This is a genomic window from Proteiniphilum sp. X52 (genome assembly GCF_003712195.1).
In the GTDB taxonomy this organism is placed as follows: Bacteria; Bacteroidota; Bacteroidia; order Bacteroidales; family Dysgonomonadaceae; genus Proteiniphilum.
Window position 1 is genome coordinate 57,672 of the sequence record NZ_RDSD01000008.1, and the last position, 57,671, is coordinate 115,342.

Sequence of the window (57,671 nt, forward strand, 5' to 3'; positions counted from 1 at the left end):
ATTAAGAATATGACTAAGCAAGGACTCATCAAGCACGAAGGCTCTACAAAGGCTGGAAAGTGGATAATAATCAAATAGAACGTGAAGAATGTATTAAAGAGAGGCAAGTATCTGTTTTTGAAAGATAAAATGAACTTTACAGACAAGCAATCGATTGCTTTCGAGGCTATCTCGAAGGCTAATTACGAAGTTTCCCGGGCTTGGAGAGTAAAGGAAAATTTCAGAGACATCGCCTTTCGTCAAAACAGGTTGGACGCCCTTGCGATATACTCATTTTGACGTTTGGATGCCCTAAGAGCCAATATCAAAGAAGTTAATCAGGTAGTGGATATGTTCGACAGACATCAAAACGGAATTCTCAACGCAATAGAAACAGGCTCAACAAATGCAAGAGGCGAAAGGCTAAACAGTTCAACACAAAAGATAAAATCAATAGCAAGGGGATACAGAAATGATGATAATTTCAGAATCGCAACACTGTTTTTTTCATGGAAATTGAGATATGTATCCGTAAATGTGGAGTCATATTAAAAATCATAGGGCCATAAATAAAATTAAATGCAATTAAAGTGCTCGGTTATTGCGGGCTAATACACACAAAATAAAAAACTAAACACTTTAAAACAACTATTTTATGAAACGAATTTATTTTATCAGCCTTTTATTGTTTGTGTGGGCAACTACCTTTGCGCAAACGGAAAGAGGGAAATTTATGGTTTCAGGCAGAAGCTCGATTGATTTTATTTATTCCAACACGAAATTTAAAGGGAGCAGTATCCAGAGCAGTGAAGCGACCGGAGAAACGTACAATTTTAATATCGCGCCTGCCTTGGGTTATTTTGTAGTTAATGATTTTGGCATATCGCTGCAAACGTCGTATGCCATCAGTAATGGCAATACGGATAGTCAAATGTCGCAATTTTCTGTTCTACCCGGTGTCATTTACTATGTTCCCACCGGAAGTATCGTTCGCCCATTTGTTCAAGCCGGTGGCGGATATGTGAATATTAGTACAAAGATTCCGTTGTCGAGCGGAGGAAAAGCCACTAATTGGTTCAACGGATATATGCTGGCGGGCGGTGTAGGCGTGGCTTTTTTCGTGAGAGAAAACATCTCTATTGAGTTAGCAGGACAATATGCGTCTGTTAAGACCAGTTTTTCCGGTGACTCTTCCATTAAAATGAATATGGATGGGTTTTCAGGCAGTATCGGTTTCTCTCTTTTCTTTTAATATCGGCAGTTATGAAAAACAAAATTATAGCAATTTCATTGATGGCGTTGTTTGCCTGGGCAAACCTTCAGGCGCAAACAGAAAAAGGCGGGTTTATCATCGGAGCAGGCGGTTCGGTTGATGTGTCGAATACCAAGGTAGGACTTTCGGGCGCTCCTTCCAAAACAAGTAACACTACCATCATTATTAAGCCCGAAGTGGGGTATTTTCTTATTGATGACTTTTCTGTGGGGTTATCCTTTTCAGTAGAGGGTTACACAGGCGACGCAGGAGGCGCTCATGCCGATTTACTGTCCGAGTTTAAGTATTTTTTCAAAGGAACCAACTTTCGTCCTTTTGTGAAAGTAAATGCAGGATATAAATATAAAGATTTCTGGGGACTTTTCGCACAAAGTATACCTGTAGGCGATGTTCAGGGATTTGCGTTCGGCGGCGGGGCAGGGGGCGCTTTTTTTGTGAGAAATAATATTTCCATCGATTTAGGATTACAATACCTGCACTCAAATTTAAAACGATTCAGTGTGCCTTATTCAAGTTTCGGTCCGATAAAAGAAGATAATCCGCTGAAAGCCAATATGAATGAGGTAAAGGTGTATGTTGGCTTTTCGATATATTTGTAAAGAAGTTCAGCCGGGGCTGTGTCAAAAGAGATATGGAAGAATTTCCTCATTTAAATCAACACAATATTTCAAATAAACAATTATATTTGCACGACATATTTCAATGCTATAATTAATAAAGACACAACAGCTTAATAGGATGAAAAGCATAATACGTTTAATCGTTCTGACCGTATTATCCGGTCTGATGTTTTCCTGTGCGCCCAAAGTGGTGACACAATTAATTAAAAGTTATCCGCCTTTGCCCGAAACCGAAGAAGTAATTGTTTATGAACGTGAAAAAGATGACACCGTTCCTGCCGGCGCCGAAACAATAGGCAATATTGCCGTGGTGGATAACGGCTTTTCGACAAAAGCAAAAGGATCGTTTGAGCAAGTGGTGGAACTGGCATCGGAAGAAACCCGCAAAAATGGCGGAAACGGACTGCTGATAACCGACCACCTGAAGCCTTCGTTCTGGGGAAGCACCATTCATCAGATAGCCGGCGTAATGCTGAAAGTTGATACAACGGACACGGATTTTGTCTCTTCGCGCGAAGCATACGTGAGCATTCAGGAAGATAACGAGCGCAAGCGCATCAACATTCCCGTACACACTCTGATGATAAATACGGGCTACGGCAATCTTGGCGGGAACACGGATGGATTTGGTTCCGAAGAGAAAAAAATGGTGGATAAACTGCATCAGGGCATTACCTGGGATGTTCGGTATTACTATCATCACAAAGGATTTCCCTATGGCGTGGGATTAATGGTGTCGCAGTTTTATTCCAGTCCGTTTCAGGAGTTGGTTTACAACAATATGAAAAACAACGTGCGGTTAGATTACGCCGGCTTGTCGTTTGGATGGCGCAACGCTTTTTCTCCCAAATGGATAGGCTCACTGTATTTTGGACTTGGATACCTGGGAATTATGCAGAAATTCTCAAATCCCGGCAATCCAAGCGAGTACGGTACCTTGACCGGATCAACCGTAGGCCCGCATTTTGGTGTGGGGTTTGAATATCAGGTTTCCAAGCGCATCGGCATCGGTGTCGATCTTACAGAAATAAGTGGTTATTTAACTTCCGTCAATTACAACAACCTGACCAGAGACCCTTCGTCGCCCGAAATCAGTTCCGAAAACAGGTTAAACGTTAGCCGCATAAATGCCACCGTGGGGGTGAGGTATTATTTGAAGTAGTGCCAATAGCTCCAATTTTAACTGAAATAATGAACATCTTTATCCATTATCACCAATATGAAACTAAAAATTTTGACTGTTTTATGTGTGCTGAGCAGCATTCTATCGGTGAACGCACAGGAACTTCCAAATGTAAGAATAAACATTACAGGCGGATACAGCCGTTTTTTGGTTACCGACCTTAACTCCGAAATAGGAGATAAGTTTATCAGGGACGACGCTTTCAGGAAAGTTGACCGACAAGGGAAATGGGGATTAAACGTGGAGGGAAACGTTCATTACATCTTCAACAACGGATTAGCTTTGGGAGCAAAATACCGTTATATGATGGTGGATGTTCCGAAGACGGATTTGCTGTACGATGCCGGACAAGACCATTATGGCGTGGTGTCTCTCTCGGAGAACAACGATATAATGTTTATCGCACCGTCGCTTATGTATGCCCATTGGCTTGATAGAAACGGAAAGTTGTTGGCTACGGGAGCTTTATCGGCCGGTTATGTCCATTTAGAGAGTAAAGGATCCGTAGATGCAACAACGGCTATGTTCTCAGGGAATAATGTGGGGTTTCAGGCAGATTTGGGAGTCGATTACTTTCTTACCAAAAATATTTCGGTGGGGATAAGTACGGGTTATTTTTATTCCAAAATAAAAGAAGTAAAGGTGAATTTGAGTGAAGTCAAAACCAAACTGCCCGAAGACGCGCAACCCAATCTATCGAACATTAAGCTGAATCTCTCCTTATCGTTAAACTTTTAGAAGCTGTTTTGAATTTTTTCATCCATTGTTTTTTAGCCATTTTTTGATGGATTTGGATTTATTGAAATGTAGCGGCCACTTAAAAGAACTGAAATTTCAAAGGTGCGAAAAAGGGCAAAAAACAATATGAAAGAGTGGAAAAACAAGCGTAAAATAATTACTCGTAAAATTCAAAACAGTTTCTTAAAATCAATGGCAATGAAAACCTGTAAAATTATTTCGATACTCGTTCTGCTGACCATGGCTTTTTCCTGTTCCGAAACGTATGTTATGCAACAGGCGTCCGAACCTTCTTATGTGGTATATCCGGGAGTGTTTGAAGTAAAGCAAACCGGAGGAAAATTTGTTACCGGACAAATCTCCAAAACTGCTTTAGAGGGGGGCGAATATAAGATCATCGCTTTTCCCAATGCGCTTCAACTCAAGTCGTATTATGTGAAAGCCGATGCGCAAGGGAATATCTCCCTTGAGTATAAACTCGAAAAATCATTCGATGTAACATCCGGTCACGATGGCGTCATTATCGGTGTTATGCAGATTACCACCTTGAAACACAATAGAATTCTTAATGTTCCGGTTGGCTATTTGCCTTAACCCATAAATCGATTATTGAAGACTAAATAAAGAACTGAGCGCCGCTTCTGCTCGAATCCTCCGATGGATGGACAAGTTCCTTTCGCGTGTGAAAGAGAAAAAAGACTGCAAGTGTGTTGAAAAACGACAAAAGAGGAGTGATATGGAAAAGCTCAAAGAGATTGGCAAACTCGAGTGAATAGGTAGTAACAAAGATAGCTATTGGAAAATAAAATAACCTCAAAATCATGGATTATCGAAAAATCAACACCCATATTATTCCGCTCTTATTGCTTATAGCGGGTGAGAATTTGCTCCAACTTGATAAATACATCGAATGCTATATGCGAAAGCTACCTCTTCCAAATAATATGACACCCATCAAAACGAAGAAACAAAACAATAACGACTTAATGTTTTTGACACCCCTAAAAATGCGGACAAATTGCGGACACGGAGAGCAAAACAAAAACGCTAAATATTTTATTATTAAATATTTAGCGTTTTAAAATCGTACCCAGAGCCGGGATCGAACCGGCATGGAAGTGAATCCACTGGTGTTTGAGACCAGCGCGTCTACCAATTCCGCCATCTGGGCATTGCCAAAAAGTGGATGCAAAAATACGCATATTTTTGGTATTTTGAAATAAGTTCCCATTCTTTTTTGCAGATATTCGATCAATCCGTGTTTTTAATTGGAGTTTTGATCGCCTGAGGTATGTTCTGATATCTTTTACGGATATTTTTTGGATCACTTCCTATGATTTTCATGTTATGTTTCTGGCTGCTTCAGGATGTTGTTTCCGTTTTGTTTTGTATCTTTAAAGGCAAATTTGAGGAGACCATAAACAAATTGTCGCGGAAGGATGTTATTTAACTAAAAAGGAACCCGTGCAAAGAAAAAGTAGATAAAGGTGAAATTCATTTTTTTAAACATATATAATCTTAGGAATGAGAAACAATCATAATTATTGTGTAATCATGAGCGGCGGGGTGGGAAGCCGCTTCTGGCCCTTCAGTAAAGAGGGAAAACCCAAACAGTTTCTTGATTTTTTCGGAACAGGACGGTCGTTGCTGCAAAGTACTTTTGACCGGTTCAAGCAAATAGTTCCGGCAGAGAACATATACATTGTGACGAACAACGCATACGCTGAAATGACGAAAAAGCAGTTGCCCGAGCTGAAAGATAACCAGCTTTTGCTGGAGCCCATCAGGCGAAATACTGCTCCTGCCATTGCTTACGCTTCTTTCCGGATAAACGCGATCGATCCCAAAGCGAATATAGTTGTCGCTCCGTCGGATCACCTGATCATGAATACTGACGAATTCGTGGCCGATATTCAAAAGGGGCTGGATTTTGTAAACACCAATCCGGTCTTACTCACGCTCGGAATCAAACCCAGTCGTCCCGAAACAGGCTATGGCTATATTCAGGTGAATGAGGAGGAGACGGGTGGAATACATAAGGTGAAGGCGTTTACCGAAAAACCTAATTTGGAACTGGCCAAAAAATTTGTCGATAGCGGTGAGTTTGTATGGAATTCGGGTATTTTCCTGTGGAATGTAAACACCATCCTGGATGCTTTTAAAAAGTACCTTCCGGATATCAACCAGAAGTTCAGCGAGGGAAAAGAGGTGTTTAACACGCCCGGCGAGAAAAAATTTGTCGATGCGAGTTTTCCGTTTTGTCCTAATATATCCATCGATTATGGTATCCTGGAGAAAGCGGACAACGTATATGTGAACATCTCCAACTTCGGGTGGAGCGACCTGGGAACCTGGGGCGCCCTGCATGAAATCTCGGATAAGGATGGGGAAAGCAATGCCAGCCTGCACTGTAAAACCCTGTTTGTCGAGAGCAACGATAATGTCGTCGCGATGAGTGAAGACAAACTGGTCCTCTTGCAGGGTCTTGACGGCTATATCGTCGCCGAGTCGGACAACGTGCTGATGATCTGCAAGAAAAGTGAGGAACAGCGGATCAAACACTTCGTGACGGATGTGAAATTCCGCTACGGAGACGAATACGTTTAACCCGCCCGGAATATAAACCGGTATTGCTAAGGGTCAGGGTGGCTGCACCTGCCGATACCCAAGCTCATGTGCCTGGCCGAGCGCTCTTCAATAGCCGGGGCATGGATGATCTTCTACGCAATGTCGTGGAATTTCTCTCCCGTGAGTGAGTGTTTATCTGCTATTCAAATAAATGTGGAAAATTAGATTTAAAGATGTGAGGCTTAACTTATGAATAACAGTTCCCGATATTTCGGCAGTGTCCACATCTGGTTGTCCACGATCAATTCCAGTTTGTCCACATGATAGCGGATCACATTGAAAAAGACTTCCACCTTGTCGTGGTAAGCCACGGCTTTCCCGCGGCCATCCTCCAGTTTATTGGCCGCTTTCCGGGCTTCCACCATATCGTCCACATTCGTTTTTATCGCCGAGATATGGTCCGCGATCTCCTCAATGAGCGCGGCATCTTCCTTCGACAGCCTGTCGGCTTTTTCCTTGTCGAAGACGGCGTACATTTTATATATATTGTCGAGCAACATCGATTGGTATTCGGTGGCGACCGGGATGATATGGTTCATGCAGAGGTCTCCCAACACACGTGCCTCTATCTGTATCTTTTTGGTGTAGGTTTCCCATTTCACCTCGTTACGGGCATGCAGTTCCTTTTCATTGAGCACGCCGATACTTTCGAACATTTCCACCGACGCTTTCGAGGTATATCTGTCAAAGATCACGGGAACGCTGGTTTCGCAGTCGAGTCCGCGCTTTTTGGCCTCTTCTTTCCACTCGTCGCTGTAGTTGTTACCGTTGAAACGGATGGGTTTCGACTCCTTGATGTAAAGGCGGAGCGTGTCGAAGATGGCCTGTTCTTTTTTCATCCCTTTTTTCATCTTCACGTCGATCTCTTTCTTGAAGTCGATCAACTGGGCAGCCATCACCGCGTTGAGCACAATCATAGCTGAGGAGCAGTTGGCTGACGATCCGACGGCCCTGTATTCGAACCGGTTGCCTGTGAAGGCAAAGGGGGATGTGCGGTTCCTGTCGGTATTGTCGATCAGCACTTCGGGGATGTGGGCAATCCCTAATTTCATCTGTCTGAGTTCGTCCACGGTGATGTCGTCATCTTCTGAACTCTGTTCCAGTTTGTCGAGCACGGATGAAATCTCTGTCCCGAGGAAGATGGAGATGATGGCGGGCGGCGCTTCGTTGGCTCCCAGCCGGTGCGCGTTGCTGGCCGACATGATGGAGGCTTTCAGCAAGCCATGGTGTTTATATACTGCCATCAGCGTGTTCACCAGGAAAGTGACGAACAACAGGTTTTCATTGGCAGTCTTTCCGGGGGTAAACAGCCCGATACCGGTATCTGTGCCCAGCGACCAGTTGTTATGCTTGCCCGATCCGTTCACGCCGGCAAACGGCTTTTCGTGCAACAGCAGTTTAAAGTGGTGTTTGGCGGCAATCCTGTGCATCAGCGTCATGACCAGCAGGTTCTGGTCGACTGCCAGGTTGGTCTCACCATAGATAGGCGCCAGCTCGAACTGGTTGGGCGCCACCTCATTGTGGCGGGTCTTTAACGGAATGCCGTATTTATAGGCCTCCAGTTCCACCTCGCGCATGAAAGCAGCTACCCGCGGGGGTATTGCGCCGAAGTAGTGGTCTTCCAGCTGCTGGTTTTTGGCGCTCTCATGCCCCATAAGAGTGCGTTCGGTGAGGCTCAGGTCGGGCCGGGCGGCATAGAGTGCCTGGTCCACAAGGAAATATTCCTGTTCCCATCCGAGGTATGAGTAGACCTTTTTCACATCGGGATAGAATAGCCTGCACACCTCCACTGCCGCCTTGTCGACCGCTGAAAGCGATTTCAGCAACGGAGTCTTGTAGTCGAGTGCTTCTCCCGTATAGGAGATGAAAACCGTCGGGATGCACAATGTGTCGTCAATGATAAAAGCGGGTGAAGAAGGATCCCACGCGGTATATCCCCTTGCCTCGAAAGTATTGCGGATGCCGCCGCTGGGGAAACTCGACGCATCGGGTTCCTGTTGTGCCAGCAGTTTGCCGGAAAATCTTTCGATAATGCCTCCGTCAGGGCCGTTTATATAGTCAATAAAAGAGTCATGTTTCTCGGCAGTACCCTCCGTGAGAGGCTGGAACCAGTGCGTGTAATGGGTGGCACCCATCTCCATGGCCCACATTTTCATGCCGGCCGCCACGTGATCGGCAATCCCCCGGTGGAGCGTGGTGCCCCGGTCGATAGCTTCCAGCACGATGTTCATCGTCTCTTTGGAGAGATATTTGGCCATCTGTGTCCTGTTGAACACATATTTGCCATAATACTCGGAAGGAAATTGTGTCGGGGGCGTCACTTCTATGGGCGTTCTCTTCGATGCTTCTTCTACTGCTTTAAAACGTAATGTTGACATAATAGGACTAAATTTGATAAATGGAGGCTTTTACGCCCGTAATTTTATATTTGAGTAAACAATCTTCCGCAAAAATAATCAATCTGTTTGATAATATAAGTAAAAGCGATAAAAAGCTATGTTTCCGTTTGAAAAATAGCTTTATGGTTGTTTTTTCGATCATTATCTATCAAAAACACATTGGTGATGTTGTTCTGGATTCCGCTTTGATATTGAATGACAGAAATTCATTGCAAAAGTAACCATTTTGAAAATGAAACAGCTGTTTTTAAGGAAATTCTCTTATGGAAACCGTGAAAATAAAATATTCCAACAAAAATACCCGTTTCACGCCGATATGACAACGGAAACGGGTATTGGGATAATTTTTTGAACCGCTTGTGCTAGGATGAATAGGTGTGGATGCTTTGCTGTGCCGAGGGGAGATAATTGACGCCGTACCAGCATATCTGCAATAAAATAAATGCGATGACCAGGAGGATCATCGAGGTTTTGTCCGATGAATTTCTCTTCAACCGGTAATGGATATAGAGCAGGTATCCCAGCCAGGTGGCGGCGGCCCAGGTCTCTTTGGGATCCCAACTCCAGTAATGTCCCCAGGCTGTTTTCGCCCAGATGGCCCCCATCAGCATGCCCAGCGTGACACAGGCGATGCCGGCATACACCATGCTGTCCGTCATCTCCATCAGGCGGACTTTGTGGGTGATCTTCTTTTCCCTGGCGAGGTAATAGATGGCGACCAGCGTCGCGGCGCCCAGGATGGCATAGGAGAACATATAGATGATCACGTGGGGCGCGAACCAGGGGCTTTGCAGCGCCGGCATCAGCACTTTGTTGTGGATGTCGGGCTTTACGATATTCACAATGATAAAAACCGTGGAGAGCACGGTGGTGAAAGAGAGTATCCATTTGTAATTCCACCGTAGGTAAGTGAGGAGCCCGGCGACAGGCAGGAAAAACGAATACCAGAGGCGTGTTTCGCCCATGGTGCGTAGTGGCGGACGTTCGAGTGACATCCACAACCCGGCGATAAAGATGGAAAATACCATTAATCCGGCTGTAGTCAGCAATGACGGCCATAGCTTACGCCTGCTTCCGTAGGCAAGGGCAGCGGCGCTGCCCCAGAGTACTACGGCTCCTATGGCAAAATATATAAATGCATCCCAGCTCATAATTTGTATCGCTAATTTCAGAAACTGTTTGAAGGTTTTCTATTTACTTTGTCCGTAAGAAATTTAAACAGTTTCACATTCTGTTTTTTCCCCGCCTCCCTGTCTTATAATCCTCTTTTTTGGTCCGGCAATGAACAGGAAGAGCGCTCCGGCCAAAAGCATGAAAATGCCTGTGTAGACCGCTTTCAACCAGGGGTCACGTACCAGTTCAAAGACGGATGTGTCGGAATATTTACCTTTCGTGTCGTCGTAACTGTACTGGTAGATCATCCAGTCTTCAACCTGTAACGGTTTGTTGACTTCGATCACCGCTTTTTTTGTAATTCCGTTTTCGGTAAAGGCAGTCACATGCGAACTGTATTTTTTCACCTCCTGCGCCGGCATGGCCACACTTGTTTCTTCATCGATTTGTAAAAAGATATGGGGAAAGAGGTAGCTGCCGTTACTGACCCATCCCTCCACCGGTTGTGCCAAGCCGGGTTTGTCCGCTTTTACCTTGATGGCGGTTGTGGCTCCTTCCATCATCATGGGAACCACATTCATAAAAGTGGAATCCCTGAAGATGGCCGCGTGGGGCAGGTAGTCCGTTATTTCGAGCGTGACACCTGCCAATTGTGTCGATTTACCTATCCCTTCAAACATGTGACTTTCGGGGCGGGAGGCGGGCAACATTTTTCCCGTTGCGTTTTCGATAATGACCAATTTCGGTTCGTACTCCTCTATCTTAAAGGTGTCCAACTGGATGGCCAAAGGCAGCTCCCTTATTTCACCCGTTTTCAGGTTTCCGCGCCATTCCACCTCTCCCTGCTGTATGGTCATGGTAAGCCGTTCCATATCGGCGCTGCCCAATATTCCACCTAAAAGGGCGATAAACAGTCCGAGGTGGTTCAGGTAAAAGCCGATATCCCGCCAAGTCTGTTTCCGGGTTGTTCTCCTCAAGGTGGTAAGCCCGAGGATGCTCAGATTGTAAAAACAGAGCAATACGAACGGCCATGAAGTGGTCATCTGATACCAACCCAGAGAAGTAAAAAGATGTGAAGGCAATTGTTCCTGCCCCGTGGCAGACGAAAATTGGGGGATTACCCCCAAGATCATAGCCAGCATGAGTAGGACGACTAATGCGGGGATGGTGGCATACACACTTGACAGCCACCTGGCCACCCGGTTTTTCCCGGACAGGAAATGGACAGCGAGAAGCCCTGCGATGAACAGGGCTCCCAGGATAGTATTGACGGGGGAAGCAAAAAGGGCGGTCTCGATATTTCCGGCGGCAAGTTGCAGGAGTATTCCTGATAACAGTACGCCTGCCGCGACGATAAAACCTTCCGCATATCCCCATGGGTGCTCCCAGATCTTACGGGAAGTACTTTTATTCATTATTTATAAGTCGTGTTAATTGCAACTAAATCAATTCACTGGCGATATTTTGTGATCTATTTCACCCCTTCTGGGCTAAAAGAGTGGAAGTCGCTTCGCTAACTACTCTTTTCATGCTCATCGCGAGGTATGGATCCCCACAAAACATCTATAGGTCTCTGCTAACATCTATAGGTCTCTGCTTTAGTTGCAAAAGAGGCTCAGTTCAAACTCACCAGGCGGTTATTGGCCCTTGCCGTCTCAAGCCATTGGGGAACGATGGTCTCCTGGAATTTTTGTTTGTTGGCTCTTTCCGTGTCCATATCCAGTCCTATGTAGGCCTGCGCCTTTTCTTTCGTGGAGATGTCAGGCAGGGGCACATTCCCCGTGAAGCCGAGTTGAGCCAGTACTTTGGAGATTTCGAACCGGGCTTTGTGTGCGCGATCCAACCCCATGGAGAGGATACGCTGGAATTCCACCGGAGAGTGGAATGATCCGCCGTGGGAAGCGACTGCGTAATCCCAGCGCCATTGCGCCTGGCGGATCAGTTGAAGGGCGTCATGCATTTGTGTTTCAGAAGCACCTTTTTCCCATGCGAATTGGGCTTCCAAATGTGCTTTTGAGAGCTCCTTCTCCACCAGGTTCCGGATCTGGTTTGCGCTACGCTGCCTTTCATAGACGGCATTCCTGAGATCTTGTTCCGACTCCCTGTGGCACACCTGGCAGGTGTTGCTGATATTGGCAAGGGGGCTGATTACATGGTGGTCGCTGTATTTTATGCCGCCCTCGGAAATATAGGGCATATGGCAATCAGCGCATGATACGCCACGCTGGGCGTGTATTCCTGTCTTATAAATTTCGTAATCGGGATGTTGTGCCTTGATGATGGGGGCTTTACTCAGCGCGTGGGTGTAATCGGCGAAGCCAATACTGTCGTAATATTGTTCCGCTCCTTCCATGCTGGTGCCATTGTGCCAAGGTAGGATGAGGTATTTGCCTTCGGGAGTGAAGTAATATTCCACATGGCATTGTGCGCAAGCCAGTGATCGCATATCCTGATGGGTGGCTTCCCTGATATCCATGCCCATGTTCACGAAACCTTCTATCAGTGAGGGGCGGCTGATTTTCAGATCCATGGTTTCGGCATCATGGCAATCGGCACAACCTATGGGATTGACCACCTCGGGTCCCCAGTGTGCCCAACTCTCTTTGTAGAATTCGGCAATTCCCACCGAATCCATCAGTCGTGGCACATCGGGACTTTTACAAGTCCAGCAAGTGGCTGGTTGCGGGCCTTCGTCGGGCGTCATAGGCGCGGCGGTGCGCAGTGAGTGAACCACATCGGCGATGGCATGCTTGTGGCCTCTCGGTGTACTATAGTCTTTTGCGAAAGCATAACCGGCCCAAAGGATCACCATTTCAGGGCGTTCCGCAAGCACATCCACCGCACTGCTTCCGTTAAACTCACTTTGGAAAGTGGTGTCGGCAGTTTCAGCCCAGGTCTCATATTGACGCGGATAATTCACCGCGAATATTTCACTTCTCGACTCGATGCCTTTGATCTCTATTTTCCTGTTGTTCATCACGCTTGCTATCTCGGCTCTTCTTTGGGTGATGGAAGCCGCCAGCATTCCCAGCAGGAATACCACTCCCAGGGTAGAGAAAAATAGTAACCATCCTACCCACGGTTTCATCTTGTTATCGTTTTTGCTCTTCATAAGTTGTTGATTATGAATTATAAGTTATGAATTACCAATTGTCAATTACTAATTACCAATGCCTTTTCACCTTACCTCTTTACAACATTATTCTTATTGGCACAGTGGCATTATTCACATCGTCATTCCTTTTTCATCATGTTGTGCAGCCAGTCCGGGACATTGCTTTTCGGCATCGGCACCCGCGCATGGGGGGTGGAGGAGAGCGACCGGCTGCGTGTGTGGGGGACATCCCTGTGGCAGTCCCAGCAGGTGCTCCCACCCATTTCCTTGGTCTCCCTGAAACCCATGCGTCCTGTTTTTATAAACTCGGTGTTGAGTTGCGTGTGGCAGCGGATGCAGTTATCCATGATTACCTGGGAACTGGCCTCGATGGCCTGGATAGCCTGATGCTCACCCCGTATGGTGAAAATGGCAGAATGTCGTAACCCGTCGACCGCCTTGAAATAGTATCCTTTCACCTTGTTGTCCTGCGGCACATGGCAATCGTTACAAGTAGCGTTTCGCCCGTGGGAGCTGTGCATCCAGGTGGCGTGGTAGGGACCCATGATATGGCAGTTCACGCAGGTGGCGGGATCATTGGAAAGATAGCTGTATGCCCTTGATGCGAAAAACGTATAGATAAACAGGCCTACAAAAGCGCCACTGATAATGAAGGCCGGATATTTCCATCCCCCACGCGGCCGTATTTCATTCCAGAAATTTCTAAGTTTACCCATGGTCGCACTTATTAAAATATACACAAACAAAGTAATGGATTTAAAAACGAAAAAAGTGTAATAATTATGACAATTGAAGAAAAAAAACTATATTCGGGCTTCAATTACATAAAATGGAAAGAAAACACTTTGATACCCATCATGCCGGAATGATTTTTCAATGCCCGTTGTGCAATTCTGTGCCGGAAGGTCAGCGTGAAGATTTTATGCGGGATGTGCGCTTTTCAGTAAAAGAGTATCAGAAAGGAGATGTGATTGTTACTCAGGGAGCCCTTTACGAGTCGCTCTATATCCTGATCAGGGGAGAGATCGTGACGGAGATGGCCGATGAAAAGGGGGATTTCATGAAGGTGGCGCATATCAGCGCGCCCAATCCGTTGGCTACAGGTTTCCTGTTTGCCACCAACAATCGGTCGCCCGTCTCCGCGATCTGCGAAATGCCTTGCACGGCAGTAGTCATTCCCAAAGAGAATGTCTATTTCCTGATGAGGAAGTATGAATCGTTTATGCTGGCTTTTCTATCCTATATTTCCAACAGGGTCTCCTCCCTTTCCGAAAAATTGAGGCTTGTCTCATTGCGTACCATCCGAGCAAAGCTGTCCTATTATCTGTTGAGAGAGTCGGCCGGTGAGTCATCATTCCGGTTGAAAACCTCCAAGGAGGAGATTGCCCGCCTTTTCAGTGTTTCACGTCCCGCATTGGTGAAAGTGATGATGGAGATGGCCGCGGAAGGTGTTATTGAAGTAGACCGGAGGGATATCCTAATCAAAGACAGGGCAGCGCTGCAGAAAATGTTTTAAAGAATGGGGCGGTTACCCTCGGGGATTTCCCCGGAAAAAGGCCATCGTCGGATGGGAGGCTGCGAAAAAAACAAACGGAACAATTATAGTCACTGATAACTGATGAAAATGAATTTTGAAGCTGTAATTTTTGATCTTGACGGCACATTGGTGGATTCTATCGAAGATATCGCCGAGTCGATGAACAGGGTATTGTCCGAGAACCATTTTCCCGTGCATTCGTTGGCTGCATATAAAATTTTCGTGGGGAGGGGGCTCTTGAATCTTACCCGTGTGTCACTGCCCGAGAGCGCTCAAGACGAAAAAACAGTCGTGGCGTGTTATAACCGGATGCTGGAAATATATGATGATCATTGTACTGAAAAGACAAAACCCTATGAGGGAATCATGCCATTGCTGGATGAGCTGAAATCGCGTGAACTGAAACTCGCTGTTTTTTCGAACAAAGCGGATAAATTCACCCAAAAGATCGTGCGGACGTTGATGCCCGGTTACTTCGATATGGTAGTCGGAATGACGACAGAAGATCTCAAAAAGCCAAATCCCGCATGCGCGTTGGAAATAAGCGGACATTTCGGAGTGCGCCCTGAAAACATCGTTTATCTGGGAGATACCGGGATAGATATGGAGACAGCCCGCAATGCGCGAATGTATGGAATAGGGGTGCTCTGGGGGTTCAGGACAAAAGAGGAACTGGTCTCTGCCGGGGCCGAAGCCATATTGAGCCATCCTCTGGATTTGATCGGATTAGATTATAAACGATCCGTTGTTGATTACCTGGACCAATATAGTGGCGGAACTCCGGGAAGCGGGAATGAGTGACGCATGGATCATGAAAAATATCGGAATGGATGAGGACGAGTTACTTCGCTTTAAACAGATTTCGGGTTTGGCAGCGCTTTTTGCCGATGAAAAATTCAGCATACCCGATGAGAAAAACAAATAGGTGTTATCTTTTTACCTTCATTCTGTTGAGTAACTCTTTGGTTTCGGCGGATATCCGATAGCTTTCACGCGCTTTCTGGATAGCTTTATTATGCACGAACGTAGAGAAGGCCTTTTGCTGGAGATAAGGCAGGGTCTTGTCGTAAAACTTGACAAGTCCCACGCAGAGTGCCCAGGCAATAGCCATGTCCACGTAATACTGTCCTTGCGGTACCTCCGAGAGGTGTTGCAATGTCATGTCCATATATTCCTCTTCCATATAGTGGCACATCAGCAGGATCACGAAAAAACGCTTGGTGAATTCCCCTTCGTGGTTTTTCAATGGCAAGAAATGTTCAAGGACCTCCTCCGGATATTTTTTGAAAATCCTGAAGGCAGCGGTGAGTGTGTCGACATGTGCCCAATTGTCAAATCGAAGGATCAAAGGATCCACGTAGCTGAATGCGGTTCTTAATGGAAGGTTGCTTAAGTTGCCCAATACCAGTCCATAGAGCAGCACATGTTCGTAAGTCGTGAATTCCGCATTTTTCAGGTAGTCCTCAATCCCCGGCCCTCTGGAGAGTTCCTTTGCCAGTTTCTTTAATGCCGGCATACGGATGCCCTGTATTTCATAACTGGTAAGGATCAGTTTCTCATTGAAGATCTTGTAATCGCTCTCTGCCAGTGACTGGAGCCTTTGGTCTATCTGTGCATTTTGAGTCATCGCTGATATTTATTTTATGAGGAGTAGACAACGTTGAAGGTGTTCCGGATCTTATGTTGAAATGTGTTGTGATATTTGTAAGACTTTCTTTTTCAGTTTGTTGTATAAGACGATTCTGGCAGGGCTGAATCAGGAAAAACTTCTGCTATAGCGTATACTTTCACCATTCTACAAAGTCTCTGAAAAATTGCCGATATAGGGTGTACATAATTACTCATGCAACTTTGTCTCTATTATCTTTCGAATTTGTCTCTGTTATCATGCACTTTTGTCTCTATTATCTTGCGAAGTTTTTCTATCTCAATCCGGAGCAACCTGTTCTCCTCCAGCATTTCAAGGTACTTGTTTTTATATTCGGCAGCACCTTCTTCCACCATCCCGATGATCTGTCCGGTAGGGTCTGATAGAGCTGAAGGATCTGTCATTACCCCTTTCCCTGTGATAAGCCAATTCAAATTCAATTGAGGATACTCGTTAATAACATGGTTTAGTTTGTCAGCGGATATGCTTTTTGTATTGTTAATGTAGCCATTTGACCATCCAACTTTAGATTCAAAACTATTCTGTCCGATATTCAGATGCTGTAAAAACAATTTAATCCTATCTTTCACAGTCGATTCCATAGTTTTGTTATTTAGAATGATTATAAATTAATATATTTTATTGAATATACTCGTTGTTTTGTTTGGTTTTACAGAGAATGCTCTTTAAATTTGCATGCTGGCTATACTATGCACAATACATTGCAACAAAATTAGGCATTCTGCAAAGGTATGAATAATCAGGTAAATACCATAAAGCCGGTTACTAAAATATCAATACCTGCTACATTGCTGACAATCAAAGTCGGTGAAACTGTGATCATATCCTCCAAGATTATGAAATCGAGCTCCATCAGGGCTGCAGCCTCGCGTTTGGAGCGTGCGCAAAAGGCTCAATTTATTGTGACCGAGCAAGGTTTTGTGGATGAAACACAAGTAACAAGATTAAAATAAACCCATTAGCCATGGGAAAGATACTCTGAAGTTAAAATATGTTATCAATCTAAGCAAATGAAAAAAAATCCAATGATCTTATTAACCTTATTCCTGATAATAGGAATGGGAATTTCCACCGCGCAGACCCTTGTGACGGGTAGGGTGGTGGACGAGTCAGATGATCCGGTCATCGGAGCGTCTGTTCAGGTGAAAGGCACATCCCAAGGCACAGTTACGGATATCGATGGGAGTTTTACATTAACAGTGCCGGGCGGGGCTAATACATTGGTAATATCCTATGTGGGAATGCGCGCTCAGGAAGTGCCGGTACGCCCGAATATAAGGGTTGTTTTGAAAGAAGATACTGAAATATTGGAAGAAGTGGTTGTGGTAGGATGGGGTACACAACGGAAAGAAAGCCTTACGGGTGCTGTTTCGACAGTAGATGTGAGTAAAACGCTGGTATCCCGACCGGTAACCGATGTTGGCAGGGCATTACAGGGATCTACTCCGGGATTGGTCATAACCACCACTTCGGGAGCTTTGGGCGGATCGCCGAATATAAAGATCCGGGGGACGGTCAGTACGATTGGTGGCGGTTCCGGAAATCCCTTGATAATGGTGGACAACGTTGAGGTGCCTAACCTTTCTTATGTCAATCCGGATGATATCGCATCCATATCCGTATTGAAAGATGCTTCCACAACGGCGGTATACGGTGCCCGGGCAGCTTTCGGGGCCGTATTGATCACGACCAAAAAAGGCGCGAAAGACGCCCAGCCGAGAATAGCCTATTCCAATAACTTCTCGTGGTCGACCCCGACAAAAGTGCCGGAACACACGCGGGCCGACCTGAATTTGCAGTATTCGCTGGATCAGATCAATGCTTTGAGGGACCAGCCGGTAACGGAAACAGGACAGGTGGGATATTATTACAATGCGGAAGTAATTAAAAAGGTAAAAGAATGGATCGATACGTACGGAGACGGCAAGGGATTGGGTCGTGAAATGGTAGAGGGGCGTGATTTCGATTACCGGCCGGGTGGGGGAGTTTACTATTACAGGCCCTGGGATATCTATGATATCTATTACAAGGACTGGACGCCCCAGCAAAATCATAATTTGAGTGTAAGCGGCGGCAGCGGAAATACCCAATATAATTTATCGGCTGCCTACATGAATCAGCAAGGGGTTTTAAACCTGTTTGACGATTTTTACAGGAGGTACAATTTCTCCGGTTTCCTGAGTACGGATGTGAAAGACCGGATCACGATCCGCGGAGGCTTCATGTATTCCAAGAGCCTTCAAGAAACGCCTTTCAATTACGCTTCTGCCGTATATGCTCCTGTGTATTATTTATACAGATGGCATCAGGTGTATCCGTACGGGACGTATAACGGGAAAGAGTTCCGGGGTGCGGTGAACGACCTGAAAGCGGCCAGGCCCGTTGAAGACGACACCTATTACAGTAGATATACATTGGGAACTACTGTGCAATTAGCCAAAGGGTTAACGGCTGATTTTGATTACACGTATGCCCAGACATTTGTCACGAATCATACCGTGGGAGGATATGTGACGGGTATCAATCAATGGAGTGTGGGCGCCGGAGATACCCTGGATGATGTTTATAGTACTTATACTACTGCAACCTATGATTATGCCCGCTATACTTCATCCAAAAATATCAGGAATACCTATAATGGATATATTACGTATGATAATACATTCAATGACCACGGCATAAAGGTGACGGCCGGTACCAATATCGAGGATGCGGAATACATATGGATTTCTGCAAGAAGGAATAACGTCTATGATTTTGATAAAGGAGAAGTAAACCTGGCCGGCGGGGATCAATTGGCTTCTTCGAGCCATTCGTGGTGGGCCGTGGCCGGATTTTTTGCACGTGCGAATTACGCTTATAAAGATAGATACCTGCTGGATGTGAGTGGGCGTTACGACGGGTCTTCCAAATTCGGGACAGGTAAACGCTGGGATTTCTTCCCTACCCTGTCTGCCGCGTGGCGTGTAAGTGAGGAACCTTGGATGCAATCGCTTCAACCTGCCCTCAGTTCTCTGAAATTACGCGGTTCATGGGGCTCCGTGGGTAATCAGGATGTGCCTTTGAATTCGTTTATTTCAACCCTGACTGCTTTTACCCCCTCAAGTTCAGGTGGTTATTGGCTGGTAGACGGGAATTATGTGCCTTACATAAGTGCCGGTCCTACATTGGTAAACCCTTCGTTGACATGGGAAACGGTAAACACGTTGGACGTGGGGTTTGACGCCAGTTTTTTCAACAACAAGTTAAATGGGACGTTTGACTGGTACCAGAGAAAAACATTGGACATGCTGGCTCCGGGGGAAACAGTTCCGTCGACGGTGGGCATATCGGCACCAAACAGGAATTACGGAGAATTGACTACCAAGGGTGTTGAACTGGAAATCAGCTATAATCATCTCTTCAGTAACGGGCTAAGGTTGTCTTTGTCCGGGCAGTTCACTGATTATAAAACCATTGTGACCAGATATGCTTCAGCGAATGACCCGCTTATTTCAAGTACTTATTACGAGGGCAAAACATTGGGAGAAATTTGGGGATATAAAACAGAGGGGCTCTTTCAAAAAGAAGATTTTGTATGGGAAGGGGATAAGATCAAGCAAACGATTCTTGACAGCGGACAATCTAAAAACACCATGGCGCCGGGCGTTCCCGACCAGTACATCTTGGAATCGGGAACGTTCAAATTTAGCCCCGGGGATGTTAAATTCAAAGATTTAAACGGTGACGGTGTCATTGATTATGGCACCAACACGATAGGAGATCCTGGTGACAGAACCGTCATCGGGAATACTACGCCGCGCTACCAATATGGGTTCCGGGTGGGAGCTGCCTGGAAAGGATTTGACATGGATATTTTCTTTCAGGGTGTGGGAAAACGGCATATATGGGCGACAGGCAATATGGTATTACCCGGCTATTACGGTGCCGAAGCCAACTTTGCCCATACTTTGGATTATTGGACGGAAGAGAATACGGGCGCCTTCTATCCCAGACCGTTGGAATACAGTCAGACGGCAAAATGGAATTACCTTCCCAATGACCGGTACTTGTTGAATGTCGCCTATCTGCGTTTGAAGAGTTTGAATATCGGGTATAGCCTACCCAAAATGGTGTTATCCAAAATATCGCTTCAAAAACTGCGGTTTTATGTGAACGGTGAAAACCTGTTTGAGTTCGATAAAATGGGAGGTGTGGCCATCGATCCTGAGATTAACTGGGTTTCGGGTGTAACGGCTAATGATTCACGTTCGTTCGGGCGTAGTTATCCTTACAGGAGGACTGTTTCATTGGGGATGCAAATGGAATTTTAAAAACGGAAGAATATGAAAAAAATAATATACTCGATAGTCTTTTTACTGGTTTGCTTTACGGCCTGTGAAGATTATCTGGATAGACCAGGATTGGATCAGTTTGAAAATGATCATTTCTGGACAAATGAAGGGAACGTAAAGCTATATGCCCAAAGGGCTTATACCTCTTATTTCTACGGATATGGAAGCGGATACAGCTGGGGTAGCTTTTTCACCGGCGGATCGTGGGCTGATGAGTACAGTTCCTCGTCGATATGGACGCAGAATACGGCGACTTCCGGTAACGGATGGTCGTTCACCTGGGTGAGATGGGCGAATATCCTAATTGATGAGGTAGGGAAAATGGAAAATTTATCAGACGAAGCCCGGAATCACTGGTTAGGTATCGGCCGTTTTTTCAGGGCGATGGAGTATTCTGATTTAGCCAGGGCATTTGGCGATATTCCTTATTTTGACAAAGTGGTTCCGCATGATGATGTGGAGACAAGTTATAAAAAGAGGGATCCCCTTCCGGATGTAGCCTTGAAAATTATGGAGGATTTTCAGTTTGCCGCGGAGAATGTGCGTATAAATGACGGATCACAACAAGTCAACAGAGATGTCGTTTTAGCCTTTATGTCAAGACATATGCTGTATTTCGGAACCTTCCTGAAATACCATGATATCGATGCGGAAACGGCTGCGACCCTTTTGGGAAAAGCTGCCTGGGCATCGGAACAACTGATGAATTCCGGTAAATATGAAGTGGTGGACGATTACAGGGCGATTTTTTCTTCAGAGAATCTGTCCGGAAACAAAGAGGTGATCTTCTATCGCCAGTATGAGGCCGCAAAAGTAACCCATTGTCTGGTCTCATATAACAATAAAGAACCTCAAACGGGTACGACGCTGAAAGTGGTGGAAACCTATCTGTCTGCCGACGGGCTTCCTATCAAACAATCCCCGTTATATGATTATGATTCCGATAACGGGTTCAGGTATTACGAGGACCAGTATAGGAACAGAGATCCCCGTATGGCGGCTAGTTTGGTGGACTCTATCAGATTGAACGGACCGCATGACGCCTATTCTTCCACCGGATTCCTTTGTTGGAAATTCCTTCCTTATGAAGCCAATGATAAAGAGTTGATTTACATGGGAAGCACGAATACTACGGACGCGCCCGTAATACGGTATGGTGAAATACTTCTCAATTATGCGGAAGCGATGGCCGAACTGGGTAGATTTGACCAGGCTGCCGCTGATAAATCGATCAATCTTTTACGGAACAGGAATATCCAAAAGAATAACCAGGGGGATGTGCTGCCGAAACTGCCCAAAATGGTTGTCGCCGGAGATCAGGTTACGGCGAACGGTGTAATCGTTAACGATCCCGACCGGGATCCTTCGGTTTCTCCTTTGTTGTGGGAAATACGAAGGGAACGGGCGGTTGAACTCCTGTTCGAAGGATTCAGGCGAAACGACCTGAGGCGGTGGAAAAAATTTGAGTATCTGAAAACGATGGAAAGCGACGGCCCCACCACATTGGGTAGAGGCGCGTATATCGATTTGGAGGCGTTTAAAGCCAAGTACACGGAGGCTCAATATAACAAGATGATGCAAAGCCTGCATTTCCATTATCCTGATCCGGACAATTTGTCCAAAGCGTTTGTGCACAACTTGTATGAAACCAATATGCGCAGGGATTGGATTGCCGGAAATTCTTATTACGAAAGGCAATATTTGAATGCCGTACCTCTCGATCAGATCAAACTGTATAAAGATTTGGGATACGAATTAACTCAAAATTACGGCTGGGATGGGGTTGATTGATTGCGGAGCATATCTGCCGCCCGGTCTTTGCAAGGAGTGAAGTAAACGGAAGACACCCGATTGGAACTTTGGCAAATATGTGATTGTTGCTCCCATCAGTTTATAGACCGGATTATTAGCTGCTCCGTCTTTTCAAAAAGGGTAGGGAAAGGCGTCTCTTTTACGGGGATAGGATCATGAATGGTAAACTCGATCTTAGTGCCTATGCCTAAAGGGAAAGAACCCCATCTTGTCATTTTCCACGAATTGTTGATCGTGACGGGAACAACATAGGCGGAAGGCGCGTATTTGCAGAGGATTTTCAAACCGTTCTCGGCAAATCGCCGTGGCTTGCCCGTATTGGTTCGTGTCCCTTCAGGGAATATCACTGCCGAACGTTTGTTTGCCTCTATATATTGGGCCAATTGCCGGATCGCGGATAAGGCCTGTTTCGCGTCTTTTCTGTCGATCAGCACCGACCCTCCCTGTCTCAGATTGTACGATATACTGGGAATACCTTTTCCCAGTTCAATCTTGCTGACAAATTTAGGATGGACTTTTCTCATATACCAGCCGATAGTCGTGATGTCATACCAGCTCTGGTGGTTGGCGGCAATGATCAGCGGACTGTTTTTTGGGAGTTTTTCCAACCCTGTGATTTTATATCTTGTGCCCAGCACATAGGTATTCAATACGAGGAAGAAACAGAGCAGGTCGACGCTCTTTTTATGGGCGTTATATCCAAAAAGGTTGAAGCATATCCATTGAATCAGATGAAATATCAGCAATGTGCATCCGAACAACAGATAATAAATAATGGAAAGAGGATATGCTATGGACTTCTGCATAATGGTCTTATCTTATTATGAATATAACATGAAAATTTGAATAATCGGTTTTCATATTCTCGATTCATGTGGACAAAGATTATCCGAAACAAAGATAATCTTTATGTTTTGTTGATCCGGCGTGATTGAATATTTTCTTTGCCGGACTCATAAGAACAATCGAAGGTGAATTTTCCATTCTATATTCTTCCCTGTAAATGGCGTCTTATAACCGGGAAATAAAAAGATATGGCCAGTAAGCCTATAAAACATCCCGCCATACCCACGTGTTGGGTTCCTGCGTGGGTGTTCACAGTTCCGCCGAAAAGCGCGCCGCTACCTATACCGATATTATATATGCCTGAATAGATAGACATTGCCACAGCTGTCGCGTCGGGCGCGATTTTTATCACGGCATCCTGAAATACCAGATTAAAGATCATAATTGATATACCCCAGAATGTGAATAACAAAAAAACAGTAAAAGTGTTGATCGCTAACGGATATATTAGTGAAAGTGATATGGTTACACCAATTACACTTCCACCCATGAGAAAGAGCGATCGTTTCTCATTGTAACGGGAGAATAAAAAGCTTCCGCCAATTCCGGCGACACCGAAAACAAGCAATCCCGCAGTAGCCGCATTTTCATTGAGTCCGGCTATGTTGATCATAAAAGGTTCGATATAGGTGTATCCGGTAAAATGTGCCGTGATCATAATCGCGGTCAGCATGTATATCCCCATCAGGGCCGGGCGTTTGACTAAGTGCGGTAAACTTTTGAATGATCCCGAATTGTTACTTTTTAAGACCGGCAATACAAACATCAGAAGTATCAGTACCAGGAAAGCAACTATGCCAATGAATAAAAAAGTTGTCCTCCATCCCATATATAGCCCCACAGTACGTCCGAAGGGAAGCCCGAGCACAGTCGCCAGCGAACCGCCGGTGGCGAGAATGCCTAATCCGGTTGAGCGGTGACCTTCCGGTGCCATTTGGACCGCCATAGGGGCGGCGACAGACCAGAAGATAGCATGCATACAAGCCACCATGATACGTGAAACAAGCAGTAAAGGGTAATTATAGGATTGCCATGAAAGCAGATGGCTTATAATGAACAGGATCAATAGAGCTGCCATCAGTTTGCGACGCTCTACCCCCGCGAAAATAAGTATCAATGGCAAAGAGGCCAGTGCCACCACCCACGCGTAGATAGTAATCAACAATCCGGCTTTGGCTTCGCTGATGGAAAGACCTTTCGCAATGTCACTCAGGAGAGCTATCGGCGCGAACTCGCTAGTATTGAAAACGAATGCAGCCATGGCAATACCTATGCAGGGCAGCCATTCTTTGAAGGCCGGCCGATCTGGTGCCACCGTAATGCTGTCATGAGGACCGGAGAAATGTGTTTTGTTATTATCTGCCACAACTAAAAATTTTTTGACTGCAAAATTATCGAATGCATACACATGTGATTTGTTGTTGTAATCTCTTTTCCATCACAATTGCTTATCGAGGAAAGAACGTATTTGCCTCGTTATTGTTTAATCATTTTTTTTAAATTCAAAGTTTCGTATCGTCCGCATGAATACTTGTCTTTAGCAAGTCATATGCAGGTGTAAGATGAAAATGAGGAGCCGTTCTCGTTTCATCAACAAAACAATAATGACTTTTTCAAAATTAGTAATGTGTCTTGGAGAGAAAGCAGGATATTTGGTCGAATCAGAATTATTCCGCAGTTTTTGTGAACTGAACATGGAAGATAATCCCATGAATAGTTCTCAAAAAAGCGATTTGATTTGGTCGGTTTTTAGCGACACGCGGAGCGACCGGGGTATTCTGAACGGTTTAGGGAAATTAATGGATGAGGATATGAAGAAATTCGTTCGTACAAAACTACTGACGGAAACCATATCCCTGCTGCGGTTTTATAAAGAATTCCCGATTCTCGCATAAGGGATGGAATCCAATTTTCCTTCATTATGCGAACTATTTTATTTTCTTTGAAAAGTAGGATTTTGTAGAAAATACAAACTCCTGAAACCTTTGTATTTTGGGATGCCAAAAAACAGCGTGTGAAAAAGCAACATCCTAACTCAGAATTACTCAATGCAAAAATAACGAAGTCCAAAGCCGAATGTGAACAAGAATCATATCTGCCATCTTTAGCTAATTCATTCTTTTAATAGAGTAAGAAAATCATTTCCGGCCTGTCTTGCGGTGCTCACCAAATGCTCAATGATATTATAATTTTTAAAAAAATTGGCATGAACTTCTCCCTTTTGTGAAATCTCCGTTTGCTGGTCATCTTTCAGATGTTTAATATTCCATAAAGCATCATAAGTAATTAAAATATTGCCCGTATATGTAAATATTGGTTCCGAAGTAGTAACATAAAAATCGCCTGTACTATATTTCGACGAAGCGATCGACGCGTTCCTAAAGACATTGCCGTTTACCCGAAACTCCAATTTATTCAGAATAATAATGTAATCCGGATTAAATGATTTGATAATTGAATCGAGATCCTTTTTATCTCTTTTAAGTTCTTTCGTATGATAATATATAAATTCAGAGCCGAGTGACGAGTTTTCGGCCACTTTTTCTAATGCTGTTCTTACCAGAAATTGACTCCGCAGAACAGTATCCGTCTGATAAGAATCGGAAGCCGAACCCGAGAGAGGAGACTGCGAAGAGGACGTTATGAAATCGGATGAACTGTTAAGTTCGAAAATATCCATATCTGGTAACACGTAATCGTAAGACGTGGTGGTAAGATAGCATATTTTTCCTTTTTGCAACGAAATACTTTTATGGGGAATGGTATCTTGTGTTTGCATATTAATGGCCACCGGTTGAGATACCGGCATTTGCCTTGATGTGTTACATGAATATGCGAACAATATCAAAACTACAACATATATTGAGTGTTTTTTTCTTGAATTCATCTTGTGTAATATTTGGTAATGACATCAGATTCCACCACCAAGGTGCAACCTTAAATGGATCATAATTAACTTAAAAATGAAATCTCTTGTTTTCATTGTACCGATATTTATAAGTTTTACAATCAATTGGGTGAGTTTTTAATCTCTTAGGGTTTAATTCTCCGCTGCTTGCAGCGGGAAGTAGGAATTACTGTTCTATGATACCCCGACCTCTTGCGGGGGGATTTATTCAATTACAACTTTTTATGAGTTCCCCCAAGTGGAGCTACCCGAAACTGGATACTTTGCGTATCGCCATTGACAATCAACGACTTGCATTTTCTTTCATCGGAAAATCCACACGATTTGACACACGATTGTTTCTCATCGTTTTGCCCGTGATTTAACACGATTGTTGTTGCAAAGTTAAGAAAGAATATCCATTGTTTACCCGAAAATTTGAAATAATTAGTCTTTTTATTTCTGCTATGCAGTAAAAATGGTGCATAACGGAAATAGAATGGAAATTTTATGGCGTTAAAATTTACGGCTGTTTAATTTGCCTTTCCATTGTTCCGAAACTATCAGTTCCGAAACGCACATTTCGGATCGAACTATTCTGTAAGTGAATTTACAAATTCTCCAAACCTCAAAATCTTCTCGCTATTCGCTTTATTGAAAAGTAGGTGCTCAAAATCCTTTTTCTTCTTCTTCAAATCGACTGTTTTCAGCAATTCGGCTGTTGCTTGTTTGAACTCCTGCAAATTATGTACTCCGCAACGCTTTGAAAGAAAATCGTAATCGGGTTTTGCCTGCGCCAATAAAAACATCAGGTCGTAGAAATCACGTCCTTTTGCACGGGCTAACATGGCGGCAATTTTCATACTGCACAATACACCATCGGAAGGAACAGGAAACGGGAAAAAGAATCCGCAGCCTTTGATATTGGTAATAACCGGAGGATAAACGACTCCTTGGTCTTGGCTTTCAACCTTTATCAAAAAACGTTCCTCCTTGTGTCCGCTCAACCCCAAATCGAATAGTAGTTCAGGGAAATGGATATTCCGCCTAAAAGCTGTTAGTTTCGGATTATCCTTATCCTTTGCTTCCACCCTCAACCCTGAACGCTCTAAAAACTGGATTACTCCGTTTGTCATTTCAATAAACTCGTCTTTCGACAGGTCTTTGCAGTTGAAATCCAAATCTTCAGAAAACCGGTCTATACCCTTTACCAGACGCAAGTTTGTTCCACCAATAAAAGCCATCTTTTGGATGCTTGGCGTAGAAGAAAGGTAATCCAGAATCATCAACTGCAAATACTCTTTCAGGATGTGCTTATTGAAACCCGAATTTCCACGGATTTGAGCCGGAAAATAATTCTTTATCTGTTCAATCTGTATCATAAATCGTAAGTTTTAAGAAGTAGCTTTACCCGATGGTCAAGCGCCTTGCTTTGAAACTTTTCGCAGTAGTCCATCAGTAAATCCTTGTTTAAATCATCATGCAGGTAATCTTCATCCAAACGCAACTCTTCCAATTCCTGTTCGCTATTATAGAACGGATAAAGATACAGTAAATCAAGTAATGCCTTCTCAGGTGTGGCAAACTGTATGGTGCGGTTGTCTGCCATTGGCTTTAAGTCGTACCCGAATAGCAGATTTTCTTTGACATTCTTATATGAGTATTCGCCGAACTCATTGGCGAATGATGCTGTTTTCAGGGTTGTCACACTGCTAATCTGCACCACCGCTTCCGGTATCATCCCGTAAAACGACAATGTCGTATGCAGGCTGATATAGGACGGACGGTAAATCCGGTTGGCAAAATAAAGGGAATAATCCGGCTTGCTCTTATACTCCGAAAAAGCAAAATATCCCTGTCGTAACCGGATAAGATACCCTTTCTTCGCCCAACGAGTAAGGTTGTTCCGGTCAAAATCCGGTTGCCATGCATATACCTGATAGATATTGAAGCAAGCCAAATCGAACATTTTATTCTTAAATTCCAGAAAAGTCATTTCTTTATTTTGTTTCTATTATTTTGTTTCTATTATGCTGCAAATATACTGCATTTTAGAAATAAAACAAAATATCGGGATAAGTTAGGGGTATTCTATCGTACCGAGAGATGTTTTGTCCTGCCATCTATAGACTTGAAATTTAGGAAGATTGCTGTATATTCAAACTTTTATCTATCTCTGTAACTGCCGTAACAGTTACGGGCGTAATTATTGGCCGCAAAGATAAAGCACCTTAAGAATAAGTTGTTACCTAAATATCAGATTGATATGGTTTGTTTAGGATTGGAAGATATGTAATTTAAAGGTTTTTTCCGCGACCCAAAAATGACCACGAATCAGGCCGACGAAACTGCCTGATCTTGCTGAAAAAGTGGGGTTTTGTAGAAAACGAAAACCCCTGAAACTTCAGTATTTCAGGGGCTTACCAGTTATTGGAGTCTTTTAAAAGTGGTGCCACCAGGAATCGAACCGGGGACACAAGGATTTTCAGTCCTTTGCTCTACCAACTGAGCTATGGCACCAACGTCACTTAAATTGCGAGTGCAAAGATAAGAGCATTTTTGAGATTTACAAAATTTATAAATAAAAAATGCCGAAAATTTTATTCATCCGTGAGCGGATTCCATCCCTGCGCGCGGAGTTGCATTTCTTGGCCGTCGCGGGTGACCAGGTAGCACCCCTGTTCAGGCGGTGTGATATGGCCTATCAGGCGGACTCCCTGCAACTCGTTCATCTTTTCGTGCAGATGCAGCGGGACGGTGAAGAGTAGTTCATAATCTTCTCCGCCATTCAGGGCTACGGTGGTTACGTTCATATGGAAGGTCTCGGCCATCACGGCGGTCTGATAGTCGACGGGGATACGCTCTTCGAAAAGCCGGCAGCCGGCGTTACTCTGATCGCAGATATGAAGCAGGTCGGACGACAATCCGTCGGAGACATCGATCATCGAAGTGGGCACAATGCTGTTCTCAGCCAGCAGGTTCACGATATCTTTTCTGGCTTCGGGTTTTAGTTGACGCTCCAACAGGTACTCCTTCCCGGCAAAATCCGGCTGGAAGTCCTTGTCGCCATCGAACACGCTCTTTTCCCTTTCCAATAGTTGCAAACCCATATAGGATGCTCCCAAATCGCCTGAAACATAGATCAGGTCGGTGTTTTTGGCGCCATTGCGGTAGACAATTTTTTCCTCTTCCGCCGCACCAATACAGGTAATGCTGATGGTGAATCCGGTAAGGGACGAGGTGGTGTCCCCCCCCACAATATCTACGCCGTAAATCTCACAGGCCAGCTTCAATCCGCTGTAAAATTCTTCCAGGTCTTCCACCGAAAAACGCTTCGATATGCCTAATGAGACGGTGATCTGCTGCGGCTTCCCGTTCATGGCGTAAATGTCGGAAAAGTTGACGGCTGCCGCTTTATAGCCGAGATGTTTCAGGGGGGCATAGACGAGATCGAAATGTATCCCCTCCAGCAGGAGGTCAGTCGTCACCAATGTCCGTTGCCCGCGGTTATCCACCACGGCGGCATCGTCACCCACCCCTTTGATGGAACTCTCCCGCGTGAGTTTGATATCTTTGGTGAGGTGGTCGATCAGTCCGAATTCGCCCAACGTGGCTATTTCTGTCCGTTTCATATCCTCCGGATAATGGCGCGCATGATCTCCGCCATCTTCGGCTGGGCAATTTTGGCGGCTTCCTGTACATCTTCGTGCGACACTTCCACTATTTTGCCGATCACACCCAGGTCGGTGATGATGGAGAATGCCAGCACTTTCATTCCGGCATGGTTGGCTACGATCACCTCCGGTACGGTGGACATGCCCACGGCATCTCCCCCGATGATACGCAGGAAATTGTATTCAGCCGGCGTTTCAAAGGTGGGACCTTGAAGGCCGACATAGACACCATGCTGCAACTTGATGTTCTTCTCTTTGGCGATCTCCATGGCCATTAGCCGCAGCGATTTGTTGTATGCCTCGCTCATATCGGGGAAGCGGGTACCCAGTTCGTTGAAGTTCTTTCCGTGGAGTGGATGCTCGGGGAACAGGTTGATATGATCTTCAATCAGCATGATATCGCCCACATCGAAACTGGAGTTCATCCCTCCCGCCGCGTTGGAGACAAAAAGATATTCTATGCCCAACGCCTGGAATACACGGATGGGGAAGGTGACCTGCTTCATGTCGTATCCTTCGTAGAAGTGGAAACGTCCCTGCATGGCCAGCACTTTCTTGCCGCCGAGCGTGCCGACGATCAGTTTTCCGCTGTGGCCTTCCACTGTGGAAACAGGGAAATTGGGTATTTCGGTATAGGGGATCTCGTTTTTATTCTCGATCTCATGTGCCAGTTCGCCCAGACCGGTGCCCAGGATAATGGCCGTATTGGGAATTTCTTCGACTCTACTCTTCAGGTAATCTGCTGTTTGTTTGATAGTTTCTAACATGTTCTAAAATATTATTATTGAATTGTTCTTGTTCTTTCTCATCGATGAATGTCACGTGTACCGGGATGTAATAGAGCATCTTTTTCATCTCTTCATCGAGATGAGGCATCGCCCGGAGCCGGACAGCATCTTTCTCGGTGGTGAGAATGATCTTGTTGCTGTCATCCACCGTATCGATAAATTTCCGGATCGATTGTATGTCTTTCGCCGTAAAAGAGTGATGATCGGGGAAAAATTTAGTATAAAGGTTATAGGTGATATGTTCCACCTTATCCACCAGGGGTTGGGGAGAGGCGATGCCCGCCACCAGGAAGACGTGCTTCTTGCGAAGGTCCTGTGTGGGGAGAGGATCACCCTGCAACCCGGGGAAAAGTGGCATTATCATCCCATAATCTAGGCCGGTGAAGTAGAGTTGTTGAAAAGCATAGAGATCCAATCCGTTGGTATGGATGCGGAAGTCGATAGGCTGCATGTCGGGATCGCATTTGGTGACTATTACGATAGATGCCCTCTCTTTTCCTTTCAGCGGTTCACGTAATGATCCCATGGGCAGCAGCCGGTCTTCGAAGACGGGGCGGTTGCTGTCCACCAGCAGGATAGAGAGCGAGGGTTGCACATGTCGGTGCTGGAATCCGTCGTCGAGAAGGATCACATCGGGACGTTCCTCTTTTTCGATAGAGAGGATTTTCCTGATGGCGCTTACCCGGTCTCTATCGACTACCACCAGCGCTTCAGGGAATTTCTGCTTGATCTGCAGGGGTTCATCTCCCACATTGCGCGCTTTCGAATCGGTGTCGACGATCATGAAGCCGTTGCTTTTGCGTTTGTACCCCCTGCTGAGCACCGCCACCTTGTATATGGGCGACAATAACCTGATAAGGTATTCAATATGCGGGGTTTTTCCTGTGCCACCTACGGTGAGGTTGCCCACACAGATAACCGGAATATCAAATGATGTTTGTTTGAGTATCTTTTTGTCGAACAGTGTATTCCGGAAATTCACACCAAGGCCGTATAGCCATGCCAACGGCGACAATGATCGACGGATTTCGACGGAAGGTTTGTCCATTTTCATACGATTAATTCATTCTTCACATTATGGTGTGCGGAACTCGCTTATTCGGGCTATACCATAGCAAGAATTGGGAATCGAGGGGCGAGGGCGACCCAAAATAATTTTATTGAATATTCAATTCATACGGAATTCTTGCCTGGATATAATCCTGTTCTTTGATATCTTTCAACAGTATAAACATTTCGTAACTTTCACCCAGGTACTCTTTCATTGTCCGGGCAACGAGCTCTTCCTTCCGGGGATTGAACAGTTCGTCGAAACGCGAACGGAGCCTGGGATACTCGAACACCACGTAGCTCTTACCCAAGTTGGCCATTTCGGCTGCAATTTCGATGGCTCTCTCAATTCCCCCCAGTTCATCGACCAGTCCGATCTCTTTAGCCTGGTTCCCTGTCCACACACGGCCTTCGGCATAAAGTGCCATCGAGTCTTTTGGCATATGACGTCCTTCCGCGCAGCGTGTCAGGAAGAGGTCGTAGCCTCTCTCGATCATTGCCTGGAGCATCTGCTTCTCTTTTTCGTTGAAGGGACGTGTGAGATTGCCGAAATCGGAAAACGCGTTGGTCTTCACCTCATCAGTATATATCCCGAGTTTTCTGGCAGTTCCCTCAAAATTGGGGATGGCACCGAAAATACCGATCGATCCGGTCAGGGTAGTAGGCTGGGCCACTATCCTGTCGGCATTGCAGGCGATATAATAGCCGCCCGATGCCGCCATATCGCCCATGGAGACCACCACCGGTTTTTCCGCTTTCAGGTCGGTGACGGCTTTCCATATCTGTTCGGAGGCATAAGCACTGCCGCCCCCCGAGTTGACGCGCAATACCACCGCTTTTATCTCTTCATCTTTTCTTAGTTTCTCGATCTGATCCACCATATATTTATCCTGTATGTCGGATGATCCGGTCCCTGAGAGTATATTACCGTGCGCGTATAAGATGGCGATCGTATTGTCGGTTTTCTTTACGGTTTTCGTGGTTACCGATTTCATGTTGGCCACGGTCGCCGACGGGATCTTCGCGTCTTCATCGATGTCGAGCAGGCTCCTGAGGTAATCTTTCATCTCCGTTTCATACAGAAGGGTGTCAACCAGGTTGGCGGAGAGCAGGAAGTCGGTCGATTGTACGGCGGGCAGGCTGTTGGCCAGCGAGTCGATATCGGCGATTGTAAGTGAGCGCGATTCCGCCAGATCCCTTCTGAGGAAGCTCCATGCATCGTTCAGGAAAGAACTTACCTGTTCCCTGTTGGCCTCACTCATGTCGTTCCGGGTAAAGGGTTCCACCGCCGATTTGTAGGTTCCCACCTTGAATATCTGCATTTCGATTCCCAGCTTATCGAGGGCATCCTTATAAAAGACCGGTATCGAGGCCAAGCCGTGGAGGTCGAGCATCCCTTGCGGATTGATGGCTACTTTATCTGCCACGGAAGCAAGGTAATACCCTCCCTGGGTATAGGTGTCGGCATAGGCAACGATGAATTTTCCGCTCTCCTTGAAATTTTCCAGTTCATGGCGGATTTCGGCCAGCGTGGACATGGAGGCTGACAGTGCACGGGAGTCGATATAGATCCCTTTTATCTTATCATTGTTTTTTGCTTTTCTGATGGCGCTCACAATATCGTTCAACCCCGTAGGCAAAGGACGATCGGAGACCATCATGGAGGTGAAAGGATCCTGTTCGGGAGTGCGTTCGGTGATGGGGCCGTTCAGGCGGAGATTCAACACCGTATTGTCCTGAAGAATGAATTTTTCACCGGTAGACAAAGATCCGAGAAAAGATCCCATCGCACCAAAAATAAAGATCATTGCGATTATGGAAAAGAGAATGTTCGCGATGACAAAACCCAAAGCGGACGCGAGCATGATTTTCAGAAAATCCTTCATAGAGTAATTGTTAATGGATTATTAGTGCAAAAATAGAGAAAAAAGAGTTATAGCCCAATTTAATTTACATATTCTTAATTAATTTCATTTGTCGGTTTTTATCGTTGATAGTAATTTTGGCAGATGAAAATTACGCCACAAGGGTAAGATGGATTGTTTCTTAAAAAAGCATAAATAGAGATAAAAACTTACTGGCTCATGCAGCGTTTTTTCTTGTTATTCATCTAATAAAATGAACTGCGGTTAAGAATGGATGATTCGCAACTTGTCATAGCATGTAAGAAACAGGACCGTAATGCCCAGAAACTATTGTACGAGCGGTATGCTCCTATGATGATGGCGGTATGTTTACGTTACAGCGGGGAAGAAGAGACGGCCCGTGACTTGTTGCATGACGGATTTATCCGCGCTCTCACGCAGATCGGCTCGTTTTCGGGCAGGGGTTCTTTTGAAGGTTGGCTCAGACGGATTTTCGTGAATCTGGCATTGGAGAATTACAGGAAGGAGAAGCAGAAGTACCGCTTTATGGAAGAGTACAGCTATGTCAATGCCGACGAGTCGGAAACCCCGGCGGATAATTCACTCGATATCGAAGATATCCCCAGGGAAGAAGTGCTCGACATGATAAGGAATTTACCGCCCGGATACAGAACGGTGTTCAACATGTATATTTTCGAAGAGATGTCACACAAAGAAATTGCCGAGGTGCTTGGTATTAATGAAGCAGCGTCGCGTTCACAATTTTTCAGGGCAAAGAATATGCTCCGGAAGAAAATTTCAGCCATCCTGCATAGTAGTCAAAGACAAATACAATGATGTCAGATAACGATATTAGAAAAGGATTTCAGTCAAAACTCAGCGGTTTTGAAGCGCCTGTCCCGCCGGATGGATGGCAGCGCGTGGAACGGTCGTTGAGGTCAGCAGCTGTTGCCCGGACGGCACTTCGCCGAAGATGGTATGCCGGATCGGTAGCCGCTGTGTTGATATTGCTCGTCGGCAGCATACTGTTTATCCACAATCCCATGGAGCAGACGGAGACGGGGGGGGCCGAATCGGCTTCCACAACATCCCCGACCGGTAATACTCCGGATCCAGCCACAGAGTTGGCTTCAGCTTTGGAATCAGTGCCGGAACCGGTTGCCCGGCCGGTTGAATCCAAGCAGCTTTTGGCCGCAAGCTCTTCCGGAAAAGCTGAAACCGGCGAAAAATCGGTTATTCGCTCATCCTCTCCGGCGGGAATGCTGGCGGCATGGATGAAGCGTGAAAAGTTAGGGGAAGAGCATGCCGAGAAGAAAGTGGAAGCCGGCACTCTTCACCTATTTACAAAACCGGAGGAAAAGGAGATGATCCAAGAGGATGAGAAGTTGTCGAAAGAAGAAACAATCACCGTCGGGGGAAACGAGAAAGTCCTTTTTGCCGAAGCGGGTGTACCCGAAACAGGGCAAGGAGTCCTTTTGCTTGCCGTCAACGGAAGAGGGGGGCTGACCGGCTACCAGCAAACGGTAAACTCACCCATGACTTTGAGGTCGGCTTCTGTAAACACCGACAACAAATATATGGCGGAAGGCAATAAAAACTTACATCTTCAGGCCAATAATGCGACGAACAATGTCTCTGAAATGGAACATGATCAACCGGTGTCATTCGGTATTACCGTGTCCAAATACCTGCTTGACGACCTTTCCATTGAAACGGGTCTTGTTTACTCTTATCTTCACTCTAAATCCAGGAATACCAATAATAATTTCAAAGTGCAGGAAGTGCAAAAACTTCATTATCTGGGTATCCCGTTGAATGTGAACTACAATATTTTTTCTTTGGGACGACTGGATGTGTATGCTTCCATAGGAGGAATGGTGGAGAAGGATATATATGGCGAATTCCGGAAAATCAAAGAGGGACAGGCATCTGCGAATTTCAATAACGCGGCAGAAGGATCGGAAGAGAAGGAAATTACAAAGATCTCCCAAGAGAATCCCCAGATATCGGTCAACGCCGGTGTGGGACTTTCCTATCCTGTCTACGACAGGCTGAGGCTCTACGGGAAAGTAGGGGGAGCTTATTATTTTGATGCGGAAAACCAATATAAGACTATTTATTCCGACAGGAAGATCGTGATGGATTTGAATGTGGGATTAAGGTATGAATTTTAATATTAATAATAAAATAGAAAGTAGAAATGAAAAAAGTAATTTTGTTTTTGAGTGTGATCGGGGCAACCCTTCTGATGACATCCTGTTTGGGAGAGACATCTAATAGTTATACTGATAGTTCCTATGTTTACATTGATACTGACGATCGGGGAGAGGTTTACGCAAAAACGTTCACAGGACGCATTATCACTCACTCCGCCTTGATTTCGGGACTTAACGAAATTCAATTATTGGTGTATAGCTGGGATGAGGAAAAAGGTACCACGCCTCTGACATTTGGGCAAAATGTAGTTTACGCTGACAATGTCAATATCATCCAGAAGAAGGATGATATATACCACACAACCCTGCGTATGTCTCCGTTACCTGAAGAGGAAGATCCTGCGGGTTTTGATGAGATTGGCACCCCTCTCTTCACTTCTGACCGGGCTTTTATGGATGATTACTGGGTACTTGAGTATGCTTATAAGGCAAATAAAGGCCAGAAAGCCAAGGTTGAGTTCTATAAGGAGGCGGCGCTGAATGACAAAGGTGAGGTTGTAATTAAAATTCAATTGACATTGTCGGGCACAACCGACGCCACTTCACAAGAGCAGCAGACGGATGTGGTCGCATTCAAAATGTCGGCATTACGCGATATGTACTCGGGGGGAAGTGAAGGGAAAGAGGAGTTGAAGGTATTGTTTAAGTATAATAAGCGTGAAGCCAACGGAGAGGTTAAGGAAGCCGAATTGCCTGTGGTTTCCTGGAAAATTAAAGAATCAAACTAGCCTTTTCTTTCATTTTATCGTATAAAACAGCAGCTTTTACCAAGTTGCTGTTTTTTCTTTTCCTTACTTTATCTGTCTGTGTGGTTACAAAAAAATCATGTACCTTTGCAATCCAAAATCAAAAAGGAATGTGGAGGGATATTTTTATCACTATAGCACAGCTGATGGTTGCCTCTCCAAAGGCATGGAAAGATATTGAAAAGGAAAAGAAGACGCAGCATGAGTTTCTTTACCGTTTTCTGCATCCCATATTCGGGATCATTGCTTTCACCTCTTTTGTGGGTGGTTTGTGGTTCGCGCGGGAGGGAGGTGTGGAGAATGCGCTGAAGGGCAGCATTATCAGTGTCGTAGGGGTCTATGGCGGGTATTTCATTGCCTCATACCTGCTCAACGAGATTGCTCCCCGCTTTGGGCTGAGTAAGCATTTACCCCGCTTTCAACAATTCACAGGGTATGCCTCGGTAGTGATCTATGCTTTATTTATTGTCACGCCGTTTCTCTCCGATCTCTTTATTCTCTGGCTATTGGCGCTCTACACCATTTATCTGGTGAATGCAGGGTCGGTTTATTTTATGAAAGTGCCGGCAGCGAAGGTGGTGGACTTTACCGTGGCGGCATCGGCCATCATCATTCTGGCGCCGGTACTCATCCATACACTTTTTTCCTATTTGTTAAAGTAATGAAGCAAGCGGCTATCAATATAAAGAATAAACGGGCCACGTTCGATTACGAACTGGTGGAAACCTTTACCGCAGGTATTGTGCTTACCGGTACCGAGATCAAATCGATCCGGCTGGGAAAGGCGAGCCTGGTAGATACCTATTGTTTCTTCGAGCGGGATGAACTATGGGTGCGCAATATGCATATTGCCGAATATTTTTACGGTACTTATAATAATCACAATGCCCGGCGCGACCGTAAACTGCTCCTTAACAAAAACGAACTGCGCAAACTCTCCCGCCTTACCAAAGAGACCGGATTTACCATTATTCCCATCCGTCTGTTCATTAACGAAAAAGGATTGGCCAAAATTGTGATTGCGGTAGCGAGAGGGAAAAAACAGTACGATAAGCGTCAGTCCCTGAAAGAGAAAGAGGATAAGAGATCCATGGACAGGATGTTAAGGAAATGATTAATTAGAACTTAGAACTTAGAACTTAGAACTTAGAACTTAGAACTGGGAACTTAGAACTGGGAACTTGGAACTGGGAACTTGGAACTGGGAACTTGGAACTGGGAACTGGGAACTTGGAACTGGGAACTTGGAACTGAGAACTTAGAACTTAGAATTTAGAACTTGGAACTTAGAATTTAGAACTGGGAACTTGGAACTGAGAGCTTGGAACTAAGAACTGGGAAGAAGTGAAGAAGGTGAGAAGTGGAGAAGCGGTTTCGTAACGATATACTTTTGCTGGCGTTCAGGAAATCTGGATACAAGAATTATTTTGAAGTGGAGATTGGGTGGTTCAGGGGGGAGATTTGAAATTAAAGATCCGAAATTGCGAATGGAATATTACTGTGGATGGTTCGAAAATCTATTCCGGGCCTAATTGAAACAAAATATGACAAAGAAGAAAATAGAGGATATTTTGCCCGGGCACATCCTGATCCTGGATGGCGCGATGGGCACAATGATACAACGTTATGGCCTCGGTGAAGCCGATTTCCGCGGTGAGCGGTTCAAAGATTTCGACCGGTTGCTCAAAGGCAATAATGACCTGCTTTCGCTTACCCGTCCCGATGTGATTGGCGAGATCCATCGTGAATACCTGGCTGCCGGCGCCGATATCATCGAGACCAATACTTTTAATTCCACATCGATCTCGATGCAGGATTACCATATGAGCCACCTGGCCCGTGAGATCAATCTGGCGGCAGCCCGGTTGGCACGGGAGGCAGCCGATGAGTTTACCCGGAAAACACCTGAGAAACCCCGGTTTGTGGCGGGATCCATCGGCCCAACCAACAAGACGGCCTCGATGAGTCCCCAGGTGGAGAATCCTATGTTCCGCTCGGAAGTCTTTGACGACTTCAAAGCAGCTTATAAAGAACAGGTCAGCGCATTGGTGGAAGGCGGGGTGGACATCCTTCTGATAGAGACTATTTTCGATACGCTCAACGCAAAAGCTGCTATTTTTGCCGCTGAGGAGGTAGCCGAAGAGACCGGTATAAAAACACCCCTCATTCTTTCCGTTACTATCTCCGACAGGGCAGGGCGAACCCTTTCGGGGCAGACGCTGGGCGCTTTTGTCGCTTCCGTCAGTCATGCCAATCCGCTGGCTATCGGATTGAACTGCTCGCTAGGAGCGGCTGAACTGAAGCCTTATGTGAAGGAGTTGGGGCGCATTGCTCCTTTCTATATCAGCACTTATCCCAATGCCGGTTTGCCCAATCAACTGGGTGAGTATGACGAGACCCCGGAAAAGATGGCGGCCCAAATCAAAGAGTTTATTGACGAAGGTCTGGTGAATATTATTGGCGGATGTTGCGGAACCACCCCCGCCCATATTGCCGAATATGTGCGGCTGGTGGAAACCGGTGTCCCCCATCAAAGGAGTTCTCCCCCGGCATATCTCCGACTTTCAGGATTGGAGATGTTGGAGGTGTCTCCCCAGACCAATTTTATGAATATCGGGGAGCGGTGTAATGTGGCCGGATCGAAGAGATTCCTGCGGCTGATCCGGCAAAAGAATTATGAGGAGGCTCTTGATATCGCCCGTAAGCAGGTGGAAGATGGCGCGCAGGTACTCGATATCAATATGGATGATGGATTGCTCGATGGAGTGGAGGAGATGACCAACTTTTTGAACCTGCTTGCATCCGATCCCGATGTGTCACGCGTTCCCATCATGATCGATTCCTCGAAATGGGAAGTCCTGGAAGCCGGCTTGAAATGTGTGCAGGGAAAATCCATAGCCAACTCTATTTCGTTGAAGAACGGGGAGGTGGAGTTTTTGCATCAGGCACGATTAGCGCGGCATTATGGTGCCGCGGTGGTGGTGATGGCTTTCGATGAAACGGGACAAGCCGACACATTTGAACGACGTGTCGAAATCTGTAGCCGTGCCTATCAATTACTCACCGAAAATGGTTTTGATCCGAAAGATATTATTTTCGACCCTAACGTGCTGGCTATTGCTACGGGGATCGATGAACATAAGAATTACGCGGTGGATTTCATTAAAACCGTGCGATGGATCAAGGATAACTTGCCGCATGCCAAAGTGAGCGGGGGAGTGAGCAACCTCTCTTTCTCATTTCGGGGGAACGATTATGTGCGGGAGGTGATGCATTCCGTTTTTCTTTATCATGCCATTCGTGCCGGGATGGATATGGGTATCGTGAATCCGGCGCAGTCGGTGATCTATGAAGATATCCCCACCGATGTGAAAGAGCTGGCCGAAGACGCGGTGCTGAACAGGCGCGATGACGCTACCGAGCGGATGATGGCTTATGCCGAAAAGATCAAGGGAGAAAAGAATCCGGAAGCGGAGAAAGGCAAAACAGAAGAGTGGCGCGCGCTTCCCCTTGCAGAACGGTTGAGTCACGCGTTGGTAAAAGGGATAGGGGATTACATGGAAGAGGATCTTGCCGAAGCGCTGCAGGCCTATCCCCGCGCGGTGGATATTATCGATAAACCGTTGATGGATGGAATGAACCGGGTGGGCGACCTTTTCGGTGCGGGAAAGATGTTCCTTCCGCAGGTGGTGAAGGCGGCACGCACCATGAAAAAAGCAGTTGCGATCCTGCAACCTACCATTGAAGCTGAGAAAGCGGCCGGCGATTCGCAGCGAAAAGCGGGAAAGATAGTGCTTGCCACAGTCAAGGGAGATGTGCATGATATTGGTAAGAATATTGTCTCCATCGTATTGGCATGCAATAATTATGAAATTATCGACCTGGGGGTGATGGTGCCTCCCGAAAAAATTATCGAAACGGTGATCAAGGAACAACCCGATATTGTGGGGTTAAGCGGATTGATCACCCCGTCGCTCGAAGAGATGGCCATCGTCGCCACTGAGATGGAAAAGGCAGGTTTCAGTCTTCCCCTGCTCATCGGTGGAGCTACTACTTCGAAACTGCATACGGCACTGAAGATAGAACCCAAATACAGCCTGGGCCCCGTAGTCTATGTCAAAGATGCCTCGCAAAGCCCATCGGCGGTTGCCAACCTGATGAGCCCCGGTAACAGGAACGACTATATCCGGAAAGTAAAGGATGAGTATACGGTGTTGAGGGAGCACAGTACACGGAAAGTGGTCGAACTGGTTTCATTGGAAGAGGCCAGAAAGCATGCTTTCAGCATCGACTGGAGCGGATATGAGTCTGTCGTTCCCCGCACATTGGGACGTGTGAAGCTGGAACATGTCGATATGGCTGAGATTATTCCCTATATCGACTGGAAATTCTTTTTCCATGCCTGGAACATGTCGGCCAAATTCCATACTATCACCAAAACGGAACGTGCCAAAGAGTCTCGTGAAGCATGGTTGGGCGGATACCGCGAGGACGACCGTGAAAGAGGGCGTGAAGCTGAAAAACTGTATGACGATGCCGCGGACATGCTGCAAAAATTCGTCGATGAAAAGGCTGAATATGTCAAAGCGGTGTTCGGGATATATGAGGCATACAGTGAAAATGACACAATCTTCGTCGGCGGCACGCCTTTCCCGTTCCTGCGCCAGCAGAAGAAGAACGATAAGAATGAGTACTTCTGCCTGAGTGATTTTATTGCGCCAAGCCATACGGGGAAGAAAGATTATATCGGCGCTTTCGCCGTCACTGCCGGAGTGGGAGCCGAAGAGCAGATAGGCCGTTATGAGACGGAAGGAGACGAATATGCCGCCCTGTTGATGAAGTCGTTGCTCGACCGCCTTGCGGAGGCCGCTACAGAGTGGCTGCATGCCAAAGTGCGTCGTGAATACTGGGGGCATGCGGCAGAAGAAAATATTTCGATCGCCGAGATGTTCGCTGTGAAGTATGAAGGGATACGCCCCGCGGTGGGTTACCCCTCTATCCCGGATCAGACAATGAATTTCCTGCTGCATGATATGCTCGCCACCCCGGAGATAGGGATTGCGCTCACTGAGAACGGTGTCATGTATCCCAATGCATCGGTCAGCGGACTCTTTTTCGCCCATCCGCAATCAAGATATTTCGCCATAGGGGAGATATCGGAAAAGCAAGTGCAAGACTATGCCCGTCGTAGACATGCGACGCCCGACGAGATTCGCAAGTTCCTGTTGGCTAATTTGGCATAGTTGACGGAAAGGTTTTGTATCTTTGTACACATAATTCAGAGATATCATGCGAAGTTTCGGAAGCGATAATAATTCCGGTGTAGATCCGCGAATCATGCAGGCACTGCTGAGTGCCAACAACGACCATGCCATAGCCTATGGCGATGACCCATGGACCCGCGGGGCGGAGGAGGCTGTTCGCGCGCTCCTCGGGGAGAAGGAGGTGGAGTCCTTCTTTCTCTTGAACGGGACGGGAGCCAATGTGGTGGCTTTGCAGGCTACTACATTGCCCTTTCATTCCATCCTGTGTGCCGCTACTGCCCATATAGCAGTGGATGAGTGCGGCGCGCCCGTGAAAATGACGGGTGCGGCGTTGAAAGAGATTCCCACACCCGATGGTAAGCTCACACCGGATCTGGTGCGCCCTTATCTCCACGGCTTTGGCTTCGAACACCATTCCCAACCAAAAGTGATTGCCATTTCGCAGACCACGGAACTGGGTACTATCTATACTCTCCAGGAGATAAGAGCGCTTGCTCGCCTGGCACACAGTCATGATATGTTTCTTTTTATGGATGGAACACGCGTGGCCAACGCCTGTGCTTTTCTGGATGTCTCGTTGAGGGAGATGACCATTGACAGCGGCGTGGATGTTTTTACCCTGGGAGGAACGAAAAACGGACTGATGTTCGGTGAGGTGCTCGTGCCGCTGCGTAAAGAATTGGCTGAAAACATCAGGTATTACCGCAAGCAGGCCACTCAGCTCTATTCTAAAATGAGGTTTATCTCCGCGCAGTTTATTCCTTACCTGAATGACAACATCTGGTTGGAGAACGCGAGAAGATCCAACGATGCGGCACAGAAGCTTCATGATGAGATAAACAGGATGGGTGGGATAGAGATTACACAACCCGTACAGTCGAATGCTCTCTTTCTGATCCTTCCCCGGAAGATTACCGGTAAATTGCGGGAGAGATATTTCTTTTACGATTGGGATGAAGCCCGGGACGAGATCCGCCTTGTGTGTTCTTGGGATACCACCGATGAAGATATCCGTGATTTTCTAGATTATTTGAAAGAATTGATCAGTGAAGAATGAAGAATGAAGAGTGAAGAATGAAGAATGAAGAAGCTAAGTTCCCAGTTCCCAGTCCTAAGTTCTCAGTTCTAAGTTCTCAGTTCTCCCAGTTCTCAGTTCCCAGTTCCCAGTTCTCAGTTCTCAGTTCTCAGTTCTCAGTTCTAAGTTCCCAGTTCTAATTTCATAGTTTCAATTTCTTAAATAAAAAATATGTTCGATTTCTTAGACGTTTATCCTTGGCTGTTGCCTTTTATCATTTTCTTTGGCCGTATTATCGATGTTACTCTCGGTACCCTGCGAATTATTTTCGTTTCCAAGGGGGCGAAAAACATAGCCCCTGTCATCGGCTTTGTGGAGGTTTTTATCTGGATAGTGATTATCTCACAAATTCTGGTTCGTGCCAACGACATAGTTTCCTATTTGTCGTATGCCGCCGGTTATGCCACGGGAAATTACGTAGGTATCCTTATCGAGAACCGGATCGCTTATGGTATTTTGCTCTGCCGTATTTATACACAGAAAGATGGAAAAGAACTGGTGCAGATGCTCAATCAGGTGAATTTCGGGGCCACGATGACTCACGGCACGGGTTCGACCAATGAAGTCGATATCATAGAGACCGTTGTGGATCGGAAGGAAATGAAGACGCTGGCGCTTATGCTGACTCAATTCGACAACAATATCTTTTATGTGGTGGAAGATGTGCGCACCAAGAAGAATGGTATTTTCCCGAAACGGAAGACGATCTTGTCGCGCTGGCGAGTCGGGAAATGAAGGAGGCGGCGCTAAAGGTCGTCCGACTGCATCCTCTTCGCCTCTTGCCAGATCACTTCCATCTCGTCTAGCGTCATCCCGTCCAGCGTTCGTCCTTGTTCTTTTACCTTCTTCTCCATATAGTCGAAACGGTAGATGAATTTCCGGTTGGTGCGTTCCAGTGCATTATCCGGATTCACCTTGTAGAGGCGGGCCGCATTGATGACACTGAAAAGCAGGTCGCCGAATTCGGCTTCGATGCGGTCACTATTCATTTTTTCTATCTCCACCTCCAATTCCCCTAACTCCTCTTTTACCTTATCCCACACATCATGACGTTGGTTCCAGTCGAATCCCGCATTGCGAGCCTTGTCCTGGATCCGGTAGGCTTTCACCAGTGCGGGAAGGGCGGCGGGTACCCCCTCCAATACCGAATGTTTCCTTCCTTTTTCTTTGAGTTTGAGTTGCTCCCAGGACTGCTCTACCCTGCCGGCTGAATCGGCCTGTTGATCGCCAAAAACATGGGGGTGTCGAAAGATCAGTTTGTCACACAGGGAGTTGCAGATGTCGGCTATGTCGAATGCTTGCTTCTCCTCCCCAATCTTGGCATAAAACACCACATGAAGTAACAGGTCTCCCAGTTCCTTTTTGATCTCGGCATTGTCGTTGTTGAGGATCGCTTCCGCCAACTCATACGTTTCCTCTATGGTGTTTGCCCGGAGGCTCTCATTGGTCTGCTCCCTGTCCCAGGGGCATTTCTCCCGCAACTCATCCATGATGTCGAGCAACCGGCCGAATGCCTCCAGTTTCTGTTGTCTGTTGTCCATATCTACCCAATGGAAGAGACGCCGGAACGACGCCCCCTCATCAATTAATTATTTCTGAGATTGAATTATTTTCTGAAATTTCTTAGTCCCGTCTGCAGGAATTCCACATAGTTTTCCACACTCTCGTCATAGGCGTGTGAAGGAGAAAGCGGTTTTCCCTGGGGATTAAGTAGCACGTAAAAGGGTTGCGACTGGGTGCCGAACTTCTGACGTTGCAGGTAACTCCACTTGTCTCCTACTGTACGCAGCTTTGACGTCCTCGCGTTTTCATCGACTTCGATTGGCTGGGGCAGCCGTGTGCGTTCGTCCACCATGAGGACGATAAAAACGAACTCCTCGTCGATCAGTTCCCTCACACGGTCATCAGCCAGCACGGTGGCATCCATCTTGTGGCAGTTCACGCAGCCGTGGCCGCCAAATTCGAGCAGTACCGGCTTGCCCGTCTGCGCGGCATGGGCCATTCCGGTCTCATAATCGTCGAAGACCTGGTTCATCGGGTTGTGCGCCAGCTTGAAGTCCTGAGTCGACAAAGGCGGCACGATCGAACTGATAGGTTTCAGTGGTGCGCCCCATAAACCGGGCACGAGGTAAATGGCGAAGGCAAAGGAGAGTATGGCCAGGAAGAGCCTGAAAAGAGGCACATGGGACAGGTCGCTGTCGCCGTGCAGTTTGATCTTTCCCAAGAGGTAGAGTCCCAGCAATGCGAAGATGACGATCCACAACGAGAGGAATATATCACGGTTGAGCAAACCCCATCCGCCGGAGAGGTCGGCCACCGATAAAAATTTCAGGGATACGGCCAGCACGATGAATCCGAGCACCACCTTCACTGCGTTGAGCCAGCTTCCCGATTTGGGTAATGTCTTGAGCCAGGAGGGGAAGATGGCGAACAGTGTGAAGGGTATGGCCAGGGCAAAGGCGAAGCCGAACATGCCCAAGGCGGGAGCCAGGAAATTACCCTGTGTGGCGGCATCCACCAACAGCCACCCAATGATCGGGCCTGTGCAGGAGAAAGATACCAGCGCCAGGGTAAATGCCATGAAGAACAGGCTGATAATTCCCGTGGTGCTGTCCACCTTGTTATCCATCTTATTGGTCCATGAGGAGGGAAGCACGATCTCGAAAGCTCCCATGAAGGAAAAGGCAAAGGTGATGAGCAGGGCGAAGAAGATCAGGTTGAATACCGGGCTGGTGGCGATATTATTCAGTGCGGCGGCACCGAAGATGGCGGTGATGATCAGCCCCAGCGTCACATAGATGATGATGATGGAGAGACCGTAAATTGCGGCATCCTGTATGGCTTTCCTGCGGCTCTTCTTGTTCCTGTTCAGGAAGAAACTGACCGTAATGGGGATCATCGGCCAGACGCAGGGAGTGATCAGGGCGGCAAACCCCCACAAAAGACCTTTCAGGAAGATGCTCCACAGGGAGGCGTCGGCAGGATTGTCCGCCCCCAGCGCGTTCAGTTCTTCAATAACCGGCGACCAGAGCTGTTCCCTGTTGGCACTGGTTAAAGAGAACGGAGTACCCGGGCTAATTGTATCCTCTGTTGTGTGTGCCGTTACTACTGTTTCCCCGGCAGTGGAAGGCAAGGCGCTCTCTCCGTTGGAAGTGCTCCCGGCTACTGTTGCCGAAACGGGCAGGTCGGGTGCGGCGAATGAGAAATCCACCGGTAACGGAGGTGTGCATGTCTGGTCGTTACATGCCTGTGCGCGCACGTTCCCTTCGACGGAAAAGCGGGCCTTGTCGGTTATTTTCATCCGTTGGGCAAAGGTGACGGAACCGGTAAAGGTGCCGATCTCCATTCCGAAGATCTCGTCATGTTTTACTGTTGCTTTCTTATCGACCGGCAGGAATTCGCCGACCGCTTCCGCGCCGGTTGTCTTGTCGAACTCGATCGTAGTGGGGTTGGGACCTCCATCCGGTATCTTCGTGTCGTACATATACCATCCCTGCTGGACAGAGGCCCTGGCAATGATGTTGACCTCCCCCTTTCCGGCATCTTCAACGGAAAAATCCCAACTGATAATATCCTGGGCAGATATAAAAGCCGTAAAAAGAAAGAAAAAACCAAAAAGAGTGGTTGCTATTTTCATATGACTAAAAATATTTATTTTCAATGGTGTCATATGGAACTCGCATTAGTCATGATCTTGTGTGATAATGATTATCATGCTCGTTTCATATGATTATTTTATTTTTTTATTTCGGCATATGGAACCTTTGATGTTCAAAATATTCATTCCCTTCGGGTGTTTAATGATTATTGTAAACATGTCGGTTTCATATGACTATATTCTTTTGAAAAGAAATGGCAAAGTTAATATACTGGGTTCATATACCAAGTTAATATCGGTTATAAAGAGTTGTGACGGGTTAAATCCCTTTTAATGGTTCGGGGCCACCGTTTCCTGTGCGATTTTCGCCATAAAATGGTACAGGGGGGCGATTTGCGTGAAATCCTCCCTCAACTGAAGTGCGATAGCTTCGTTGAACAACCGTTTGTCCGTCAGCGGCAGGGTTTTGACTACATATACATTTTTTCGTTGCATCCACGGTTGGTAGAATTCTGGGAGAGGATTGGACAGCGGACGTTTATAGATTTCTCCGGCCACCTCGAATCCTGTGTCCAATGCCGTTTGTGCCATCTCTCTGAATGATTCGGGGTTGTATCCGATTTCTTCCCTCAGGTGGTCTGTCACTTTCCGTTTGGGCATAAAAAGTCCCATTCCGTAGATGAAATACTCGTGGCTGAATTCGGCAAAATAACCGGGAAAATTCTCCCAATGTGTGTTCATACGCTGAAAATTCAGCCACATACTGGTCTTATACGGATCTTTGTTTGAAGAGAACCGGATATCGCGGTAAATGCGTGAGAGCATTTTTTGCGGTCTCAGCTCGAACGTCGGGTCAATATTATGCATGGATGGCGAAAGCATCACAGCCAGCGCTCGGAACGGCTGTAACAACACCTCCTGATAAACGGCTTTGTGTTCGTCGAACCATTGTTTATAGTTGTTCTCTTTCAGTTCCTGTAAGAACCGTGCGGTTTCGGGCCTGAATCCCGTGAAGAATGGAATCTCTTTCATGAGCGAGGGCACTTTTGTTTGTAAAATTAGCAAAATAAACCATAAGATGTATCAGGCCGATGTCGATGTTACCTCTCACTCACCTTGGTTCTTACTCCTTTCCACCCCCCTGTCCGCCTGTCCACCCATAAGTTTTCAACACCGTGTTTATAACTTTTACCAAAGAATAGAGATTAAAAATTCCCGAAGGAACAAATTACTCCCTACCTTTACACTCCTTTTAGCAAAAACCTATAGAGATGGAAAGACAAAAAAGAAAATCCGCGGTAAAAGTAGTGGAGAAAGCGGTAGCCGCGCCTGATGTGGGCAAGTTGCCCCCTCAGGCAAGAGAATTGGAGGAGGCAGTGCTGGGGGCGCTGATGCTCGAAAAAGATGCCTATTCAGTGGTCAGTGAGATATTGAAGCCGGAAAGCTTTTATGACCCTTCTCACCAGTTGATCTATGATTCCATTCAGGGGCTTGCTATGCAACAAAAGCCGGTGGATGTGCTGACGGTGGTAGAGGAACTGAAGCGCCGGGGTGAATTGGAGACTGCCGGCGGGGCGGTCTATATTGCCGAACTGTCGGAAAAAGTGGCCTCTGCCGCGCATATAGAATATCATGCCCGAATTATTGCGCAGAAATCCATGGCGAGAGAATTGATCGCTTTCTCTTCGGATGTGTCGCAGCAGGCTTTCGATGAGACGGTGGATGTGGATGATCTCATGCAGGAGACCGAAGGGCGCCTGTTTGAAATTTCGCAGCGGAATGTGAAAAAGGATGTGATCCAGATCAATCCGGTTATCCGTGAAGCGATGAATAATATCCAGCTGGCGGCTAACCGGAAAGACGGGATGAGCGGTTTGCCCACCGGTTTCAAGGAATTGGATAAACTTACGTCGGGATGGCAGAAATCCGATTTGGTGATTATTGCCGCGCGTCCCGCCATGGGGAAGACCGCCTTTGTATTGTCGATGGCGAAAAATATGGCGCTCGATTTCGAGCAGCCGGTCGGTGTTTTTTCGCTTGAGATGTCGAACGTGCAATTGGTCAACAGGTTAATCGTGAATGTGTGCCAGATAAAGGGGGAGAGTATCAAAAGCGGTCGTCTTTCGGATGATGAATGGGAACGGCTCGACAAGAACCATAAGTTTCTTTATAATGCGCCTATTTATATCGACGACACACCCAGCTTGTCGGTGTTTGAGTTGCGTACCAAAGCGCGGCGGTTAGTCCGCGAACATGATGTGAAAATTCTGATCATCGACTACCTGCAGTTGATGAATGCGAGTGGAATGAGTTTTGGTAGCCGGGAGCAGGAGGTAAGTATGATCTCACGGTCATTGAAAGGGTTAGCCAAGGAGCTCAATATCCCCATTGTCGCCCTGTCGCAGTTGAACCGTGGAGTAGAGTCACGCCAGGGGCATGAAGGCAAAAGGCCGCAGTTGGCTGACCTGCGTGAGTCGGGTGCGATTGAGCAGGATGCCGACATCGTATGTTTCATTCACCGTCCGGAATATTACAGGATTACTGAAGACGAGCGGGGCAATTCGTTGGTAGGTATCGCCGAGATCATTGTGGCAAAGCATCGTAACGGGCCTACCGGTATTGCCAGTATGCGTTTCGATAGTGAGTATGCCCGTTTCCAGAATCTGGATGATTATGCTGTAGGCAGGAACTATGTAGAACGTCCCTCGAGGATGAATGCACAGACTAAACCGGCCGACTCATCCGCGGATTCGTCTTTCTCCTCCCCGGGTCTTGCGCCACAAAAAAATGACTCGTTGCCTTTTTAATGGCAAATTCACCTAAATAGGCGGCGCTGTAGTTGAAATACATTTTTCGAGTCATATTCGCGAAAGTCTGACAACAAACCTAATTGTGTTTAAATTGTTATAATTACTGTCAAACGGTTCATTGCATTTCATCGCCGTAAAGTATAAATCCAAATAATATTTCTATTTTTGTGCGTTAAAAGTTGTATATACAACTCATATAAATTGAAACTAAAGATGCATAACAGGTTTATTCTGAGTAAAATATTTTCGGTTGTTCTTTTCTTAAGCATGTCACTTTTTTCGCTTCAGGCACAGGATCTGAACTACAAGACAGTGGAAGTGAACGGGCAGACTTATTATGAATACAATGTTCAATCGGGAGAAGGGCTCTATGCCATTTCGCGCACATTTTCGGTATCAGTAGCCGATATCCTGCGTCATAACCCCGGGGCGGAGAGAGGTCTGCAAAATGGTCAGAAGCTATTAATCCCGGTCGCCCGGGAGGGCGGAAGCCGGGGTGCGTCCGTTTCGCCGCGTTCAAACGTGCCCGAGTCCCCCTCGTCTCCCCAGTCGCCCTCGTCCCTCCAGTCTTTCCGTTCCCCCCAGTCGCCGCCGGCAGACCAGAATACGGCCTTTCAACATACCGTGGTCATTGGGGAAACAGTGTATGGTATTGCCAAGATGTATCATACTACCGTGGATGAGATATTTCGTCTTAACCCGGGAGCTAGGGAAGGGATTGCCGAAGGCCAGGTGCTTATTATCCCGCAACGCCGTGTTATCAGTCAGGAAAAGGAAGAAAACTATCGTTACCATACCATACTCCCTAAAGAGACACTTTATTCCGTATCGAGAACCTATTCCTTGAAGCCGGAGGATGTGATGAGTGCAAACCCCGGGTTGTCGGTTGAGACATTCCAGATCGGGAAGACCATTCGCATTCCTTTTTTCGAATCCTATGAGGTGATTTTGCCCTATGAAGAGCAGACCACCAATATTATCCATAAAGTCAACAGGGGCGAAACCCTCTATAGTATCGCAAAACGGTATAACGTGGAAGTTCAGGAGATCCAACGGTTGAATCCCATGCTCTCGGGAGGACTGAAAACCAATATGGAGTTGCTTGTTCCTGTGAAAAGGAGTCTCGTCGAAGATGATTCCAGATCGAATGCAAATGAAGCCAACCGATTACTTAGCCAACCTATTCCCTCGGAGAGGGTGAATGTGATCAAAGTGGGGTTGCTGTTGCCTTTCCTGGATGAAACAAAGGGGTCCCACCTGCGGCTGCAGGAGTATTACGAGGGTTTTTTGCTGGCGGTGGAAAAAATGAAAAACGACGGGGCCACGATAGAGTTGTATGTTTTTGAGATCGGCAAGGGGGATGACACGAAGAAGTTGCAGAGTTTGCTCGCTACAACAGAGATGCAATCGCTCCATCTGATTATCGGTGGGGTAAGTGATGCGCAAATCAAGATCCTTTCCGATTTCTCAATATCCCACAATATGAAATATGTGGTGCCGTTCTCGCAGAGTAACGGAGAGGTGTTAAACAACGGAAATATATTTCAGGTAAATCCGATGCAGCACCTGACCTACACGAAAGCCTCTTCTGTTTTCCTGAAGATGTACCGCAATGCCCACATCATCTTTGTGCGGGGAGGAGGAAATGATAAAAACGAGTTCGTTTCCTTGTTGCAAAACGATCTTCGCAAGAATAATGTCAGATACGAGACGCTGAACGCCACAACGACACTTGGTGGCACAATCCTTGCGTCGCTGAGCAGGAATAAGGAGAATGTTATCGTGCCTACCGGCGGTGACTCCGGACTGCTGCGTCAGATAACGGACGAGTTGAAGAAGACGATGGAATCAGATTCCGGGTTTCCCATTCGTCTGTTCGGTTATCCTGACTGGCAGGCCTATTCTGACCTGAAAGAAGATTACAGCCAGTTTGACACTTATATCTTCGCGCCTTTCTTTGCCAATGGGCAAAGCCGTGACGTGGAAGCATTCAAGGCCAATTTCCGCAAATGGTACGGCAGGGATCTTCTGGAAACATTCCCCAACTACGGTATGTGGGGATACGATACGGGGCTGTTTTTTCTGACGGCCTTGCATAGATATGGCCATAATTTCGAACAAAATATCGAACGGGTGAATGTGAATTCATTGCAATTTCCGTTCTATTTCGAGCGACCCAATAATTGGGGCGGTTTCATTAATAGCGGATTGTATCTGATTAATTATGGTACGGACGGCCGAATCATCAAGACGGATAAAAGCCGATAGAATGTCGAATCCTGGGTAGTAACCGGGAATAGCCCAATCATCAAAACCGACAAAACCGATGAAATCCTTTCTTAATCCCTTGGTTGTGTGTTTTTTACTCTTTCTCGGTGCTTCCCCATTGTATGCCCAGAAGAAGGAGACATTCAAAGGCGAATTGTATATTGGTGCCGGAGGAGGCCCCCTTTTCTCGAAAGTGGATTTTGTGCCGGCTGTGCCGTCGGGCTTCAAGCAGGGAATCTTTGGAGGTGTCTCGGCGAAATATATTTCTGAAAAAAACCTGGGAATTGTTGTGGAGGTCAACTATGCGCAACGTGGCTGGGAAGAGGAATTCGATCCGGCTTCCGATTTTTCTTACAGCAGGACGCTGAACTATGTTGAAATGCCATTTATGACGCACATCTATGCCGGAAAAAAAGCACGCTTTATCCTGAATCTCGGACCGCAGATATCTCTGTTGGTGGGCCATAGCCAGAAGATGAGCCAGGCATTGGCGGACGATCTGGAGGCAAGGAGGGCTGAAAATCCCGAACGAAGTATCGGGATGCAGTATGAGGGGATATATCCACTGAAACCGATAGATTATGGCTTAGTCGGCGGAATAGGGATGGAGTTGAAAACCGGTATTGGTAATTTTGACCTGGAGGGACGCTACTATTTCGGGCTGGGTGATATTTTCACCAACCGTCGTACCGAAGATGCCTACTTTTCCCGTTCGGCCTCCCGTGTGATTGAGGCGAAACTGACCTACTATATTAAAGTGTTTTAATGAGCCAGTGGGGACTTGGAACTGGGGACTTGGAACTTGGAACTAAGAACTTGGAACTAAGAACTTGGAACTGGGAACTTAGAACTGGGGACTTGGAACTTGGAACTAAGAACTTGGAACTGGGAACTTAGAACTGGGAACTTGGAACTTGGAATTGGGCTTCTTCATTCTTCATTCTTCATTCTTCACTCTTCATTCTTCACTCTTCATTCTTCATTCTTCACTCTTCATTCTTAATAAAATAACCCGATAAATTTTGTGAATGAGAAAAAGTGTTGTACTTTTGGTGAACAAAAACGAATGAATATATGTTCATATATTTGTTTGAAATTTCAGTAAGATAAAATGGAGAAAGGAACCGTTGTATTGGAAAGAAATAAAATAGATCGTTCCCAATTTGAGGAGGCGGCATATATTTTGAGGGCACTGGCTAATGAAACCCGTCTGTGTGTGATTATGCAGCTTACTCAAGCCGGAGAAAAGTCGGTGACTGAATTGATGGCGCAAATGGATTGTGAGCAATCGCTGCTGTCGCACCATCTGACAGATATGAGGGCAAAAGGGATACTCCGGTGTCGTAAAAGAGGAAAGAACAGTTTCTATTCGCTTAGTGATAAGCGATTCTCGAATGTGTTGAAATGTATTATGCGTTGTGCGGAGAATAAGGAGGAATGTTGAAAAAATGGGTAGGATAATGTGTTTTGCGCAATAAATGATAGAGGCCGAGAAGTGAAAAGTTGCGGAGTATGAATCTGAAGTAAGAAATTGGAGATTTTAGCAGGAAATAATATAAATATGATGAAAGGTTTTTTTAAGAAACACTGGTTGAGGATAGCCGGAATATTCGTCGGCGCAATGGTGGGTTATATTTATTACCATTACGTGGGATGTTTGAGCGGAACCTGTCCTATCACTTCCAATCCCTATAGGATGATGATTTACGGGGCACTGGTTGGATATCTTCTTTTCGACCTCTTCTCGAAAGATAAGAGACTGGAGGGTGTAAAGGATATGTCAGAGAATGACTTCAAAGAAAATGACTAAAAATATCAAGCAATGAAAACGAATTTTTTAATGGCGGCGGCAATCCTGGTATTTGTCTTGTCGTCATGCGGCAACACCGCGCGGAAAAACTCTTCGGAGAGTGCGGAAACAAATTTGAGCACACATATAACAAAAACAGAAAATAATATGACAACAACAAAAAAGACAATCCAGTTGACAAGAGCCGAATTTTTAACGAAAGTGGCCGATTTGGAAAAAAGTCCCGACAAGTGGGTCTATCTTGGAGATAAACCCTGTATTATCGATTTTTATGCTGACTGGTGCGGCCCGTGTAAAATGATTTCTCCCATTTTGGAAGAATTAGCCGGCGAGTATGATGGTGAAATCTATATCTACAAAGTGGATACCGAGGCTGAACAGCAGTTGGCTGCCGAATTCGGTATCCGGAGTATTCCCTCCTTGCTCTTTGTGCCGATGGACGAAGCCCCGCAGATGGCACAGGGCGCGCTTCCGAAAGATGCTTTCAAACAGGCTATCGAAGAGGTACTGTTGAAAAAGTCATAAACGGATATGGAACGGACATCCTCTTCATGTGATTGAGGTTGTCAGGGAAATGATCCAAGAGTGATAATGGTGAACGGATGTGCTCGCAGGAGTTGCATCCGTTGCATGTTTTATCTGATTGGCTGATTTTTTGTACCTTTGTATTCTCAAGTTACAGCTTACGGATGAAGGATATCAACGATTATGAAATAATGGCGCCGGCAGGATCTTATGAATCGCTGACGGCGGCTATACAGGGCGGTGCGGATTCCATCTACTTCGGCATCGAAGGGTTGAATATGCGCGCCAAATCTTCCAATAATTTCACCATTGCCGATTTGCACAACATCGCGGCTATTTGTCGCGATCATCATATAAAAAGCTATCTTACGGTTAACACCATCATCTACGACAACGACATGGAACTGATGCGAAAGGTGGTGGATGCGGCGAAGGAGGCGAATCTGTCGGCGGTCATCGCGGCCGATGTGGCGGTGTTGATGTATGCCCGGAGTGTTGGAGTGGAGGTGCACTTATCCACCCAATTGAATATTAGTAATACCGAGTCGTTGAAGTTCTACGGGCAGTTCGCCGATGTGGTGGTGCTGGCACGCGAGTTGAATATGGATCAGGTGGCTTCCATTTACCGGGATATAGTCGACCAGCAAATCAAGGGACCTTCGGGTAAATTGATCCGTATCGAGATGTTCTGTCACGGTGCCTTGTGCATGGCGGTTTCCGGGAAGTGTTACCTCAGCCTGCACGAAAAGGACCTTTCCGCCAACCGGGGCGCATGCAACCAGATCTGCCGCCGGGCATACATCGTGAAGGACAGGGACAGCGAGATAGAGTTGGAGATCGATAATGAATACATCATGTCTCCCAAAGATCTCAAGACCATTCACTTCATGGACAAAATGATGGATGCCGGGGTGCGGGTATTCAAGATTGAAGGGCGTGCAAGGGGGCCGGAATATGTGCGGGTGGTGACCTCATGTTACAAGGAGGCTGTGCAGGCCTATTGTGACGGCACATACACCGAAGAGAAGGTAAACGACTGGAATGGGCGCCTTTCCACCGTCTTCAACCGTGGATTCTGGGACGGCTATTACCTCGGGCAACGGTTGGGAGAGTGGACACACCGCTACGGATCGGGTGCCACCAAACGAAAAGTGTATGTTGGGAAAGCCGTCAAGCATTTCGGCAAACTCGGCGTAACAGAGTTCCTGGTGGAAACCCAATCGGTAAAACCGGGAGATGAGCTATTAATCACAGGACCTACCACCGGTGCCATCTTTATCACTGCCGATGATATCAGGGTAGATCTTGCCACCGTTCCCGAAGCGGTGAAAGGAGACCACTTTTCCATCAGGACCTGTCAGAAAATCCGTCCCAACGACCGGCTCTATAAAATGGAAACAGCCAACCGGCAAGGGACGGCGCATGAAAGATGAGCAAATCCCGGCGGCAAGGTGGGCTCAATCCTTCCGCAGGTAGTAAAAATTCTCATTCCCGAATCGCATATCAAAACGCCCGTTGGAAAATGTTTCCGCTACTCCGTCAATGGTGGCTTTGAATGAAAATGTGCCCGATAGTACCACACTCTCCAATTCCTTGTCTATAAACATTTTCTGGGCGCGTTTCACCGTAAATGATCCTGAAAGTATTTTCAAATTCATCGGGCGGTTACCGTAGAGCAGGGAAATGGCACACTCCTGTCCCGGCAGATCGAAATCTTTGCCGTTCAGCGAGAGAAGTTCGGCAAAAGTGGCGGGGGTGTACTCCGGAAACGATATTACCAAGGTATGAAGGTTTGAACCGACAGACCCCGAAAGATGAATATGGCAGGAATCATTATCAATCACTACTTTTGACGGATCATGCGGCAGTTGGGTGGTCCACAGCGATAACCCCCAATAGACACCGAAACTGTTGTATCCCTTTTCGGAATAGACGGGGAGGCCCGGGTTGTCCGTGTCTTCGATAAATACAGAGTTTGAGATGCGATAATCAAAACCGCGTGAACATCCTCCCGCGACCGCAAGAAGGATTAAAGAAAAGAAACGGATGTATTTCATACGATTATAATTATTTATTTAAAAGGTATCGTATGGAACTCGCTTTTAATCGTGCTCTTGTGTGAGAACAATTATCATGCTCGTTTCATATTGTGATTTTTTATGATTTTTACTTCGTGGAGAAAAAGTTTACTGGGGTAGAGATCGTGACTTGCATGCCCGGGAATGTTTGAGAATTGAGCAACGAGAAGTTGCCTTTTGAGAGAATGGAATGAAATGCGGGAAAATCGAGTGATAGGCGCATTGCGTTCCGGAGAATAAAACGCACACCGATACTGGTGTAGACGTCAGAGAAAAAGGAGGCAGGGGCTTTGCCTATGCCGGCAAGCACTTCGTCATTGTATTTATCCAGCTTGTCCGAGACAAAGTCTATTTCTGTTTTCCCATGTATTTTCATTCCCGCTTGGACACCTCCTTTCACATAAATATGCCACACATGGCGGTTCCCGATCACTGCGAGGTTGACTTCCATGGGAATGGTCAGATAGCCGAGAGACTCGTCTATCCCATTCACGCGAAACAGGTCAATCCCTTCCCGGGAGGTACTATACAGGAAAAGCGGATAGGTTTTTGATCCGGATGTGATCCTCTCTTGCACATGGATATATCGCACTCCGGAAGCGAGTGTGATTCGATCGTTCCAGAGGGCCAGTTGCGGCTTGATACCCACATAGAAAAGCGTTCCCTCTCCGTAAGCCTTTTCACTTCCGTGATAATACCGGTATGCGGGTTGATAGTCTGTCGGTTGGCGGAAATCCCATCGGTCGTCGATCTTTCCCTCCAAGGCAAACCCTCCGGACTCTAGTCCAATATGGAATTGGGAATCGCGTTGCGCTTTTGCGGACATGAAAAAACAGAGAAGGAGTAGTAGCAATAGATTTTTCATACGTGAATTTTTAAGACGAAAGTGATCCGAAATTTTCTGTTTGTTGTTGCTTAAAGCCTGCCTGCCAAGCAGGCCTTCATGTTTCCTATAAGATGGAGGAAAAAGATAAATGTTGCATGAGCAAAGTTAATAAAATTTAAAGAGACCCGGCCCCCTCGAATGAGCGTGTGCAATTTCGATCATTACTTACTATCTTTGCCGTATAAAACAATGTATTTGAAGTGTCTCACTAAAAACATTCTTCATCATGAGAAAAATCGTATTGACAACAATCATTTTGCTTTGTATGGGTACATTACATCACGCGAGCGCTCAAAAGAAAGATTTAAAAGATATTGCTTCTTTGAGTTTCTATGGTGTTGACTTTTCGTATGCAAAGGTTTACGGCGCAGAGGAGACTGCCCATCAATTCCTGGATGCGTTTGTAAGGATTAATGATTTATTTGAGTCGGAGCCTAAAAAGTATAGTGCGCGCAATACGTTCGGCGTCAAGAGTGACGAGCTTTTTAACAGGCAGTTGAAGCAGGATGTGGACAATATCCCGCGCGGTGAATTATTTACGGACGATAACAGATATGTTGTTACCGATGCCGATATTGAACAGGTGGTCGCGAAGATTGAGAAACAAGGTGACAGCCAATATGGCGCCGTGATTGTTGCCGGGTTGCTCAACAAGACGGCCAACCGCGGCACATTCACCTTCGTGGTCTTTGATCAGGATACCAAGGAGATTATCTTTCAACAAGAGACTGCCGGTAAAGCGCGTGGTTTCGGTCTTCGCAATTTTTGGGCAGGCGCGCTTCTATCAGCCATGAAAAATGTAAAATAGTGTTATCGTGAAATATCGAAAATGGGCTTTCGGCAGGCTAAAATGCGAACCGGAAGCCTATTTTTAGGCCCTGTTTT

51 protein-coding genes, 2 tRNA genes and 3 pseudogenes (2 of these 56 cut by a window edge) are annotated in these 57,671 nt (G+C 46.3%); 32 read left to right on the forward strand and 24 right to left on the reverse strand.

Going from position 1 to position 57,671, the window contains the following annotated elements; all coding sequences use genetic code 11:
- From D7D25_RS08260 to D7D25_RS08295, 7 genes and pseudogenes are all read left to right on the forward strand, one after another.
- Positions 1–78: pseudogene (locus D7D25_RS08260) on the forward strand (ATP-binding protein); its annotated part reaches 1,188 nt to the left of the window's first position; the annotation flags it as partial.
- Positions 79–81: 3 nt separating this feature from the next.
- Positions 82–531 (forward strand): annotated as a pseudogene (locus tag D7D25_RS18510) (transposase).
- A 103-nt stretch (positions 532–634) separates the two neighbouring features.
- Positions 635–1,231, forward strand: coding sequence for an outer membrane protein (locus tag D7D25_RS08275; RefSeq protein WP_122968494.1), 597 nt, complete (start codon positions 635–637; stop codon positions 1,229–1,231).
- An 11-nt stretch (positions 1,232–1,242) separates the two neighbouring features.
- Entirely contained in the window at positions 1,243–1,851 is a 609-nt protein-coding gene (locus tag D7D25_RS08280; protein ID WP_148038890.1) for a hypothetical protein, read from the forward strand.
- Between the two features lie 139 nt (positions 1,852–1,990).
- A complete protein-coding gene (locus D7D25_RS08285) occupies positions 1,991–3,034 on the forward strand; it encodes an outer membrane beta-barrel protein (RefSeq protein WP_122968496.1) in 1,044 nt (347 codons plus the stop codon).
- A 57-nt stretch (positions 3,035–3,091) separates the two neighbouring features.
- Positions 3,092–3,793 (forward strand): outer membrane beta-barrel protein, encoded by a 702-nt coding sequence (locus D7D25_RS08290; protein WP_122968497.1) that lies wholly within the window; start codon positions 3,092–3,094, stop codon positions 3,791–3,793.
- 198 nt (positions 3,794–3,991) lie between these two features.
- Positions 3,992–4,387, forward strand: coding sequence for a hypothetical protein (locus tag D7D25_RS08295; RefSeq protein ID WP_221407983.1), 396 nt, complete (start codon positions 3,992–3,994; stop codon positions 4,385–4,387).
- 493 nt (positions 4,388–4,880) lie between these two features.
- Here the strand turns inward: D7D25_RS08295 and D7D25_RS08305 are convergent.
- Positions 4,881–4,964, reverse strand: a tRNA-Leu gene (locus D7D25_RS08305).
- A gap of 353 nt (positions 4,965–5,317) precedes the next feature.
- On the opposite strand from D7D25_RS08305, the gene D7D25_RS08310 reads away from it, so the two are divergent.
- Positions 5,318–6,400 (forward strand): mannose-1-phosphate guanylyltransferase, encoded by a 1,083-nt coding sequence (locus D7D25_RS08310; RefSeq protein ID WP_185140239.1) that lies wholly within the window; start codon positions 5,318–5,320, stop codon positions 6,398–6,400.
- Between the two features lie 203 nt (positions 6,401–6,603).
- On the opposite strand, the gene D7D25_RS08315 is transcribed toward D7D25_RS08310, so the two are convergent.
- From D7D25_RS08315 to nrfH, 5 genes are all read right to left on the reverse strand, one after another.
- Positions 6,604–8,799, reverse strand: a complete 2,196-nt coding sequence (locus D7D25_RS08315; RefSeq protein WP_122968501.1) for a glutamine synthetase III — start codon at positions 8,797–8,799, stop codon at positions 6,604–6,606.
- A gap of 383 nt (positions 8,800–9,182) precedes the next feature.
- Positions 9,183–9,971 (reverse strand): cytochrome c biogenesis protein CcsA, encoded by a 789-nt coding sequence (gene ccsA / locus D7D25_RS08325; RefSeq protein ID WP_122968503.1) that lies wholly within the window; start codon positions 9,969–9,971, stop codon positions 9,183–9,185.
- Between the two features lie 63 nt (positions 9,972–10,034).
- Complete coding sequence (locus tag D7D25_RS08330) at positions 10,035–11,348, reverse strand: cytochrome c biogenesis protein ResB (protein ID WP_122968504.1); 1,314 nt, start codon at positions 11,346–11,348, stop codon at positions 10,035–10,037.
- Between the two features lie 200 nt (positions 11,349–11,548).
- Positions 11,549–13,045: an ammonia-forming cytochrome c nitrite reductase gene (gene nrfA / locus D7D25_RS08335; RefSeq protein ID WP_185140240.1), complete on the reverse strand. Its 1,497-nt coding sequence runs from the start codon at positions 13,043–13,045 to the stop codon at positions 11,549–11,551.
- 122 nt (positions 13,046–13,167) lie between these two features.
- A complete protein-coding gene (nrfH, locus tag D7D25_RS08340) occupies positions 13,168–13,764 on the reverse strand; it encodes a cytochrome c nitrite reductase small subunit (RefSeq protein ID WP_122968505.1) in 597 nt (198 codons plus the stop codon).
- Between the two features lie 113 nt (positions 13,765–13,877).
- On the opposite strand from nrfH, the gene D7D25_RS08345 reads away from it, so the two are divergent.
- From D7D25_RS08345 to D7D25_RS08355, 3 genes and pseudogenes are all read left to right on the forward strand, one after another.
- Entirely contained in the window at positions 13,878–14,564 is a 687-nt protein-coding gene (locus D7D25_RS08345; protein WP_122968506.1) for a Crp/Fnr family transcriptional regulator, read from the forward strand.
- 102 nt (positions 14,565–14,666) lie between these two features.
- Positions 14,667–15,386, forward strand: a complete 720-nt coding sequence (locus D7D25_RS08350; RefSeq protein WP_255417235.1) for an HAD family hydrolase — start codon at positions 14,667–14,669, stop codon at positions 15,384–15,386.
- Positions 15,349–15,510, forward strand: a pseudogene (locus D7D25_RS08355) (chromosome partitioning protein ParB); the annotation flags it as partial. The gene D7D25_RS08350 and the pseudogene D7D25_RS08355, both read left to right, overlap by 38 nt.
- A gap of 3 nt (positions 15,511–15,513) precedes the next feature.
- On the opposite strand, the gene D7D25_RS08360 reads toward D7D25_RS08355, so the two are convergent.
- Together D7D25_RS08360 and D7D25_RS08365 are read right to left on the reverse strand one after the other, a co-directional pair.
- Entirely contained in the window at positions 15,514–16,212 is a 699-nt protein-coding gene (locus D7D25_RS08360; RefSeq protein ID WP_122968507.1) for a DNA alkylation repair protein, read from the reverse strand.
- 233 nt (positions 16,213–16,445) lie between these two features.
- Positions 16,446–16,835 carry a hypothetical protein gene (locus D7D25_RS08365; protein ID WP_122968508.1) on the reverse strand — a complete coding sequence of 130 codons (390 nt, stop codon included), beginning with the start codon at positions 16,833–16,835 and terminating at the stop codon, positions 16,446–16,448.
- A 150-nt stretch (positions 16,836–16,985) separates the two neighbouring features.
- On the opposite strand from D7D25_RS08365, the gene D7D25_RS08370 reads away from it, so the two are divergent.
- The 3 genes from D7D25_RS08370 (at position 16,986) to D7D25_RS08380 (ending at position 22,379) form a co-directional block, all read left to right on the forward strand.
- Positions 16,986–17,207, forward strand: coding sequence for a hypothetical protein (locus D7D25_RS08370; RefSeq protein WP_122968509.1), 222 nt, complete (start codon positions 16,986–16,988; stop codon positions 17,205–17,207).
- 72 nt (positions 17,208–17,279) lie between these two features.
- Entirely contained in the window at positions 17,280–20,567 is a 3,288-nt protein-coding gene (locus D7D25_RS08375; protein WP_158602578.1) for a TonB-dependent receptor, read from the forward strand.
- A gap of 12 nt (positions 20,568–20,579) precedes the next feature.
- On the forward strand, positions 20,580–22,379 hold the full coding sequence (locus D7D25_RS08380) for a RagB/SusD family nutrient uptake outer membrane protein (protein WP_122968511.1): 1,800 nt from the start codon (positions 20,580–20,582) through the stop codon (positions 22,377–22,379).
- A 95-nt stretch (positions 22,380–22,474) separates the two neighbouring features.
- On the opposite strand, the gene D7D25_RS08385 is transcribed toward D7D25_RS08380, so the two are convergent.
- Both D7D25_RS08385 and D7D25_RS08390 read right to left on the reverse strand, forming a co-directional pair.
- Positions 22,475–23,206: a 1-acyl-sn-glycerol-3-phosphate acyltransferase gene (locus tag D7D25_RS08385; RefSeq protein ID WP_122968512.1), complete on the reverse strand. Its 732-nt coding sequence runs from the start codon at positions 23,204–23,206 to the stop codon at positions 22,475–22,477.
- 179 nt (positions 23,207–23,385) lie between these two features.
- The gene (locus D7D25_RS08390; protein WP_122968576.1) at positions 23,386–24,612 is read right to left on the reverse strand and encodes a sugar transporter; all 1,227 of its coding nucleotides are present in this window, start codon (positions 24,610–24,612) and stop codon (positions 23,386–23,388) included.
- Between the two features lie 238 nt (positions 24,613–24,850).
- Between D7D25_RS08390 and D7D25_RS08395 the strand changes: the two genes are divergently transcribed.
- Both D7D25_RS08395 and D7D25_RS18805 read left to right on the forward strand, forming a co-directional pair.
- Positions 24,851–25,141 carry a hypothetical protein gene (locus D7D25_RS08395; RefSeq protein ID WP_148038892.1) on the forward strand — a complete coding sequence of 97 codons (291 nt, stop codon included), beginning with the start codon at positions 24,851–24,853 and terminating at the stop codon, positions 25,139–25,141.
- 71 nt (positions 25,142–25,212) lie between these two features.
- Entirely contained in the window at positions 25,213–25,371 is a 159-nt protein-coding gene (locus D7D25_RS18805) for an Arm DNA-binding domain-containing protein (protein ID WP_370453849.1), read from the forward strand.
- Here D7D25_RS18805 and D7D25_RS08400 read toward each other — a convergent pair.
- The 8 genes from D7D25_RS08400 to sppA form a co-directional block, all read right to left on the reverse strand.
- Positions 25,360–26,025, reverse strand: coding sequence for a hypothetical protein (locus D7D25_RS08400; protein WP_148038893.1), 666 nt, complete (start codon positions 26,023–26,025; stop codon positions 25,360–25,362). The genes D7D25_RS18805 and D7D25_RS08400 overlap by 12 nt on opposite strands.
- Before the next feature lie 701 nt (positions 26,026–26,726).
- Complete coding sequence (locus tag D7D25_RS08405; protein WP_122968515.1) at positions 26,727–27,515, reverse strand: nucleotidyl transferase AbiEii/AbiGii toxin family protein; 789 nt, start codon at positions 27,513–27,515, stop codon at positions 26,727–26,729.
- A complete protein-coding gene (locus tag D7D25_RS08410) occupies positions 27,512–28,129 on the reverse strand; it encodes a hypothetical protein (protein ID WP_122968516.1) in 618 nt (205 codons plus the stop codon). The genes D7D25_RS08405 and D7D25_RS08410 overlap by 4 nt, the downstream gene beginning before the upstream one ends.
- 451 nt (positions 28,130–28,580) lie before the next feature.
- A tRNA-Phe gene (locus D7D25_RS08415) sits at positions 28,581–28,653 on the reverse strand.
- 80 nt (positions 28,654–28,733) lie between these two features.
- Entirely contained in the window at positions 28,734–29,765 is a 1,032-nt protein-coding gene (thiL, locus tag D7D25_RS08420; protein WP_122968517.1) for a thiamine-phosphate kinase, read from the reverse strand.
- Positions 29,762–30,574 (reverse strand): purine-nucleoside phosphorylase, encoded by an 813-nt coding sequence (locus D7D25_RS08425; RefSeq protein ID WP_122968518.1) that lies wholly within the window; start codon positions 30,572–30,574, stop codon positions 29,762–29,764. The genes thiL and D7D25_RS08425 overlap by 4 nt, the downstream gene beginning before the upstream one ends.
- Positions 30,531–31,649 carry a tetraacyldisaccharide 4'-kinase gene (gene lpxK / locus D7D25_RS08430; protein WP_122968519.1) on the reverse strand — a complete coding sequence of 373 codons (1,119 nt, stop codon included), beginning with the start codon at positions 31,647–31,649 and terminating at the stop codon, positions 30,531–30,533. The genes D7D25_RS08425 and lpxK overlap by 44 nt, the downstream gene beginning before the upstream one ends.
- A 103-nt stretch (positions 31,650–31,752) precedes the next feature.
- Positions 31,753–33,531 (reverse strand): signal peptide peptidase SppA, encoded by a 1,779-nt coding sequence (gene sppA, locus D7D25_RS08435; RefSeq protein ID WP_122968520.1) that lies wholly within the window; start codon positions 33,529–33,531, stop codon positions 31,753–31,755.
- A gap of 249 nt (positions 33,532–33,780) precedes the next feature.
- Between sppA and D7D25_RS08440 the strand changes: the two genes are divergently transcribed.
- The 8 genes from D7D25_RS08440 to D7D25_RS08475 all read left to right on the forward strand — a co-directional run bounded on the left by D7D25_RS08440 (position 33,781) and on the right by D7D25_RS08475 (position 43,546).
- A complete protein-coding gene (locus tag D7D25_RS08440) occupies positions 33,781–34,347 on the forward strand; it encodes an RNA polymerase sigma factor (RefSeq protein ID WP_122968521.1) in 567 nt (188 codons plus the stop codon).
- Entirely contained in the window at positions 34,344–35,684 is a 1,341-nt protein-coding gene (locus tag D7D25_RS08445; RefSeq protein ID WP_148038894.1) for a hypothetical protein, read from the forward strand. Before D7D25_RS08440 ends, D7D25_RS08445 begins: the two co-directional genes overlap by 4 nt.
- A gap of 26 nt (positions 35,685–35,710) precedes the next feature.
- Entirely contained in the window at positions 35,711–36,454 is a 744-nt protein-coding gene (locus tag D7D25_RS08450) for a hypothetical protein (protein WP_122968523.1), read from the forward strand.
- Between the two features lie 128 nt (positions 36,455–36,582).
- Positions 36,583–37,134, forward strand: coding sequence for a YIP1 family protein (locus tag D7D25_RS08455; RefSeq protein WP_122968524.1), 552 nt, complete (start codon positions 36,583–36,585; stop codon positions 37,132–37,134).
- Positions 37,134–37,586 (forward strand): SsrA-binding protein, encoded by a 453-nt coding sequence (smpB, locus tag D7D25_RS08460; RefSeq protein WP_122968525.1) that lies wholly within the window; start codon positions 37,134–37,136, stop codon positions 37,584–37,586. The genes D7D25_RS08455 and smpB overlap by 1 nt, the downstream gene beginning before the upstream one ends.
- A gap of 430 nt (positions 37,587–38,016) precedes the next feature.
- Complete coding sequence (metH, locus tag D7D25_RS08465) at positions 38,017–41,715, forward strand: methionine synthase (protein WP_122968526.1); 3,699 nt, start codon at positions 38,017–38,019, stop codon at positions 41,713–41,715.
- A 46-nt stretch (positions 41,716–41,761) separates the two neighbouring features.
- Positions 41,762–42,793, forward strand: a complete 1,032-nt coding sequence (locus D7D25_RS08470) for a low specificity L-threonine aldolase (RefSeq protein WP_122968527.1) — start codon at positions 41,762–41,764, stop codon at positions 42,791–42,793.
- Positions 42,794–42,982: 189 nt separating this feature from the next.
- On the forward strand, positions 42,983–43,546 hold the full coding sequence (locus D7D25_RS08475) for a DUF2179 domain-containing protein (protein WP_122968528.1): 564 nt from the start codon (positions 42,983–42,985) through the stop codon (positions 43,544–43,546).
- Between the two features lie 11 nt (positions 43,547–43,557).
- Here D7D25_RS08475 and mazG read toward each other — a convergent pair whose 3' ends face one another.
- The 3 genes from mazG to D7D25_RS08495 form a co-directional block, all read right to left on the reverse strand.
- On the reverse strand, positions 43,558–44,352 hold the full coding sequence (mazG, locus tag D7D25_RS08480; protein ID WP_122968529.1) for a nucleoside triphosphate pyrophosphohydrolase: 795 nt from the start codon (positions 44,350–44,352) through the stop codon (positions 43,558–43,560).
- Between the two features lie 65 nt (positions 44,353–44,417).
- Positions 44,418–46,448, reverse strand: a complete 2,031-nt coding sequence (locus tag D7D25_RS08485; protein ID WP_122968530.1) for a cytochrome c biogenesis protein CcdA — start codon at positions 46,446–46,448, stop codon at positions 44,418–44,420.
- A 291-nt stretch (positions 46,449–46,739) separates the two neighbouring features.
- On the reverse strand, positions 46,740–47,441 hold the full coding sequence (locus D7D25_RS08495) for a DUF2461 domain-containing protein (protein WP_122968532.1): 702 nt from the start codon (positions 47,439–47,441) through the stop codon (positions 46,740–46,742).
- 239 nt (positions 47,442–47,680) lie between these two features.
- On the opposite strand from D7D25_RS08495, the gene dnaB reads away from it, so the two are divergent.
- The 7 genes from dnaB to D7D25_RS08530 all read left to right on the forward strand — a co-directional run bounded on the left by dnaB (position 47,681) and on the right by D7D25_RS08530 (position 55,255).
- Positions 47,681–49,216 carry a replicative DNA helicase gene (gene dnaB, locus D7D25_RS08500; RefSeq protein WP_122968533.1) on the forward strand — a complete coding sequence of 512 codons (1,536 nt, stop codon included), beginning with the start codon at positions 47,681–47,683 and terminating at the stop codon, positions 49,214–49,216.
- Positions 49,217–49,486: 270 nt separating this feature from the next.
- A complete protein-coding gene (locus D7D25_RS08505; RefSeq protein WP_221407984.1) occupies positions 49,487–51,487 on the forward strand; it encodes a LysM peptidoglycan-binding domain-containing protein in 2,001 nt (666 codons plus the stop codon).
- 58 nt (positions 51,488–51,545) lie between these two features.
- Positions 51,546–52,253, forward strand: a complete 708-nt coding sequence (locus tag D7D25_RS08510) for a porin family protein (protein WP_255417236.1) — start codon at positions 51,546–51,548, stop codon at positions 52,251–52,253.
- 345 nt (positions 52,254–52,598) lie between these two features.
- On the forward strand, positions 52,599–52,931 hold the full coding sequence (locus tag D7D25_RS08515; protein ID WP_122968535.1) for a helix-turn-helix transcriptional regulator: 333 nt from the start codon (positions 52,599–52,601) through the stop codon (positions 52,929–52,931).
- 117 nt (positions 52,932–53,048) lie between these two features.
- Positions 53,049–53,297 (forward strand): DUF6132 family protein, encoded by a 249-nt coding sequence (locus D7D25_RS08520; RefSeq protein ID WP_221407985.1) that lies wholly within the window; start codon positions 53,049–53,051, stop codon positions 53,295–53,297.
- A 30-nt stretch (positions 53,298–53,327) separates the two neighbouring features.
- Positions 53,328–53,822: a thioredoxin gene (gene trxA / locus D7D25_RS08525; protein WP_221407986.1), complete on the forward strand. Its 495-nt coding sequence runs from the start codon at positions 53,328–53,330 to the stop codon at positions 53,820–53,822.
- Between the two features lie 164 nt (positions 53,823–53,986).
- Positions 53,987–55,255, forward strand: a complete 1,269-nt coding sequence (locus D7D25_RS08530; RefSeq protein WP_122968578.1) for a peptidase U32 family protein — start codon at positions 53,987–53,989, stop codon at positions 55,253–55,255.
- Between the two features lie 24 nt (positions 55,256–55,279).
- Here the strand turns inward: D7D25_RS08530 and D7D25_RS08535 are convergent, their stop codons facing one another.
- Entirely contained in the window at positions 55,280–55,879 is a 600-nt protein-coding gene (locus tag D7D25_RS08535; RefSeq protein ID WP_122968538.1) for a hypothetical protein, read from the reverse strand.
- 109 nt (positions 55,880–55,988) lie between these two features.
- Positions 55,989–56,765 (reverse strand): hypothetical protein, encoded by a 777-nt coding sequence (locus tag D7D25_RS08540; RefSeq protein WP_148038895.1) that lies wholly within the window; start codon positions 56,763–56,765, stop codon positions 55,989–55,991.
- Positions 56,766–57,012: 247 nt separating this feature from the next.
- Here D7D25_RS08540 and D7D25_RS08545 point away from each other — a divergent pair, with 247 nt between their 5' ends.
- The gene (locus D7D25_RS08545) at positions 57,013–57,594 is read left to right on the forward strand and encodes a hypothetical protein (protein ID WP_122968540.1); all 582 of its coding nucleotides are present in this window, start codon (positions 57,013–57,015) and stop codon (positions 57,592–57,594) included.
- A 37-nt stretch (positions 57,595–57,631) separates the two neighbouring features.
- On the opposite strand, the gene D7D25_RS08550 is transcribed toward D7D25_RS08545, so the two are convergent.
- A protein-coding gene (locus tag D7D25_RS08550; protein WP_158602580.1) for a DUF5686 and carboxypeptidase-like regulatory domain-containing protein crosses the window boundary here: on the reverse strand, positions 57,632–57,671 show its final stretch. Its footprint extends 2,504 nt past the window's final position; the window shows 40 of its 2,544 coding nt (coding positions 2,505–2,544); its start codon lies beyond the right edge, outside the window; the stop codon is at positions 57,632–57,634.

What these genes read in the sequence shown, in the direction of transcription:
- D7D25_RS08275 (WP_122968494.1), top strand. Translation starts at nt 635, where the DNA reads ATGAAACGAATTTATTTTATCAGCCTTTTATTGTTTGTGTGGGCAACT.
- D7D25_RS08280 (WP_148038890.1), top strand. Translation starts at nt 1,243, where the DNA reads ATGAAAAACAAAATTATAGCAATTTCATTGATGGCGTTGTTTGCCTGG.
- D7D25_RS08285 (WP_122968496.1), top strand. Translation starts at nt 1,991, where the DNA reads ATGAAAAGCATAATACGTTTAATCGTTCTGACCGTATTATCCGGTCTG.
- D7D25_RS08290 (WP_122968497.1), top strand. Translation starts at nt 3,092, where the DNA reads ATGAAACTAAAAATTTTGACTGTTTTATGTGTGCTGAGCAGCATTCTA.
- D7D25_RS08295 (WP_221407983.1), top strand. Translation starts at nt 3,992, where the DNA reads ATGAAAACCTGTAAAATTATTTCGATACTCGTTCTGCTGACCATGGCT.
- D7D25_RS08310 (WP_185140239.1), top strand. Translation starts at nt 5,318, where the DNA reads ATGAGAAACAATCATAATTATTGTGTAATCATGAGCGGCGGGGTGGGA.
- D7D25_RS08315 (WP_122968501.1), bottom strand. Translation starts at nt 8,799, where the DNA reads ATGTCAACATTACGTTTTAAAGCAGTAGAAGAAGCATCGAAGAGAACG.
- ccsA (WP_122968503.1), bottom strand. Translation starts at nt 9,971, where the DNA reads ATGAGCTGGGATGCATTTATATATTTTGCCATAGGAGCCGTAGTACTC.
- D7D25_RS08330 (WP_122968504.1), bottom strand. Translation starts at nt 11,348, where the DNA reads ATGAATAAAAGTACTTCCCGTAAGATCTGGGAGCACCCATGGGGATAT.
- nrfA (WP_185140240.1), bottom strand. Translation starts at nt 13,045, where the DNA reads ATGAAGAGCAAAAACGATAACAAGATGAAACCGTGGGTAGGATGGTTA.
- nrfH (WP_122968505.1), bottom strand. Translation starts at nt 13,764, where the DNA reads ATGGGTAAACTTAGAAATTTCTGGAATGAAATACGGCCGCGTGGGGGA.
- D7D25_RS08345 (WP_122968506.1), top strand. Translation starts at nt 13,878, where the DNA reads ATGGAAAGAAAACACTTTGATACCCATCATGCCGGAATGATTTTTCAA.
- D7D25_RS08350 (WP_255417235.1), top strand. Translation starts at nt 14,667, where the DNA reads ATGAAAATGAATTTTGAAGCTGTAATTTTTGATCTTGACGGCACATTG.
- D7D25_RS08360 (WP_122968507.1), bottom strand. Translation starts at nt 16,212, where the DNA reads ATGACTCAAAATGCACAGATAGACCAAAGGCTCCAGTCACTGGCAGAG.
- D7D25_RS08365 (WP_122968508.1), bottom strand. Translation starts at nt 16,835, where the DNA reads ATGGAATCGACTGTGAAAGATAGGATTAAATTGTTTTTACAGCATCTG.
- D7D25_RS08370 (WP_122968509.1), top strand. Translation starts at nt 16,986, where the DNA reads ATGAATAATCAGGTAAATACCATAAAGCCGGTTACTAAAATATCAATA.
- D7D25_RS08375 (WP_158602578.1), top strand. Translation starts at nt 17,280, where the DNA reads ATGATCTTATTAACCTTATTCCTGATAATAGGAATGGGAATTTCCACC.
- D7D25_RS08380 (WP_122968511.1), top strand. Translation starts at nt 20,580, where the DNA reads ATGAAAAAAATAATATACTCGATAGTCTTTTTACTGGTTTGCTTTACG.
- D7D25_RS08385 (WP_122968512.1), bottom strand. Translation starts at nt 23,206, where the DNA reads ATGCAGAAGTCCATAGCATATCCTCTTTCCATTATTTATTATCTGTTG.
- D7D25_RS08395 (WP_148038892.1), top strand. Translation starts at nt 24,851, where the DNA reads ATGACTTTTTCAAAATTAGTAATGTGTCTTGGAGAGAAAGCAGGATAT.
- D7D25_RS08400 (WP_148038893.1), bottom strand. Translation starts at nt 26,025, where the DNA reads ATGCAAACACAAGATACCATTCCCCATAAAAGTATTTCGTTGCAAAAA.
- D7D25_RS08405 (WP_122968515.1), bottom strand. Translation starts at nt 27,515, where the DNA reads ATGATACAGATTGAACAGATAAAGAATTATTTTCCGGCTCAAATCCGT.
- D7D25_RS08410 (WP_122968516.1), bottom strand. Translation starts at nt 28,129, where the DNA reads ATGACTTTTCTGGAATTTAAGAATAAAATGTTCGATTTGGCTTGCTTC.
- thiL (WP_122968517.1), bottom strand. Translation starts at nt 29,765, where the DNA reads ATGAAACGGACAGAAATAGCCACGTTGGGCGAATTCGGACTGATCGAC.
- D7D25_RS08425 (WP_122968518.1), bottom strand. Translation starts at nt 30,574, where the DNA reads ATGTTAGAAACTATCAAACAAACAGCAGATTACCTGAAGAGTAGAGTC.
- lpxK (WP_122968519.1), bottom strand. Translation starts at nt 31,649, where the DNA reads ATGAAAATGGACAAACCTTCCGTCGAAATCCGTCGATCATTGTCGCCG.
- sppA (WP_122968520.1), bottom strand. Translation starts at nt 33,531, where the DNA reads ATGAAGGATTTTCTGAAAATCATGCTCGCGTCCGCTTTGGGTTTTGTC.
- D7D25_RS08440 (WP_122968521.1), top strand. Translation starts at nt 33,781, where the DNA reads ATGGATGATTCGCAACTTGTCATAGCATGTAAGAAACAGGACCGTAAT.
- D7D25_RS08445 (WP_148038894.1), top strand. Translation starts at nt 34,344, where the DNA reads ATGATGTCAGATAACGATATTAGAAAAGGATTTCAGTCAAAACTCAGC.
- D7D25_RS08450 (WP_122968523.1), top strand. Translation starts at nt 35,711, where the DNA reads ATGAAAAAAGTAATTTTGTTTTTGAGTGTGATCGGGGCAACCCTTCTG.
- D7D25_RS08455 (WP_122968524.1), top strand. Translation starts at nt 36,583, where the DNA reads ATGTGGAGGGATATTTTTATCACTATAGCACAGCTGATGGTTGCCTCT.
- smpB (WP_122968525.1), top strand. Translation starts at nt 37,134, where the DNA reads ATGAAGCAAGCGGCTATCAATATAAAGAATAAACGGGCCACGTTCGAT.
- metH (WP_122968526.1), top strand. Translation starts at nt 38,017, where the DNA reads ATGACAAAGAAGAAAATAGAGGATATTTTGCCCGGGCACATCCTGATC.
- D7D25_RS08470 (WP_122968527.1), top strand. Translation starts at nt 41,762, where the DNA reads ATGCGAAGTTTCGGAAGCGATAATAATTCCGGTGTAGATCCGCGAATC.
- D7D25_RS08475 (WP_122968528.1), top strand. Translation starts at nt 42,983, where the DNA reads ATGTTCGATTTCTTAGACGTTTATCCTTGGCTGTTGCCTTTTATCATT.
- mazG (WP_122968529.1), bottom strand. Translation starts at nt 44,352, where the DNA reads ATGGACAACAGACAACAGAAACTGGAGGCATTCGGCCGGTTGCTCGAC.
- D7D25_RS08485 (WP_122968530.1), bottom strand. Translation starts at nt 46,448, where the DNA reads ATGAAAATAGCAACCACTCTTTTTGGTTTTTTCTTTCTTTTTACGGCT.
- D7D25_RS08495 (WP_122968532.1), bottom strand. Translation starts at nt 47,441, where the DNA reads ATGAAAGAGATTCCATTCTTCACGGGATTCAGGCCCGAAACCGCACGG.
- dnaB (WP_122968533.1), top strand. Translation starts at nt 47,681, where the DNA reads ATGGAAAGACAAAAAAGAAAATCCGCGGTAAAAGTAGTGGAGAAAGCG.
- D7D25_RS08505 (WP_221407984.1), top strand. Translation starts at nt 49,487, where the DNA reads ATGTCACTTTTTTCGCTTCAGGCACAGGATCTGAACTACAAGACAGTG.
- D7D25_RS08510 (WP_255417236.1), top strand. Translation starts at nt 51,546, where the DNA reads ATGAAATCCTTTCTTAATCCCTTGGTTGTGTGTTTTTTACTCTTTCTC.
- D7D25_RS08515 (WP_122968535.1), top strand. Translation starts at nt 52,599, where the DNA reads ATGGAGAAAGGAACCGTTGTATTGGAAAGAAATAAAATAGATCGTTCC.
- D7D25_RS08520 (WP_221407985.1), top strand. Translation starts at nt 53,049, where the DNA reads ATGATGAAAGGTTTTTTTAAGAAACACTGGTTGAGGATAGCCGGAATA.
- trxA (WP_221407986.1), top strand. Translation starts at nt 53,328, where the DNA reads ATGGCGGCGGCAATCCTGGTATTTGTCTTGTCGTCATGCGGCAACACC.
- D7D25_RS08530 (WP_122968578.1), top strand. Translation starts at nt 53,987, where the DNA reads ATGAAGGATATCAACGATTATGAAATAATGGCGCCGGCAGGATCTTAT.
- D7D25_RS08535 (WP_122968538.1), bottom strand. Translation starts at nt 55,879, where the DNA reads ATGAAATACATCCGTTTCTTTTCTTTAATCCTTCTTGCGGTCGCGGGA.
- D7D25_RS08540 (WP_148038895.1), bottom strand. Translation starts at nt 56,765, where the DNA reads ATGAAAAATCTATTGCTACTACTCCTTCTCTGTTTTTTCATGTCCGCA.
- D7D25_RS08545 (WP_122968540.1), top strand. Translation starts at nt 57,013, where the DNA reads ATGAGAAAAATCGTATTGACAACAATCATTTTGCTTTGTATGGGTACA.